At 46.6% G+C, this 57,671-nt stretch carries 48 protein-coding genes and 1 pseudogene (1 of these 49 only partly in view); 45 read left to right on the top strand and 4 right to left on the bottom strand.

Going from position 1 to position 57,671, the window contains the following annotated elements:
- From NLX73_RS06950 to NLX73_RS06940, 3 genes are all read left to right on the top strand, one after another.
- On the top strand, positions 1 to 452 hold the 3' portion of the coding sequence (locus NLX73_RS06950) for an ABC transporter permease (RefSeq protein WP_254325759.1). It extends 364 nt beyond the left edge of the window; 452 of the gene's 816 nt are visible here — the last part of the coding sequence; its start codon lies off the left edge, out of view; its stop codon occupies positions 450 to 452.
- Between the two features lie 61 nt (positions 453 to 513).
- Positions 514 to 1,188 (top strand): response regulator transcription factor, encoded by a 675-nt coding sequence (locus tag NLX73_RS06945; RefSeq protein WP_254325758.1) that lies wholly within the window; start codon positions 514 to 516, stop codon positions 1,186 to 1,188.
- Positions 1,185 to 2,309, top strand: a complete 1,125-nt coding sequence (locus tag NLX73_RS06940) for a sensor histidine kinase (RefSeq protein WP_254325757.1) — start codon at positions 1,185 to 1,187, stop codon at positions 2,307 to 2,309. The genes NLX73_RS06945 and NLX73_RS06940 overlap by 4 nt, the downstream gene beginning before the upstream one ends.
- Before the next feature lie 87 nt (positions 2,310 to 2,396).
- Here NLX73_RS06940 and NLX73_RS06935 read toward each other — a convergent pair whose 3' ends face one another.
- Positions 2,397 to 3,266, bottom strand: a complete 870-nt coding sequence (locus NLX73_RS06935; protein WP_254325756.1) for a DUF421 domain-containing protein — start codon at positions 3,264 to 3,266, stop codon at positions 2,397 to 2,399.
- A gap of 272 nt (positions 3,267 to 3,538) precedes the next feature.
- Between NLX73_RS06935 and NLX73_RS06930 the strand changes: the two genes are divergently transcribed.
- The 26 genes and pseudogenes from NLX73_RS06930 (at position 3,539) to NLX73_RS06810 (ending at position 32,121) form a co-directional block, all read left to right on the top strand.
- The gene (locus NLX73_RS06930; RefSeq protein WP_023988351.1) at positions 3,539 to 3,808 is read left to right on the top strand and encodes a glutaredoxin family protein; all 270 of its coding nucleotides are present in this window, start codon (positions 3,539 to 3,541) and stop codon (positions 3,806 to 3,808) included.
- Between the two features lie 41 nt (positions 3,809 to 3,849).
- The gene (locus tag NLX73_RS06925) at positions 3,850 to 5,190 is read left to right on the top strand and encodes an LLM class flavin-dependent oxidoreductase (protein WP_013310067.1); all 1,341 of its coding nucleotides are present in this window, start codon (positions 3,850 to 3,852) and stop codon (positions 5,188 to 5,190) included.
- Positions 5,191 to 5,207: 17 nt separating this feature from the next.
- On the top strand, positions 5,208 to 5,738 hold the full coding sequence (gene ssuE / locus NLX73_RS06920) for an NADPH-dependent FMN reductase (RefSeq protein ID WP_029519116.1): 531 nt from the start codon (positions 5,208 to 5,210) through the stop codon (positions 5,736 to 5,738).
- A gap of 108 nt (positions 5,739 to 5,846) precedes the next feature.
- Positions 5,847 to 6,737: a LysR family transcriptional regulator gene (locus NLX73_RS06915; protein WP_254325755.1), complete on the top strand. Its 891-nt coding sequence runs from the start codon at positions 5,847 to 5,849 to the stop codon at positions 6,735 to 6,737.
- 160 nt (positions 6,738 to 6,897) lie between these two features.
- Entirely contained in the window at positions 6,898 to 7,749 is an 852-nt protein-coding gene (locus NLX73_RS06910; protein ID WP_028542376.1) for a transporter substrate-binding domain-containing protein, read from the top strand.
- Between the two features lie 76 nt (positions 7,750 to 7,825).
- The gene (locus tag NLX73_RS06905; RefSeq protein WP_023988355.1) at positions 7,826 to 8,605 is read left to right on the top strand and encodes an amino acid ABC transporter permease; all 780 of its coding nucleotides are present in this window, start codon (positions 7,826 to 7,828) and stop codon (positions 8,603 to 8,605) included.
- Positions 8,602 to 9,312: an amino acid ABC transporter permease gene (locus NLX73_RS06900; RefSeq protein ID WP_165175475.1), complete on the top strand. Its 711-nt coding sequence runs from the start codon at positions 8,602 to 8,604 to the stop codon at positions 9,310 to 9,312. The genes NLX73_RS06905 and NLX73_RS06900 overlap by 4 nt, the downstream gene beginning before the upstream one ends.
- Positions 9,309 to 10,061, top strand: a complete 753-nt coding sequence (locus NLX73_RS06895; protein ID WP_025722945.1) for an amino acid ABC transporter ATP-binding protein — start codon at positions 9,309 to 9,311, stop codon at positions 10,059 to 10,061. The genes NLX73_RS06900 and NLX73_RS06895 overlap by 4 nt, the downstream gene beginning before the upstream one ends.
- Positions 10,062 to 10,076: 15 nt before the next feature.
- Positions 10,077 to 11,093: an LLM class flavin-dependent oxidoreductase gene (locus tag NLX73_RS06890; RefSeq protein WP_254325754.1), complete on the top strand. Its 1,017-nt coding sequence runs from the start codon at positions 10,077 to 10,079 to the stop codon at positions 11,091 to 11,093.
- 56 nt (positions 11,094 to 11,149) lie between these two features.
- Entirely contained in the window at positions 11,150 to 12,307 is a 1,158-nt protein-coding gene (locus NLX73_RS06885; RefSeq protein ID WP_254325753.1) for an amidohydrolase, read from the top strand.
- Between the two features lie 163 nt (positions 12,308 to 12,470).
- A pseudogene (locus NLX73_RS25090) lies at positions 12,471 to 12,654 on the top strand (dockerin); the annotation flags it as partial.
- Positions 12,655 to 12,979: 325 nt separating this feature from the next.
- On the top strand, positions 12,980 to 14,392 hold the full coding sequence (locus NLX73_RS06880) for a discoidin domain-containing protein (RefSeq protein ID WP_254325752.1): 1,413 nt from the start codon (positions 12,980 to 12,982) through the stop codon (positions 14,390 to 14,392).
- A 250-nt stretch (positions 14,393 to 14,642) separates the two neighbouring features.
- Positions 14,643 to 15,578 carry an ArsR family transcriptional regulator gene (locus NLX73_RS06875; RefSeq protein ID WP_254325751.1) on the top strand — a complete coding sequence of 312 codons (936 nt, stop codon included), beginning with the start codon at positions 14,643 to 14,645 and terminating at the stop codon, positions 15,576 to 15,578.
- A gap of 201 nt (positions 15,579 to 15,779) precedes the next feature.
- Positions 15,780 to 17,501, top strand: a complete 1,722-nt coding sequence (locus NLX73_RS06870) for an ABC transporter substrate-binding protein (RefSeq protein ID WP_254325750.1) — start codon at positions 15,780 to 15,782, stop codon at positions 17,499 to 17,501.
- Positions 17,502 to 17,608: 107 nt separating this feature from the next.
- Positions 17,609 to 18,562, top strand: a complete 954-nt coding sequence (locus tag NLX73_RS06865; protein ID WP_254325749.1) for an ABC transporter permease — start codon at positions 17,609 to 17,611, stop codon at positions 18,560 to 18,562.
- A gap of 15 nt (positions 18,563 to 18,577) precedes the next feature.
- Complete coding sequence (gene opp4C, locus NLX73_RS06860; protein WP_061831923.1) at positions 18,578 to 19,504, top strand: oligopeptide ABC transporter permease; 927 nt, start codon at positions 18,578 to 18,580, stop codon at positions 19,502 to 19,504.
- A 13-nt stretch (positions 19,505 to 19,517) separates the two neighbouring features.
- On the top strand, positions 19,518 to 20,501 hold the full coding sequence (locus NLX73_RS06855; RefSeq protein ID WP_254325748.1) for an ABC transporter ATP-binding protein: 984 nt from the start codon (positions 19,518 to 19,520) through the stop codon (positions 20,499 to 20,501).
- Entirely contained in the window at positions 20,494 to 21,462 is a 969-nt protein-coding gene (locus NLX73_RS06850; RefSeq protein WP_053325319.1) for an ABC transporter ATP-binding protein, read from the top strand. The genes NLX73_RS06855 and NLX73_RS06850 overlap by 8 nt, the downstream gene beginning before the upstream one ends.
- Before the next feature lie 262 nt (positions 21,463 to 21,724).
- On the top strand, positions 21,725 to 21,994 hold the full coding sequence (gene rpsN / locus NLX73_RS06845) for a 30S ribosomal protein S14 (protein WP_250268176.1): 270 nt from the start codon (positions 21,725 to 21,727) through the stop codon (positions 21,992 to 21,994).
- 260 nt (positions 21,995 to 22,254) lie between these two features.
- Positions 22,255 to 23,247 (top strand): cation diffusion facilitator family transporter, encoded by a 993-nt coding sequence (locus tag NLX73_RS06840; protein WP_209941956.1) that lies wholly within the window; start codon positions 22,255 to 22,257, stop codon positions 23,245 to 23,247.
- A 207-nt stretch (positions 23,248 to 23,454) separates the two neighbouring features.
- Positions 23,455 to 25,359, top strand: coding sequence for a heparinase II/III domain-containing protein (locus NLX73_RS06835; protein WP_254325747.1), 1,905 nt, complete (start codon positions 23,455 to 23,457; stop codon positions 25,357 to 25,359).
- 28 nt (positions 25,360 to 25,387) lie between these two features.
- Complete coding sequence (locus NLX73_RS06830) at positions 25,388 to 27,298, top strand: glycosyl hydrolase (RefSeq protein ID WP_254325746.1); 1,911 nt, start codon at positions 25,388 to 25,390, stop codon at positions 27,296 to 27,298.
- 57 nt (positions 27,299 to 27,355) lie between these two features.
- Complete coding sequence (locus tag NLX73_RS06825; RefSeq protein WP_254325745.1) at positions 27,356 to 28,492, top strand: glycoside hydrolase family 88 protein; 1,137 nt, start codon at positions 27,356 to 27,358, stop codon at positions 28,490 to 28,492.
- A gap of 399 nt (positions 28,493 to 28,891) precedes the next feature.
- On the top strand, positions 28,892 to 29,386 hold the full coding sequence (locus NLX73_RS06820) for an RDD family protein (RefSeq protein WP_254325744.1): 495 nt from the start codon (positions 28,892 to 28,894) through the stop codon (positions 29,384 to 29,386).
- A 474-nt stretch (positions 29,387 to 29,860) separates the two neighbouring features.
- Positions 29,861 to 31,828, top strand: coding sequence for an ATP-dependent DNA helicase (locus NLX73_RS06815; RefSeq protein WP_254325743.1), 1,968 nt, complete (start codon positions 29,861 to 29,863; stop codon positions 31,826 to 31,828).
- The gene (locus NLX73_RS06810; RefSeq protein ID WP_061831931.1) at positions 31,822 to 32,121 is read left to right on the top strand and encodes a DUF6509 family protein; all 300 of its coding nucleotides are present in this window, start codon (positions 31,822 to 31,824) and stop codon (positions 32,119 to 32,121) included. The genes NLX73_RS06815 and NLX73_RS06810 overlap by 7 nt, the downstream gene beginning before the upstream one ends.
- A 119-nt stretch (positions 32,122 to 32,240) precedes the next feature.
- On the opposite strand, the gene NLX73_RS06805 is transcribed toward NLX73_RS06810, so the two are convergent.
- Entirely contained in the window at positions 32,241 to 32,603 is a 363-nt protein-coding gene (locus tag NLX73_RS06805; RefSeq protein WP_254325742.1) for a hypothetical protein, read from the bottom strand.
- A 255-nt stretch (positions 32,604 to 32,858) separates the two neighbouring features.
- Between NLX73_RS06805 and NLX73_RS06800 the strand changes: the two genes are divergently transcribed.
- The 3 genes from NLX73_RS06800 to NLX73_RS06790 all read left to right on the top strand — a co-directional run bounded on the left by NLX73_RS06800 (position 32,859) and on the right by NLX73_RS06790 (position 37,866).
- Positions 32,859 to 33,782 carry a PLP-dependent cysteine synthase family protein gene (locus tag NLX73_RS06800; protein WP_023988377.1) on the top strand — a complete coding sequence of 308 codons (924 nt, stop codon included), beginning with the start codon at positions 32,859 to 32,861 and terminating at the stop codon, positions 33,780 to 33,782.
- A 1-nt stretch (position 33,783) separates the two neighbouring features.
- Positions 33,784 to 34,914, top strand: coding sequence for a bifunctional cystathionine gamma-lyase/homocysteine desulfhydrase (locus NLX73_RS06795; protein ID WP_069291805.1), 1,131 nt, complete (start codon positions 33,784 to 33,786; stop codon positions 34,912 to 34,914).
- Between the two features lie 195 nt (positions 34,915 to 35,109).
- Positions 35,110 to 37,866: a PHB depolymerase family esterase gene (locus tag NLX73_RS06790; protein WP_254325741.1), complete on the top strand. Its 2,757-nt coding sequence runs from the start codon at positions 35,110 to 35,112 to the stop codon at positions 37,864 to 37,866.
- Positions 37,867 to 38,005: 139 nt separating this feature from the next.
- On the opposite strand, the gene NLX73_RS06785 is transcribed toward NLX73_RS06790, so the two are convergent.
- Together NLX73_RS06785 and NLX73_RS06780 are read right to left on the bottom strand one after the other, a co-directional pair.
- Positions 38,006 to 38,923, bottom strand: coding sequence for a hypothetical protein (locus tag NLX73_RS06785; RefSeq protein ID WP_025724186.1), 918 nt, complete (start codon positions 38,921 to 38,923; stop codon positions 38,006 to 38,008).
- Positions 38,916 to 39,068, bottom strand: a complete 153-nt coding sequence (locus NLX73_RS06780) for a hypothetical protein (RefSeq protein ID WP_023988385.1) — start codon at positions 39,066 to 39,068, stop codon at positions 38,916 to 38,918. The genes NLX73_RS06785 and NLX73_RS06780 overlap by 8 nt, the downstream gene beginning before the upstream one ends.
- Before the next feature lie 300 nt (positions 39,069 to 39,368).
- Here NLX73_RS06780 and NLX73_RS06775 point away from each other — a divergent pair, with 300 nt between their 5' ends.
- The 13 genes from NLX73_RS06775 (at position 39,369) to NLX73_RS06715 (ending at position 57,053) form a co-directional block, all read left to right on the top strand.
- Positions 39,369 to 41,171, top strand: a complete 1,803-nt coding sequence (locus NLX73_RS06775) for a vWA domain-containing protein (RefSeq protein WP_165175449.1) — start codon at positions 39,369 to 39,371, stop codon at positions 41,169 to 41,171.
- A gap of 24 nt (positions 41,172 to 41,195) precedes the next feature.
- Positions 41,196 to 44,585 (top strand): tubulin-like doman-containing protein, encoded by a 3,390-nt coding sequence (locus NLX73_RS06770; protein WP_061831354.1) that lies wholly within the window; start codon positions 41,196 to 41,198, stop codon positions 44,583 to 44,585.
- Positions 44,586 to 44,588: 3 nt separating this feature from the next.
- On the top strand, positions 44,589 to 46,955 hold the full coding sequence (locus tag NLX73_RS06765; RefSeq protein WP_254325740.1) for a transcription initiation factor TFIID: 2,367 nt from the start codon (positions 44,589 to 44,591) through the stop codon (positions 46,953 to 46,955).
- 45 nt (positions 46,956 to 47,000) lie between these two features.
- A complete protein-coding gene (locus NLX73_RS06760; protein ID WP_254325739.1) occupies positions 47,001 to 48,290 on the top strand; it encodes a vWA domain-containing protein in 1,290 nt (429 codons plus the stop codon).
- A gap of 18 nt (positions 48,291 to 48,308) precedes the next feature.
- Positions 48,309 to 48,962 carry a beta-mannanase gene (locus NLX73_RS06755; protein ID WP_254325738.1) on the top strand — a complete coding sequence of 218 codons (654 nt, stop codon included), beginning with the start codon at positions 48,309 to 48,311 and terminating at the stop codon, positions 48,960 to 48,962.
- A 16-nt stretch (positions 48,963 to 48,978) separates the two neighbouring features.
- Complete coding sequence (locus NLX73_RS06750) at positions 48,979 to 50,244, top strand: TRAFAC clade GTPase domain-containing protein (protein ID WP_254325737.1); 1,266 nt, start codon at positions 48,979 to 48,981, stop codon at positions 50,242 to 50,244.
- On the top strand, positions 50,241 to 53,270 hold the full coding sequence (locus tag NLX73_RS06745; protein ID WP_254325736.1) for a GAP1-N2 domain-containing protein: 3,030 nt from the start codon (positions 50,241 to 50,243) through the stop codon (positions 53,268 to 53,270). Before NLX73_RS06750 ends, NLX73_RS06745 begins: the two co-directional genes overlap by 4 nt.
- A 218-nt stretch (positions 53,271 to 53,488) precedes the next feature.
- A complete protein-coding gene (locus NLX73_RS06740; protein WP_254325735.1) occupies positions 53,489 to 53,956 on the top strand; it encodes a MarR family winged helix-turn-helix transcriptional regulator in 468 nt (155 codons plus the stop codon).
- Positions 53,957 to 54,048: 92 nt separating this feature from the next.
- Positions 54,049 to 55,431, top strand: coding sequence for an MFS transporter (locus NLX73_RS06735; RefSeq protein WP_061831361.1), 1,383 nt, complete (start codon positions 54,049 to 54,051; stop codon positions 55,429 to 55,431).
- An 80-nt stretch (positions 55,432 to 55,511) separates the two neighbouring features.
- Positions 55,512 to 56,081, top strand: a complete 570-nt coding sequence (locus NLX73_RS06730) for a hypothetical protein (RefSeq protein WP_254325734.1) — start codon at positions 55,512 to 55,514, stop codon at positions 56,079 to 56,081.
- A gap of 68 nt (positions 56,082 to 56,149) precedes the next feature.
- Entirely contained in the window at positions 56,150 to 56,299 is a 150-nt protein-coding gene (rpmG, locus tag NLX73_RS06725; protein WP_007430271.1) for a 50S ribosomal protein L33, read from the top strand.
- Positions 56,300 to 56,631: 332 nt separating this feature from the next.
- A complete protein-coding gene (locus tag NLX73_RS06720) occupies positions 56,632 to 56,790 on the top strand; it encodes a hypothetical protein (protein WP_231109487.1) in 159 nt (52 codons plus the stop codon).
- 17 nt (positions 56,791 to 56,807) lie between these two features.
- Positions 56,808 to 57,053, top strand: a complete 246-nt coding sequence (locus NLX73_RS06715; protein ID WP_013310118.1) for a type B 50S ribosomal protein L31 — start codon at positions 56,808 to 56,810, stop codon at positions 57,051 to 57,053.
- Positions 57,054 to 57,671: the final 618 nt, after the last annotated feature.

Raw genomic sequence — 57,671 nt, 5'->3', positions numbered from 1 at the left:
CTGGAGCTCTTCTGGCTGACAGTATCCGGTATACAATTGCGACTGTACTTACCTTCGCCATGGGGTATATTTTGGGGTATCAGCCAGGGGGAGGACTGCTGAGTGTCGCTATCGCCGCGCTTCTGGTCATCGTGTGTTCTTGGGCGGTCAGCTGGATTTTTGCCTTCTTTGGCGTGATTGCCCGCACTGCTTCTAGTGTACAGGGCATCTCCATGATTGTTCTGTTTCCGCTCACTTTTGTTTCCAACGCATTTGTGCCTGTCGGCACAATGCCTGGTTGGTTGCAGTGGTTTGTGAACGCCAACCCGATTTCACATCTTGTGAACGCAGTCAGAGAGCTTGCGAATACGGGAACGATTGGCGGGGAACTGGCGATCTCCCTGCTTGGCGCTACAGTCATTGTGGCGATCTTCGCGCCGCTTACGGTGCGTGCTTATATGCGTAAAGCATAAGATGGCAGTCTTCTTGACGAGGACGAGAGATTTAAGGCAGAGTTAGTTAGGGGGGATTGAAATGACGCGTGTATTGGTCGTTGATGATGATCCGCATATTCGTGAACTGGTCGGACACTTTTTGAGAATGGAAGGTCTGGAGGTAGTCGAGGCGGTGGATGGTTTGGACGCGATGCGCATTTTTGATGAAATCAAGGTCGATTTGCTTGTTCTTGATATCATGATGCCGGGAATGGACGGTTGGGAGCTGTGCCGTAAGCTGCGAGAGCAGACCGACCTGCCGCTGCTTATGCTTACAGCCAAAGGCGAGACGTCACAGATCGTGAAAGGCTTCGCGCTCGGAACGGACGACTATCTTGTCAAGCCATTCGACCCCATGGTGCTTGTCGCACGAGTGAGGGCTTTATTAAAACGTTATCGTATCATGGCTTCAAAATCAGTAACTGTCGGAGATCTTGTCCTGCGCAGCGATACATTTGAGTGTCGGGCTGGAGAGAAGGAGACTACCCTGCCGCTCAAGGAATTTGAGCTGCTCTTCAAGCTGGCCAGCTATCCTGGCAAAACCTTTACCCGCGACCAGCTGATCGAACAGATCTGGGGTTATGATTATGAGGGAGACGAAAGAACGGTTGATGTCCATATCAAACGCCTTCGGGAACGGTTTCCGGAGGCAAGCCACTCCTTCCGGATCAGTACGATCCGGGGGTTGGGTTATCGGCTGGAGGTACGGCAATGAAGAGGGAACCGGGATTCCTCCATATCCTTGCGAGACTCATGCTGGTGTTATTGGTGCTGTATCTCAGTTGGACTGCCGCGTTCTTTATTATGGAGGCGATCTATTCGCACATGTCATGGGCTCCCCATGGTTTGTTCGTCTTTCTTATGAATACGACGCTAGGCTTTTTCTTCTTCGGTATTATCAGTATGACGGTAAGGCGTTTCTTCCAGCCTAGAGAACAGCACGCTTTTACCGAAATGATCGCTGCTTTAAAACGTATTTCGCAAGGAGACTTTCACATTAACCTGGATTGGGACCTCGGCGGGCGGGACGGAAAACATCGGAGGCCGCATCCTTATGTACAGTTGGTGGACAGTATCAATGATATGGCTGCAAATCTGAAGGCTATGGAAAAGCTACGGGAGGAGTTTATTTCGAACGTATCCCATGAAATCGGCTCACCGCTGACCTCGATAATCGGATTCGCCAAAGCGCTCAAGAACGAGAATCTGAATCGTGAGCAGCGAGATCGGTATTTGACGATCATCGAGACGGAGTGTATTCGTCTATCCAAGCTAAGCGATAATCTCATGAAGTTGGCGATTCTGGATTCGGAGCGGCATCCGTTTCGTCCGTCCCTTTATCGGCTGGACAAGCAGCTAATTTCGCTTATTCTCGCCTGCGAACCGCAATGGGAGGCTAAAAAAATCGATATGACTGTTGAAGTGGATATAGTTGAGGTCAACGCAGACGAGGATCTGATGGGCCAGGTTTGGGTGAATCTTCTTCACAATGCCATTAAATTTACACCGCAGGGTGGAAGCATATCTGTTTCTCTCTCAACTAACGGTGATCAGGCGGTTATCTGCATTGCGGATACGGGACAGGGTATCAACGAACGGGATCAGCAGCGCATTTTTGAACGATTTTATAAAGCAGACCAGTCACGGGCCCGAACTGCAGGAGGCAGTGGCTTGGGACTGTCCATTGCTTATAAAATAACAGAGATGCATACTGGCTCTATCTCTGTATCCAGCAAGGTGGGAGAAGGAACGGTATTTACAGTTATTCTGCCGCTGCGCCAGAAAGTAATGGAAGGCAGCAGCAACTGTGAAATGTACACCGGCACAGTAAGTTAAAAAGGAGCGTCTTCAAAGCCATAAGCGGCTGAAGGACGCTCCTTTTTAGTTCCCATGCTTCTACTCTTATGGCATATGCGTATGTGCTCAGGACTTAGATGTATTTACCGGCTGCATCTCCTGTATAGCTTCTTTCAAGCTTTGTGAGCATTGCTCATATAGCTGTTTTCTTTGTTGCTCACTGGAACCAGATGCGAGTTTTTGCAACTCCGTTGTGCATTGTTCCAGCAAAGTCAGCACGGCTTGATTCGAATCCTGCACCTTGCTTAGCTGTACATTATCACTATATTGGTCAATGTACAGTTCCCCTTGTGGGTCCACCTGTGCGAAAAACACATCTTTGACCGTTAGGCTCTTTTCCTTTAGCTTGGCATCCAGCCATTGTTGAGTAACCCCCATATATGCCATTTGTTGCTCCATAAGTTGCCCATCCATAATGACTGCTGTGGGTTCCTTCTCCGGTAATTGCTGTATATTCAGATCCTTAAGCGTTACAGGCTGCCTGTCTTTAGTCAACAGCACGTTGATCTCACCGCTGGTCTCCATAATGGCAAATTCTACGTCTGCTACCTTGAATGCATTTTTGCTCCGCAACTGTTCCATGAGTTCATCCAGGGTAAGCCGTTCCTTTTTCAGATTATCCTCTAAAATTTTGCCGTCTTTGATCAGGATCGTCGTCTTTCCATCTGATAAATCTCTGACTTTCTTGCTTTTAATTTGCAAATATTCAATGCTAAGTGTTGTCAGTACCCATACGGCTAACGATACAGTCCCCAAGTACCAGGAGGATTCACGTTCCAAAGGAATAGAAGCCGCCAAGTTACCGATGGTGATTCCAGTTATATATTCGAACAAGGAAAGCTGTGATACCTGGCGTTTTCCAAGAATCTTGGTAATCACAAAAAGAGTAACGATAGCTAATAACGTACGTAAAGCTACCAAGGCCCATTCCTGCATATCTCTAACCTCATTTCATTTCGCCACAAGGGCGCTACTATTCCAAGGATGTCCGCGCCAAGGCCCATTTAAACTCCAATTCATCTAAATTTAAAAAACCAGGCTGCCAATAAACCGATTAAATACGATATAAAATTAAAATTTTCTATCGTTGAATTAGCAATGTCTATTACACAAGCGATTGACGGAAAAGGGGCAGCAGGATACATTATAAATATAATTCTTATTTAATTCATCGGGATTATAAACATTAAGCTCACGGAGGTATGTATATGTCGTCCAAACCTAAAGTTGTATTGTGGAGCAAAACCGGCTGTCATTTTTGTGGAGAGATCAAATCGTACCTGGAATCCCAAAATCAGCCGTATGAAAATATCCAAGTGGACGGAAATGATGCGCTGCGTGACGTGCTGGAGACCAAATATGGTATTCGTTATGTCCCTGTCGTCGAGGTAGGCGGCGATAACAAATATGAAGCACTGCTCAACCCGGATCTGGAAGAGTTGGGTAAAGTGCTGGAAAGTTACAATCAAGTGGTATAAGCCGACGGGAAATCATTATTTTCAAGAGAGGTGGAAGGGTTATGGCTAAGAATAGACAAATTAAATTTGGTGCGATTATTCACGGTGTTGGGGGAAGCATGACGACTTGGCGTCACCCTGAAGTACCTGCGGATGCGAGTGTTAACTTTGAATTTTATAAAACGCAGGCGCAAAAGGCAGAGGAAGGAAAGTTTGACCTCGTATTTATCGCAGATGGCCTGTTCATTAACGAAAAATCCATTCCCCACTTTCTGAACCGTTTTGAACCAATTACGATTTTGTCCGCTTTGGCTGGGGTGACGAAGCATATCGGACTGGTCGGCACACTGTCGACTTCCTATAGCGAACCGTTCACGGTAGCACGCCAGTTTTCTTCCATTGATCATATAAGCGGAGGTCGTGCAGGCTGGAATGTGGTGACTTCCCCGCTGGAAGGCTCTGCCCTTAACTTTAGTAAAGGCGAGCACCCGTCGCATCCGCAGCGCTATAAAATTGCAGAGGAATATTTACAGGTTACCAAAGGACTGTGGGACTCGTGGGAAGAGGATGCGTTCGTTCGTGATAAGGAAGCCGGCGTATTCTTTGATCCTGAAAAGCTGCATACATTGAATCATAAAGGTGAGTTTTTCTCTGTGCAGGGTCCGCTGAACATTGGACGATCCAAGCAGGGACAGCCGGTTATTTTCCAGGCAGGTTCCTCGGAGGATGGCAAAAACCTGGCCGCCAAGGAAGCGGATGCTGTATTTACAGGACATGAAACGTTAGAGGAAGCGCAGCAGTTTTATCGTGATGTGAAAGAACGTGCGGTACGTTATGGTAGATCCGAAGAGGATATTGTCATTTTGCCGGGCATTTCGCCGATTATTGGCAGCACGACGGAGGAAGCAGAACGTAAGTATGAAGAGATCACTAATCTGGTGACGATTGAGGCTGCGTTAAAATATTTGGGACGTTTCTTCGATCATCATGATTTCTCACAATATCCGCTGGATGAGCCATTCCCTGAGCTTGATGGTATTGGCAGCAATGCGTTCCGCAGCGGTACAGATAAAATCAAACGAGTAGCCAAGGAACAAAATTTGACCTTACGCGAGGTTGCGTTGCGTTCAGCTACACCGAGAACCTCTTTTATCGGAACCGCTGAGCAAGTAGCGGATCGAGTGCAGGAGTGGTTCGAAAGAAAAGGGGCAGACGGATTCATTATTGGTTCTGATGTGCCATCGGGTCTGCATGACTTCGTCAATCTGGTTGTGCCTATTTTGCAGGAACGCGGTATTTACCGTCAGGATTATGAATTTAGCACACTGCGTGAAAACCTGGGCGTGCCTATTCCTGAGAACCGCTATACAGCAGCCAGATCCAAAGTGAAGGTTGACGCATAACAGAAGGAGGGAAAAATATGTCCAAGGTTGTCATCCTATCAGGCAGTCCGTCTACACAATCCCGTTTATACGGCTTGATTAACTATACAACGGAGCAGTTGCAGCAGGCTGGAGCGGAGGTCACATTACTGAATGTGGTCGACTTGCCAGCGGAGGATCTGGTCACAGCTAACTTTAACAGCCCCGACGTCACAGCATCACTTGCATTGATTGCAGCAGCGGATGCCGTTATTGTGGCTTCTCCAGTCTATAAGGCGTCCTATTCAGGGCTATTGAAAATATTCCTGGATTTGGTTCCGCAGGAGGGGCTAAGAGGGAAACCAGTCTTGCCTTTATTTATCGGAGGTACACTGGCTCACCTGCTGGTCATTGACTATGCCTTGAAGCCGGTTATTAATGCACTGGGCGGAAGACATATTCTTGGCGGGGTGTATGCAGTGGATCAGTGGGTCGAACGTCTGCCAGATGGAGCATACGGGTTGTCGGAAGAATTGGTTGCACGGTTGGAACGTTCTGTTAAAGAACTAAATGAGCTATTAAAATTATAGATATTTTCAATATTTCCATTGACAGGTCGTTCAGTGAGTTTTATGATACAAAAAAACCAAGTTAACTTATTGGATAAATGTATATAAAACTTACTGGGGGACTTGCGTATGAATATCGAGAATATGGAAGCCTTTGTATACGTGAATCATTATGGGAGCTTTAATAAGGCTGCAGAAGCCTTGTTCTTGTCCCAGCCCTCTGTTACAGCCCGGATTCAGACGCTAGAGCGCGAGCTAGAATGCAAGTTGTTCGACCGCCAAAGCAAGCAAACGGTTCTGACGGAGGATGGACGAAAGTTTCTTCCTTATGCGGAGCAGATGCTTCAGCTGCTGCAAAAAGGGAAACAAAAGCTCCAACAGCGTAAGAAAGCCCCTCAGCAAATTCGAATTGGTTGCACGATATCGGTGTCGAACTACATCATTCCTGAAATATTAAAGCAGCTTCGTGCCCGTTATCCAGAGGTTAACTACAAAATTGTGACGGCTACGACGGATCAACTGGTACATAAACTGTTGAACCGTGAGGTAGACATTAGTTTTGTCCGTAAAGTGATGCATCCGGCTATCCGTACGCTTGCTTTTTATGAAGATCCGATTTCCCTGTATGTATACGACGGCCATCCGTTTATGAAGACAGGAAAGGCCAGCATACAGGATATTCAACGTGAAACACTGGTGTTTTTCGAATGCGGATCACTAGATTGGATGAGAATTCATCGCGCTTTTGAATCACTGGAGCAGCCACCGGACATTGCTTTTCAGGTAGACAATGTGGTCACGGCCAAAAAGCTGGTATTGGAGGAAGCGGGTATTGCCTTTTTGCCAGATGTCTGTGTGAACCGTGAAGTAAAAGATCAGAAACTGTTCCGTATCCATGTTCCAGAGGTAGCTGGGGTGTCGATGCAGATTAGCATAATAGCGACCAAAGAAGACTGTGCAGTGACCTCGGATTTTGCAGATGCACTGACAGAAGGTTTCCGGGGTGCTGTTTTGTTATAGAAAAGTTCTATGGCTTGATGGATTGACGTATAGGTTTCCAGGTGTTAAATTAATCACATCCTAAAACCGATTAAACTTATAGGAATTATTAATTATTGGATGTTGTAGCTACCATGTATGTCGCAAACTGCTGATATACAAAGAGATGAGGGGGATTCATATGAAAAAGTGGTTTGCAATTTTGTCTGTTATGGCAATCATCCTGGTGTTGGCAGGCTGCGGTTCCTCAGATAACGCGTCTAGCGCGTCAGGTTCAAGCGGAGACGTGAAGAAAATTATCGTAGGCACAGGTACTCAATTCAAAAATGTATGCTTTATTGACGAAAACGGAAATTTAACAGGTTTTGATGTGGAGCTGATTAAGGAGCTGGACAAGCGCCTGCCTCAATACGAATTTGAATTCAAAACGATGGACTTTGGAAATTTGCTGCTAAGTCTCGATGCCGGCAAGATTGATCTGGTATCGCATCAAATGGAAAAAAACCCGGAGCGCGAGGCCAAGTATCTGTTCAACAAAAATCCGTATAGCATTTTTCTGAACAGAGTCGCTGTAGCGAAGGATAACAATACCATTCATTCAATTGATGATTTGAAAGGGAAAAAGGTACTCACCAGCCCAACCAGTAATGCGGCGTATGTGCTGAAAGAGTATAACAAAACCCACGGAGATGCCCTGAATATCGTTTATACGAGTGGTGCAGCCAATGATACGGTACAGCAAATTACGAGCGGCCGTATAGATGCTACCGTTACGACAGACTTTGCGAACCGTTTTAACACCGATGAAAAAGGAGAAGTAGCTCTGAAAACCGTTGGTGATCCTTTGACTCAATCGGATGTACTGTATGTACTGAACAAAAATGAGCAAGGGTTGGCGGATGACCTCGACAAAGCCATTCAGGAAGTGAAGGACGACGGTACGCTGTCGAAGCTGAGCATTAAATGGCTTGGAGAGGATTTCACTAAGTCTCTGGAAGATGTGAAAAAAGAAGGTAGCAGCAGTAAGAAGTAAGGATAGACGTGGACATTTCAGCGGTCAGGGTACTCTATGTATTCTGGCCGCTGATGTATAGAAAGGAGGCAGGCATATGAGCAGAGAGTTCAATATTGACTATGTTTTTAGCTTTATCCCGAAAATGCTGTCTTACTTACACATCACCTTGTTTATTGTGGCAAGCTCGCTTGTATTGGGGCTTATCATTGGTCTGTTGGTTGCGCTGCCTCGCATGTATAACATTCCATTTCTCAAACGTGTTTCTCAAGTGTATGTTTCCTTTTTTCGCGGAACACCTATTCTAATCCAATTGTTTCTGGTGTATTACGGCCTGCCGGAGCTACTAAAGCTGGTGGATATCAATTCCTCCAGATGGGATGTGCTGTGGTTTGCCGTAGCAACCTACGCGCTCAATAGTGGAGCCTTTATTTCCGAAATTATCAGGTCAGGAGTAGAGGCTGTAGATCGGGGGCAAATCGAGGCTGCACAGTCCGTCGGAATGTCAGGCTATCAGACCTTTACACGTATCATTATGCCGCAAGCGCTGGCTGTCGTGGTTCCGGTATTTTCCAATCTGGTGATTGGCAATCTGAAGGATACTTCGCTGGCATTTACGATCGGAGCGATGGAGATGACAGGGAAATCACAGACATTAGGGTCAGCTACCCAACATTTTGTTGAAACCTATATCGCGTTATCCCTTATCTATCTGGTGATCAGTCTGATTTTACAAAAATTGTTCAAGGTGCTGGAAAATACGCTTCTCCGGCATGAGCATCGGGATGCAGTACAGAAAGAACCCGAAAAACGAAAAAGCTTTGTGGTGCGTTACCTGAGAAGTCCCCGTCTTAGTAAAGGAGGTAAAGGCATATGAGTCTGGATTTTGGCTTTATATATACTGCCTTTTTAGGGTTGTTCTCCGCGTTGCCCAACACTTTAATTATTACGGTGGTTTCCGTACTGGCAGGGTTGGTCATCGGTATTATAACGGCGCTGGCGCGAATCTATAAGGTTCCTGTGTTGTCCCAGATTTCTCACGGTTACGTTACCTTTATCCGTGGCACACCGATGCTGATGCATTTGCTGCTTATTTATTTTAGTTTACCTTTGTTGATTGATGCGGGAGCGAAGCATTTCGGCTGGCCGCTGCAATCCAAAGATGTTCCTTATATGGTATTTGCACTCATTTCGTTTTCCATTACCAGTGGCGCGTATATGTCTGAGGTCGTCCGTTCTGGAATTCAATCGGTCAACAAGGGACAAATCGAGGCGGCTTATGCCGTCGGTATGACGACGTGGCAAGTGCTGAGACGGATTGTATTTCCGCAGGCGTTCGTGGTGAGTTTGCCAAACCTGACGAATTCCGTTATTGGGATGCTTCATGGCTCTACCTTGGCCTTCACGGTTTCGGTCACAGAAATCCAGGCACAGGCTGAGATTCTGGCATCTACCAACTGGAAATATTTAGAGGTATATATTGCAGCTGCACTGCTATTTTGGGGCTTGACGGTATTGATTGAACGAATATCCGGCTTGGTGGAGAAAAAAATCAATGTGTTTAATGGAGGTGGAGCATCATGATCCGTCTGCAAAATATTACGAAGTCGTTCGGCAAACATGAAGTGCTCAAAGGCATTGATTTGACCGTGAACAAAGGCGAGGTCGTCGTTATTTTAGGCCCGAGCGGTTCAGGAAAAACGACTCTGCTACGCTGCATTAATTATCTGGAAAAGCCGAATGATGGGGAAGTCAGCATTGGCGATTTTACAGTGAACTGCAAGCGACCTGCGAAGAAGGATGTTTTGGCTCTACGTCAAAAGACGGCTATGGTTTTCCAGCAATACAATTTGTTCAAGCATAAAACAGCACTGGAAAATGTCATGGAAGGACTTGTCGTTGTCCGCAAGGTCAAGCAGGAGGAAGCGAAAAAAATCAGCATTGAAGTGCTGGAAAAGGTCGGTCTGGGTGAAAAGCTGAATCATTATCCAAGCCAGCTATCTGGCGGGCAGCAGCAGCGTGTTGGCATAGCGCGTGCTTTGGCGCTGAACCCGGAAGTGATTTTGTTCGATGAGCCGACTTCGGCGCTGGACCCTGAATTGGTGGGTGAGGTGCTGTCGGTGATCCGCAAGATTGCAAAGGAAGGTATTACGATGATTGTCGTTACACATGAAATGGGCTTTGCGCGCGATGTTTCAAATCATGTGGTATTTATGGATGGCGGTCATATTATCGAGGAAGGCACACCGGACGACATTTTTAACCACCCCAAAGAGGAACGTACCAAACAATTTCTGAAACGGATTACACCGGAGTATAACTATTCAATTTAGACGGGAGAGGGAGACATGAGTATTAAAATCGGAGTATTGGATCAAAGCCCCATACACGAGGGGGAAACGGCAGCGCAGGCCCTTCGTAATACGATTAAGCTAGCACAGCATGTAGAGGAATTGGGATTTACGCGCTTCTGGGTATCAGAGCATCACGATTCCGAACAGGTTGCGGGCTCTTCGCCAGAGGTACTCATTTCCCATTTGCTGGCACGCACTGAGCGTATTAAAGTCGGTTCTGGTGGAGTGATGCTTCAGCATTACAGCCCTTATAAAGTAGCTGAAAACTTTAATGTGCTGTCCTCTCTTGCACCGGGTCGCGTAGATTTGGGAATCGGACGCGCACCGGGCGGGTTGCCGAAATCCACACAGGCGTTACAACGAAACATTCATGATGCGCCTTCTCTCGAAGAAAAAATTGATGAAGTAAGTCGCTATATTCATAATATTCCGTCTGAAGAAGGACCGTTAGCCGGGTTACAGGCGAATCCGATTCCAGAAATACCAGCAGATATTTACGTTTTGGGTACAAGTACAGACAGTGCTGGAATTGCTGCGCGTTTGGGGTTGCCCTACGTTTTCTCGCAATTTATCAATAGTAATGAGCAGGTTGCATTGGAATCATTCCGTACGTATCGGGCGTCTTTCGATTATAGTTATGGACGTGAGCCGAAAGCTCTTTTTGCGCTTTCAGTCATCGTAGCGGACACTTCCGAGGAAGCTGCAGAGTTAGCAGGTGAGCACAAGCTGTACAAAATTCATCTGGCCAGTGGCAAGACGGCTACGGTGGGCACGCTGGAAAGTGCAGAAGAGTTTGGCAAGCAATCGGGTGAAGAATATACAATTGAAGCTACACAAGCGCAAATTAACAAAGGGAATAAAGACGAAATCTATGCTGTGCTGACGGAAATTCAAGCGAAGTATCAGGCCGATGAGCTGATCGTTACGACAGGAATAAGAGATATACACAAGCGCGTGCGCTCGTTCGAGTTGTTGCATGAAGCTTTTGCCGGATTGCCTGTGCAGTCCTAGATGTTGTTGGTCTGAGAGAATTGTAACTATTTTGGGTTCACGAAGGAGGAATAGGGATGAGTGGACCAACCGGGACGAAGGAGCAGGTTTTGGAGCAGAAGCTGGTGGACATTCGCCGCCATCTGCATCGAAATCCCGAGCTATCTAACGAGGAGGTTGAAACTACCGCCTTTATCCGCCGTCTGCTGGAAGAACAGAACATAACCATTCTGGATGTGCCGCTGCGCACCGGATTAGTTGCGGAAATCGGCGGACAGCAGGAAGGACCAACTGTCGCGCTTCGTGCAGACATTGATGCGTTGCCCATTCAGGAGGAGACGGGATTGCCTTATGCTTCGGTGCACCCCGGCAAAATGCATGCCTGTGGGCATGATTTTCATACCGCATCCCTGTTAGGAGCAGCCATACTCCTGAAGCAGCGGGAGCAGGAGCTGAAAGGCACGGTTCGGCTGGTGTTCCAGCCAGCCGAGGAAAAGGCCAAAGGCGCTGCCCAAGTGCTGGACAGCGGTGCGTTGGCAGGGGTGCAGGCCATATTCGGCCTGCATAACAAGCCGGACCTGCCCGTAGGCACGGTCGGCATCAAAGAGGGCCCGCTAATGGCAGCGGCAGACGGTTTTTACATCGAGGTCGAGGGTCTGAGCACACATGCGGCAGTGCCGCATGCAGGGATTGACCCCATCGTGGTATCGTCACATATCATTACGGCGCTGCAATCCATTGTGAGTCGGAGCGTTAATCCGCTGGATAGCGCGGTCATTAGCGTCACGAAGCTGCACAGTGGCAACGCCTGGAACATCATTCCAGACCGCGCCCATTTGGACGGAACCATTCGCACATTTGACGAGAATGTTCGCGCCCAGGTGACTGAGCGCTTCGAGCAGGTCGTAAAAGGCGTTGCCGATGCTTTCGGCACGAAAGCGACCATCCGCTGGATCGAGGGTCCGCCGCCTGTGCTGAACGACGGTAAGTTGGCCGTCATCGCGGAGGAGGCGGCAGAAGCGGTCGGTCTGGAAGTCGTTCGTCCCATACCGTCCTCGGCGAGCGAGGATTTTGGGTTTTATCAGAAGAACATCCCCGGTGTGTTTGTCTTTGTCGGCACTGCTGGAAGCCAGGAATGGCATCATCCTGCCTTTGATCTGGACGAACGCGCGTTGCCCGGAACAGCGAAGCTACTGGCTTCACTGGCAGATTCGGCATTGATATCCATAGAGTAGGAGTGCGAGCCTAGTCTATGGATACTTATCCCCTCCTTGTAGAGGGGATATTTTTGTTTGACGCTATATCATTCCAATTGTAGTATAATTTTGTGATTTTATTCAAAATCAAGAGTGCGTGTAATAAGAGAGTAGGCGTTGTCCTTTTAGATGTCTCGTAAAAATAAAAGGTAGCTCAACCAACCGTAAAAATTTGATTTTTGGTCAAATCTATGCGGGAAAAGGAACGCTAAATTATGTAGTACGTTGGCAATCCTTTAAAAATATCACTCTCAGCAGCGTAAAGATATGGCTTCCTGCTGAGTCGGCAAATCAATAATTGGAATAAGCAGTTGAAAGGGTATGATAAGGCGGAGCCAGCGGGGATTGTGGAATTGATTTAGTGAATAAACGGTTTTTTCATTTTATAAAATACCAGTTTTGTACATGCAAAGGGTATGTGTATATTCCAAGATACGATTAAAATGACTAATTTAAATCATTAAGGAAAATATTGACGATACAATAATCCAGTGATAATATGATTTGTGATTATTTACAAAAAACGACAAGGAGGTTTGATAGTGTACTCTTGATCTCCTAGATTGTTCGTAAATGCGAAAAGAGAGGTGATAGAGATCATCGTTTCAAGAAAACTATTGCAATAATACAAATGGATATGGAGGTACATACATGTTGAACAGAAAAGGAATGGTGATGGCTTCTTTTTCAGTAGTCATTGCTAGTTCACTACTGATGGGAAACGCTAGTTTTGTATCAGCGGATTCTCATCTAAACGGGGATTCTGTAATTGCGGCAACGGGTGATTCGACATTGGCTGACATGCCAGCTTATCTCAAATCATCGGTGGAATGGGTTTGGAAGAATAGAATGTTGACCGAAGGCTCGACGGCGCGTAAAAATACGATTTTTGATCAAATTTTTGCGGGAAAAGGGACTCTTAATTATGTTATACGCTGGCAATCCTCTAAGCCCGTTACACTGAAGCAACGTCAGGATATTGCTAGAATGATAGATCGGCAGATGAACCATTGGACAGATCATCTACAAGGATATGACGGCTGGCCCTATAAGAATATTAAAGTAAAAGTGGTAGGCTGGGCTGTTGCTGATCCTTCACTGCTCCTAGACAAGCAGCCTGACGAGGTCATTTATACGGATACCATTACAGATACACTAGCTTCTGAAAAACCGGAAATTCCTGCCGCGCTTCCCGTTGCACCTAATGAAATATCGCGATTTGAGCATTTTTCGGACCCGAACTATTCGTATCCGGGTGGATTGGATAAACGCTTTGATATGTATCTCTGGGCCACAGAAAATTTTGGCGGGGGAGCCGGCGGCGACTGGGGACAGCGTATGAATGATGAATACGTTCTGAGTACGGTGAATTCGGATGAGATTGAGATTACTGAACATGAAATTGGGCATGGATTTGGATTAAACGATTTTTATGAAGAACATGAGCGTCCACCAGGTGGATTCCCAACGAACACTATTATGTGGGCCGGTAATTCCGATCATATCACCGACTGGGATATCTGGATGCTGCGTTATACCTGGAGTCAGCTCAAAAAAGATACTTCTCGTTTCCCAAGCGTGACTAACGGCGGCGATGAGAGTCCCATCGATCCATCACCTGATGAAAACGCAAACATTGCGCCAGCTGCAACGGTCAGCACTTCTTATACTTCGCCTTGGGAAAATGTGAGCGCGCTTAATGATGGATTTGACCCAACCAGCTCTAATGATCGAAGTCATGCCGTGTATGGTAACTGGCCTGAGACGGGCACACAATGGGTCCAATATGATTTTGATCAAGAATATACGTTATCCCAAACGGATGTCTATTGGTTCCAAGATGGCGCTGGCGTTGATGTTCCTAAATCTTACAAGATTAAGTATTGGAATGGTCGTAGCTGGTCCAATGTTAAGCAGGCTAATGGATTGGGTACTTCGGCAGACCAGTATAATACAACTACTTTTACGCCTGTAAAAACAACGAAATTAAGAATTGAAATGGTATCCAAAGGTTCAGCATCCACAGGAATATTAGAGTGGAAAGTAGCAGCTAACAAACTTTAAACATCATATTATTTGTTCAAAGGTTGTCTCCTACGATATTTGTGGGAGACAACCTTTTCTAATTCATAGCTGAACAGTTAGAGTCTGATGAGATCAGGCTTTTTTTGCGCCTTGATTATGATGCTTGTTACGTTCATATTTGTATCTGTGTTTTGCTACATTCTCGTATGAATGGATCACTAAGAATGAATGGGTGTACGATAGTATGTATAATGGACATCAGATATGAAAGAAAAGAGGACAGAAAGCGATGAGTCACGACGTGAATGCTCCTTACGATGTACATGTAGCATATGGACCGGTGTTTGAGTTGCTCAGCAGCTTACACACCTTTATTTGTCGCAAGGCTTACAAGAAGACCGATTTATCAGCTGGGTGGGCGGAGCAAGTGCGTGGAACGCTGTCTCCAGGTTTGTCCGAATTGCTGGAGTCCATGGAAATCAATGCAGATTGGAAGGTTATTTATGGACTCGTCTGTATGCTTTCTGATCAGGGGAACGTTGAAGAGGTCGTAGACCGTCTGGAGAACCGAACTGTACAGGAATTAAACGAACAGGCATCAGCCTATGGGATACCGCTGCCTGACGACATGGAGAAGCTTCGCAAACTTGCTTTGCAGCTGCTATCCGGTTGGGATAAAGAGTATTTTCGTCATATGGATACAAGGATTCTAAGCGGGCTGAAACAGGAAGCGGAACGCAGAAACCGGGAGAAGGGCGCATATAGCTCTATGGAGTGGGTGGATCGTACAACTAATGGCTTCCGATTCGAGCCTTCCGAAGGGTTGACGCAGGTGTTGCTGGTACCGCAATATCATTTTCAGCCGATAAATATTATTTATCGATTTGGGTCGCTCCTGTTGTGCCATTACTCGGCAGGAATTTATGTTAAGGAGGACGATTTTTTATCCCCACAGGAATATCGAATGATCCGAAGCTTGGGGGAGAAGAGCAGGCTCAAGATTTTAAAATATTTGTATCAAAGCCAGTCTCCACGCACCTTTATTGAGATTGTCCGTCATCTCAAGCTGTCCAAGGGAATCACGCACGACCATATTTTTAAGCTTCGTGCCTCTGGCTTCATCCATGCACATTTTGATGGTGAAACACTGCTCGGCTATAGCGCACGGCTTTCGGCAGTAGATGAAATGCATCGGAGCATCCTGGGCTATATGGAGCGAAATTAGGCTGCACGCACCAGTTAGACTTTAACACTTTAAACAAATAGACGCCGACCATTTGGAATCCAGATGAGTGGACGTCTATTTGTTTACATAAAAATGGAGTTCTCTCTTTACAGAACCGGAATAGATTCCTATAATGAGATTTATCTTATTAATTACAACTTGTTCGATCGGAATTTACTAAATTAACTTGGGGGGATTATTTTGAAAAAGGGAATTATTCTACTCAGCAGTCTACTTCTGGCAAGTTCTACCTTATTAGCAGCTTGCTCTAGTGGTGGATCAGATAGCGCTAGCGATGCTGTTTCGCAAAATAGTGATGCCGCACAGACAGCCGCTACAGCGCAGCCATTAACAAGTCTGGTACAAGCTTCTGATTTATCCAAATTGCCGGAAGTGTCCCAAAAGAGAAGCGACACGATTATTGTTGGTCTGACTGACCCAGCCGGGGTGTTTACTCCGTATTTTAACCAAAGCGGCTATGACGGTAACGTGATTTCGCAGTTGTGGACTCCGCTGGTCACGGTAGACGAGAAGGGGCTTCCGCTGCCCAATCTGGCTAAGAACTGGGATATTTCCAAGGATAATCTAACGTATACGTTTCATCTGGTTCCCGGTACAAAATTCAGTGATGGCTCTCCTTTGACAGCTGAGGATGTCGCTTTTACCTGGACGTTGATCTATGACAAAGCCTATCCTGGTGACAGCCAAATCCGAAAGCTGAACATTAAAGGCGGCAAAGACTATACGGAAGGCAAGGCAAAACAAATTGCAGGAATCAAGGTGATTGATGAGCAGACCATTTCTGCGACGTTGGAAAAACCAAACGCGCTTGCTTTGCCGATTCTGGGTGAGTATGTACTGTCCAAAGCCTACTACGGCAAGGATTATAAGTTCGGAGAGCTGGATTATTTTAAAAATCTACATAGTAGCCCTCTGGGAAATGGGGCTTATAAGTTAGAAAAATTCATTCCGGGGCAAGAAGTTCGTCTAGAGGCGAATGATTACTTTTTCAAAGGCAAACCGAAAACACAGCATTTCATTTACAAAACAGCAGAAGGCGACGCTTGGCAATTCATAGAAACAGGCGATACCGATTTTGCTCAATTCACCGCAACTCAGGAAAATATCGACAAACTAAAAGGGCTTGGCTTTTTAAACATTTTGCCTTATACCCCTAGCACTTACGGATATTTGCAAGTGAATCTTGAAAATGAAAAGCTTAAGGATAAAAAGGTTCGTCAAGCATTGACCTATGGACTGGATCGGAAAAGCATTTATGTCGACGCAGCTCAGGGAGCAGGGGCGGTCGCAAACATTCCAGCTTCCCCAATATTCTGGTCTTACACGACCGATGGAATCAATCCATACAACTACGACCCGGAGCAAGCGAAAAAGCTGCTGGATGAAGCGGGTTGGGTAGAAGGTAGTGACGGTATCCGTGAGAAAAACGGACAGAAGCTGACCATTCACCTGCTGACCTCTAAACGTCCAGAAACAGACACCTTTATTGCGCTTGCGGCTGAAAATTACAAAGCGATTGGTGTTGACCTTCAGCCGGAAATCTTTGCAGACTTTAATGCAATGGTCGCCAAAGTAGAAGGTAAAGATTATGATCTTGCCGCCTTCTCGACAGGCATGCTGACAGATCCATCAGATGGAATCGAGCAATTCGTCAATGGAGAAGTCAAGGGATATAACAATCCAAAGGTAAAAGAGCTATATGAAAAAGGCTTGTCTACGACGAATATGGAAGAACGCAAGAAAATATATCAAGAATTATATGTACTGCTAAACGATGAACTGCCCGTTATTTTTACCAACTATAAGAAGACGGTGTATGCCTACAATGGTCGAATGGAACATGTAAAGGTCAGTCCGTTCATTGGCTTGTCTGGTAATCTGTTCGAATGGTCCCTTAAATAAGCCACATTTGCGGGCCCCTTGTGAAGAACATCAGGTTCAGATCAAGGGGCCTCCCAAATGGGGGAAACGTAATGAGTAGCCTGACCTTGAATTGAAAGGAGTCTGTCATGAGCTCGTTTTTAACGAAAAGACTGACGTATATGGTTATTATTTTGTTGGCCGCTTCGATGATGATTTTTTTCCTGTATGCCATGACTCCGGGAGATTTCATTAGCGGCAATCTGAAGCTGTCGCCGGAGAGAAAAGCGGAGCTGAGGGAAATTTACGGCCTGAATAAGCCTATTCTTGAACGCTATGGAAATTGGCTAGGCAATGTGCTGCACGGCAATTTTGGTTATTCGCTTGCTCAGCAGAAGCCAGTGCTGACCTTATTTAATGAATACATCTGGAACTCGTTTTTGCTGGCCGTTATATCGACCTTCCTGACCTGGTTTATCGCGGTCATTATCGGTGTGATTGCTGCTTATAAGCAGTATTCATGGTTTGATACTCTGGTAATGGTGGTGATTTTCGCTGCCATGTCTGTTCCCTCCTTTTTTATCGGGTTGTATCTGATTAAAATCGCAGCGGTTGACCTGAAGTGGTTGCCACCCGGTGGCATGCTCAACACGGGCAGTAACGCTACAGGTATGGAGTATGTGAAGGAGGTTCTCCAGCATATGACTTTGCCAGTGATCGTTATGACGCTGCTGGGACTGGGGTCGTTGACCCGCTACTTCCGTAGCAATATGATCGACGTGATCCAGCAGGATTATATACGCACAGCCCGTGCAAAGGGCTTAAAGGAAAGAAAGGTACTTTTTACGCACGCATTGAGGAATGCATTACTGCCTGCCATTACGCTCGTTGGCTTCGAATTACCTGCGCTGTTTGGCGGGTCCCTGATTATTGAAAAGATTTTTAATTGGCCGGGAATCGGTCAGTTGTACATGCAATCCTTTTCCCTCCGGGATTATCCGCTACTTATGGGCTTTACGATGCTAATTGCCATTTTGAGCGTTATCGGAACACTGTTGTCCGATATTTTGTATCGCATCGCGGACCCGCGTGTGAAAGTGTAAGAAGGGGGCTAAGAAATGTCATCCGTGAGCAGTAATTTGAGCAAGAGCAACGGCAGACTGCGAACAACTGTTAAATCTTCAATGTGGCAGCAAGCGCTCCGGCAGCTGTTCAGAAACAAGCTTGCTATGGCTGGTCTGCTCGTCGTGGTATTTATGTTTTTGCTCTGTTTTATCGGTCCGTTATGTTCTCCTTATTCCGATAATAAAACAAATATATTAATGATGAACAAGGCGCCAAATATCCATCACTGGTTAGGAACAGACAAGCTGGGACGGGATGTGCTGACACGTGTGATGCAGGCAGGTCAAATTTCTCTTACCGTGGGTTTGGCTTCAATGGTATTGTCAGTCTTTTTGGGGGCTACGCTGGGGGTCATATCCGCATATTTTCGCGGGATTGCGGATCAGATTATTATGCGTGTTGCTGATTTGCTGCTGACGATTCCCAGTTTGCCGCTACTATTTATTATGGGCGCGCTGCTATCGGACTGGAAGGTTCCACCCGATCAACGGATGTATATTGTCATGCTGATGCTTAGTCTGGTCAACTGGCCGGGGATTGCACGAATGGTGAGGGGCCAGATGCTTAGTTTGCGGGAACGTGAATTTATGCAAGCCGCGACGGTACTGGGACTCTCGAATCGTAGAAAACTGTTCAAGCATCTGCTGCCGAATATTTTACCGTTGTTGATCGTTATCGCTACATTGAATATTGGCGGAGCTATCTTGAGTGAATCTGTACTCAGCTTCTTTGGCCTTGGCGTGCTGCCCACGACACCAACTTGGGGCAATATGATTGATGCCGCTAACAATGTGCTGGATTTTCAGCAACGACCGTGGTTGTGGATACCGCCAGGACTGTCTATTTTCGCTACAGTCATCGCTATTAATATTTTTGGTGACGGGCTGAGGGATGTACTTGACCCGAAACATAAGAGGTAGGTGATCATACACCATGGACAATTTACTTTCCATTGAACATTTAAGCACTCATTTTTATACAGAAGAAGGAACGATTAAAGCGGTGGATGATATCAGCTTCCGTGTGAAGCCGGGGGAAACGGTATGCATTGTCGGTGAATCGGGATGCGGCAAAAGTATTACCGCGATGTCGATCATGGGTCTCATCCAGAGTCCTGGTGGTAAAGTGGCAGGCGGAAGCATCCGCTTTGAGGAAACCGATCTGCTAGAGCTTAGTAGAAATGAGATGCGCACGATTCGCGGGCATGAAATCTCCATGATCTTTCAGGAGCCGATGTCTTCATTGAATCCAGTCATGACCATTGGTGAACAGCTATCCGAACCACTGATTGAGCATTTGAAAATGGGCCGCAAGGAAGCTCGTAAACGAGCACTGGAACTGATCGAACAGGTCGGTATATCCCGGCCAGAGCAGATTTTAAAAAGCTATCCGCATGAGCTGAGCGGGGGGATGCTGCAGCGAATTATGATTGCGATTGCTGTTTCTTGTGGTCCCAAGCTGCTTATCGCGGATGAGCCAACCACGGCGCTGGATGTAACGATTCAGGCGCAAATCCTGGATATGCTGCGTGAATTTAAAGCCCAATCCAATATGTCGCTCATGCTAATCACCCATGATCTGGGTGTTGTCGCCGAAATGGCTGATTACGTCATAGTGATGTATGCAGGCAAGATCGTCGAGGAAGGCGAAGTGGTACAGCTGTTCAATCATCCCAAGCATCCTTATACACAGGGGTTACTAAAATCCAAACCGGTGCTTAATCAGCGCCAAGAGGAACTGTATTCCATCCCCGGGCAGGTCCCTAATCCGCTGGAGCTGACGACTTCCTGTTATTTTCACGACCGCTGTGAGCATTGCATGGACATTTGTCGGATAAAAGAGCCTACGTTAAAAGAAGTTTCAGCTCAGCAGAAAGCATCCTGCTGGTTATATGAGGAGGCGGTTGTTCATGGCTGAGCCGTTGTTGGAAATAGACCGCTTAAAAACGTACTTTCCGGTCAAGTCCGGGTTTATGAACCGTACTTCAGGACATGTGCGGGCGGTAGACGATATTAGCTTTACGATCCGTCAGGGTGAAACCTTTGGATTAGTAGGGGAATCGGGGAGCGGTAAAAGCACGGTGGGCCGCACGATTGTTAGATTGACGGATAAAACGGACGGTACCGTAAAATACAAAGGGGTCGATCTCCATAGCTTGTCAGCCAAAGGGATGCAGGAACTTCGTCCCAAAATTCAGCTGATCTTTCAAGACCCGTACAGCTCGCTGAATCCGCGTGTACGGATTGGTGATGCCATTGGTGAGGCGCTACTGGATCACGGTATAGCAACGAAGGAGGAGGTCCGGCAGATTGTGCTGGATGTGCTCAAGCTATGTGGATTGTCAGAGTATCATATCGACCGTTTTCCCCATGAATTTTCGGGAGGTCAACGTCAACGGATCGGCATTGCCCGAGCGCTGGCGCTTCAGCCGGATCTAATTATCGCTGATGAGCCGGTATCAGCGCTGGATGTATCCATACAGGCGCAGATTATTAACCTATTCGCCAAATTGCAGGCCGAACGGGGTCTGACATATTTGTTCATCTCGCATGATTTGAGCGTGGTGGAACATTTGTGTTCCCGTATTGGCGTGATGTATCTAGGCTCCATGGTCGAAACGGCTTCGCGTGACGAGCTATTCGGGAATCCGTTGCATCCGTATACGAAGGCGCTACTGTCGGCTGTACCTATTCCGGTGCCGAAGCTGAAGAGAGAACGTATTTTGCTCAAGGGGGATATTCCCAGTCCGGTTAACCCGCCATCGGGCTGCAAGTTCCACACTCGCTGCCCCTTTGCAATCGATCGTTGCTCTAAAGAAATTCCACTCTATCGTGAGGCTCGTCCTGATCACTGGGTGGCTTGCCATTTGGCTGAATGAACAGAGCTAATCAACAAATTGTAAAGCCGTTGAAACGGCAGACCGTTCACCACAATGAATCGGTTCTACTGTTTCAGCGGCTTTTATTGTTGTGATTCAAACCGCATGGGTTGACAATACACCTGAAACAGCAGTATATTAAATGGTAATCGTAATGATTACTATTTAAGGTGTGAAATCATGTCCATATCCGTGTTCATCCATCCCGCGGTAGTGATGGTGAACCTTCATGATTGGCATATATCACAAGGAGGAGCTTTACATGGCCAAGAAGTCAAAAGTCGTAAAAGAGAAGAAACGCCAGGAAATTGTAGCTAAATATGCGGATCTGAGACGTGAATTGAAAGCAAAAGGGGACTACGAAGCTTTGCAAAAGCTTCCGCGTGACTCATCTCCAATCCGCCTGAAAAGCCGTTGCGAGCTGACAGGCAGACCTAGAGGATACTTGCGCAAATTCAAGCTGTCTCGAATCGCGTTCCGCGAGTTGGCACATAAAGGCCAAATTCCAGGAATTACGAAATCAAGCTGGTAAATAGGCACTTATGTCAATCGTCAGCGCATGGAGATTATCTGTGTTGTTAACCTGAGGGTATGTCTGATAGAAGGTTGTAACGGGAATGCTTCATGTCGTAGGGGGACATGGGGCATTCCTTTTCCATGGAAAATATTATCGTTTGTATTGATTCTCCTCAGATGGTTAGGTAGAATATGGACGGGTTAAAAATAATACATAACAAACGATTACATAATGTGGATATATCAGATTATGTATACCTCAGGAGGAGCTACAAGATGGAAGTGAAACAGAGAGAGGACTCCTTTTGGAGTATGGTCAAAAAAGGAAACAAATCCTCGGGCTCGGCGGCGTTAGGGAATACCGGCATTGCTCTGATTAAGGGGATTGCTTTTGCCTTGACGGGCAGCGGCTCAATGTTTGCTACGATGATGCATTCCATTGCGGATGCAGTGAATCAAATGTTTGTATTCGCGGGCAGTGTACTGGCAGAGAAAAAACCGACAAAACGCTTTCCTACCGGCTTTGGACGAGTGATTAACCTGTTCTGTATGGTTGCCGTTATTGTCGTAACGATTATGGCCTATGAAACCGCATTGGAAGGCATTCATTTGCTGCAGCATCCGGCTGAATCTACACATGGATTTTGGATTAATGTAATAGTGCTGATTTTGTCACTAGTGGTGGACGGATTTGTATGGAGCAAAGCGATGAAAGAAGTGCTGCATGAATCCAGAGTAGAAGCGAAGGGGTTAGGCATTTTCACCTCTGCGTTCCGCCATGTGGGGCGTGCTGCACCGCCAACCCGGCTGGTGTTTTATGAAGATTTGGTAGCAACAACGGGTGGAGTACTCGCTTTGCTAGCAGTGGTGGTCACATCGCTGACAGATTTTAAACTGCTGGACGGCATTTCAAGTATTCTCATCGGTTGTCTGATGGTCGGTGTTGCTTTCCGGGTCGGTTACGACAACATGGTAGGTTTGATCGGTGTATCTGCTCCTCCTGATATCGAAGAACGTGTGGCTTCCATTATTCTCGCAGATACGCATGTTACGGATATTTATCAAATGCGTATTTTACAGGAGGGACGCTATTATCACGTGGAAGGGTTGATTGAGCTTACGCCGGGCATGACGCTGGCAGATGCTGACGATATTAAATTTAGAGTCGAGGACGCTTTGCTGCGTGATCCTAATATCTCAGATGCAGCACTGGGTATTCTGGAGGATGACGGGATTAGAAAGTGGAAACAAGAGAAACCCACAGTTTAGAAAACATGATCAAAGCGAATCTGGACGGAGATTGGCACTAGTGTAAAACAAGAACTTCCATGACCACGGCAACGGGGCATAGAGGTTCTTTTATTTTTTCTCAATTGTTTTGCTACCCCTTTGAATTTACAATGATTGTTAGATACAATGAAAGCGTTAACAAAAAAAGAGGGTGAAACAAATGCTTCTCATGAGGAGGAAATGCAGATGAGTCTTCTGAGGGAGGCTTGGCCTGCTTCGCGGCTCGTTAAGGCGCTGGCTGGCGGCATGCAGGATTCAGCAAGGCAACGGTTAAGGAGTAATTGGACAAAAAGGCTACGGACGACTGTCTCTGAGCCGATATACGCCGAGCTTTGGATGGATATTGAGCGTGTCTGTAAAGATAATCGGGAAGCATCATGGCCTGAACTGCCGTTGTCTCTGTTTCGGCAATTTGCTAATACAGGAGAGCGCAAGCCGTATGAAGATGTGTACTTTGAACGGCGTGGACGACTGGTTGCTATAGTGCTGGAAGCTGTTGTCAAGCCGGAGCCTCGAAAGATGAAAGAGGTGGAAAGCGGTCTGCTGGACATATGCAGTGAGTACACATGGGCGCTTCCTGCACATGTCAATGAAGAGGACAGCGTAACACCGCCTTGGCAGCAGGTGGATTTATTCGCGTCCGAAACAGCACAAACGCTGGTTGAAATTTTATTGCTGCTAGGAGAACAACTGGCTAGCCATGTAGTCGCTCAGGTGCACGAAGAGATCGAACGTCGTGTACTGGAACCCGTTTTTTGGAAGCCTCGTCATTTTGGATGGGAAACCGCAGATCATAACTGGTCGGCAGTATGTGCCTCCGGTTGCGGAATTGCAGCACTGCTGCTGGTAGAAGATGACTCTTCCAGAGCGGTAGCCATCGAGAGTATGCTGGGCGCGCTGGATTGTTTTTTGGCAGGCTATAGTGAGGACGGGGGATGCCCCGAAGGCGTAGGATACTGGGTGTACGGCTTTGGTTATTTCATTTATTTTGCCGATATGCTGCGTGAGTTTACCGAGGGAGCTGTGGATATTCTGAACTCGAAAAAGGTTAGGCAAATTGCAGCCTTTGCAGAGCGGGTTCATCTGTCGAATGGAATTTTCGCTAATTATTCGGACAGTAGTGAAACTGAACGATTGCCTTCCGGACTCATCTCTCATTTGAATTCATTGCAAGAACGACCATCTACACTCCCTTTCCGCGTACCTGGTCTGTTGGAAGACCCCTGTCGCCGCTGGGCTCATGTATTGCGTAACCTGGTTTGGACGAATTCTTTGGCATTTGGGAGCGGTGAGACCGTTGCCAATTATTTGCCGCAACTCGGTTGGCTGATGTGCCGCAGCCGTAGTTCCAGCCATAGTGGACCCAGAAGCCAAAAGGGTGAATCAGGTGTCATGCTTGCTTTTTCAGCGAAGGCTGGGCATAACAATGAACCGCACAATCATAACGATCTTGGACATTTCATCCTTCATGGCGGTGGCGAGAATCTATTGTGTGATCTGGGAGCAGGCTTGTATACGAAAGCCTATTTTTCACCGGGACGAGAGTCGATTATTAATATCTCCTCTAGTGGTCATTCCGTGCCTGTCATCAATGGGACTATGCAGCAATCGGGCGCAAAGGCAAAGGCGGTTGTGCTGGATATTGCTTTGGATGAGCAGGAGGAGGTACAGACGGGCACAAGGCTTAAGCTTGATTTGACATCTGCTTATCCCGTAGAAGAATTGGCGGTCTTCACCCGCTCCTTTATATGGAATGTGCTGGAGGGAAACGAGGGGGCAAGGCTTACCGTCACCGATCATTTTGAGTTTGAAACGTCTGGCGTGAGCATGAAGTCATGGGATGTGGAGGAGTTTTTCATCAGCTGTATTCAGCCTAATCTGGGAACAGGCTTCGTAGAATGGAAGGGAGCGAACGCAGTCGTCAGGCTAGATTATGATGCCGGCGTGCTGCGGGCGGGGTTGGAGGCTGTGAAGCACATAGATCATGACGGAGCTCCCTTTGTGTTTTATAAAACATCGCTGCAACTAGACTCCAATCACTGGAGCGATTCTGCAAGCGTAGATTGCAATCTGTTTTTTACCATACATTAATTTTCATTTTGAATGGGAGGCAGACAGGATGAATAAGCTGCAGACAGGCAGCGTGTACCCTTGGCAGACGGAACTGGAGAGATTTATAGAACAGGTGGAAAGCGCGCCAAATCGAGTGAATGACGGATGGACTCACCAACGTAAGCTGGCCGTGCTGGAAAAGCTGGTTCGCGCATATGCCCTGCATCAGGATGATACCGGAGCTATCATTGACCCCCATTCCGAAAGTGAACGGTACTACTCCACCCCGTCCTATGCGTTGGCAGCGGCGGTGTTGATCAAAGAAGGCCGGCATGATTTACTGGAATCTGCTGCTGCGGCCTTGACGCATAGCATAGCTTGTGTAGTGGAGGAAAAAGCGCCAGATCACCACCCAGACTTTTTTCCAATAATGATGATGGGCGCGTATCGGCTCCTTAAAAATCTGCTGCCAGAGCAAGCCACGGCTTGGAAACAGCAACTGAGCAGGATTCAGCCGGAGCAGACCTACATTTTTACGATGAGTAAAATGAAAAATCCGAACCGGATGATCAACTGGAATGCGATTATGATTTCCGGCGAGTTTTTGCGTGCAGCGGAAGGAATTGCAGCCGATTCGGAATGGATGGAGACGTATATCCGCAGCTACCATTTGCCTCGTTTTACCGGGTTGGGCCTGTATCAGGATGGACCGCTGGATCGGCCCAATAGCCCATTTGCCTACGATATCGTTACACGTTTTCATTTGGGCGTGATGCTGGAGAACGGATATGATGGCAGCTGCGCACTCGAACTGCGTGATTACCTTCGCAGGGGGGCGCTCAGCACATTACTGGCACTATCCCCGCACGGGGAAATTCCGCCGCGTGGAAGAAGCGCGCAGCATCAGTGGAACGAAGCGGCGGCGGCCTTTGTCTTTACAACACATGCTCAGCAGGCTTTTACAGCAGGAGAGCATGGGCTCGCAGGTGCGTTCCGACGGGCAGCAGATCTATGCTGGCAAGCGATTAGCCGCTGGCAGACCGATGACGGCAAGCTGCATATCGTCCGCAACCATTATCCGTCCGAGGCACGGCATGGCTTTGAGGTGTACTCGAATCATACCTGCTACAGTCTGTGGACGGCGGCTGTGCTGGCCCACACCCTTCTACATGGTGAGGAGATGGATCGCATTTCCCCAACCTTCATCCCGGCGGAGATCGGCAGCCGGGTGTTGGCAACGGACGGTTGGTTCCAGACTGTCATTGCAGCCGTAGAGGGGCAGCAAATGCTTGTGCAAACATCGGTCAACGATCCGTACAATGTTCCGGGCATCGTGCGTATTCAGCAGTCTGCGCTGCCGTCGCTGATCGGTCCGTCCTCAGCAGGTCATGCAGACCGCGGCTTTACAGGCTTCGCGGAGGGAGATATTTTCCCGCTAAGCTATACCCCGGCCTGGCAAACGGAGGACGGAAAGTGGCACAGCTTGTCGGAAGGTATTCCCGGTACGCTGGAGTTCGACCGGGATGGAGGGATTGACCCGCAGGATGGTGGAGGAACCGTACAGATGGAACAAAGCTCAGCGTCTGACGGAGCAACGGATTTTACACTCCTGTGGAAAGGCCCATTCCCGGGAGTGAGGGAAATCCGAACGCATTATCGTCAGGTACCCGGCAAAATTGAAGTGGCGTATGAGCTTCAAGGCAATATTCAGAATGTAGGGGCGCTTATTCCCTTAATGGCGTATGACGGTCGGGAGCGCAGCGTTATTCATCATGTCATGTCAGCCGGGGAAGAAACGGAAAGCATTCGAGTAGAATACGCAGGTGCAAGCCTCGAAGTCATCCCGACGACGGAAGGAACGAACGTGGTATGGCCGGAAGAATTAGCTTCCGTGGCCTGTCGGAATGGGTTACTTAAGGGAGCGCGTCTGGAATGTGAAAGTAATCGCATTTCCTTTATCATTCGGTTACCTGAATAGATAGAGCTAGAGCCATAAATATGATTTAACACGTGGAAAAAGGAGAGGAAAAAAGAAATGACGAAAGCAGAAGCGTGGCTGGAGCAATCGTGGGAGCTGGCTTTGGATAAGACGCTTGCCTTGGCGGCAAGACTGGGAGACGCTTTTCCACATGTTGCTGAGGGTGGACGTTATGATAATCGTGAAGAAGCGTGGTGGACAGCAGGTTTTTATCCGGGGCTGCTATGGCTAGTCAATCGGGCGCGTCCTGACAGTGTGGCTGCCGGGATTGCACAGCGGTGTGAGGGTCGTTTGGAAAAAATACTCTATAATAGCGAAGCTGTAGACCATGATCTTGGCTTTATTTGGCTGCTCAGCGGTGTGGCCGCCCATCGGCTGACCGGAGATTCAGAGTCCAGAAGACGTGGGTTGTTGGCTGCCAATCTGCTGGCTGCCCGTTTTAACGTGAATGGCCGTTTTATTCGCGCGTGGAACTTTCCCTCGAAGGACATGGATACACGGGGCGTTGCGATTATAGACAGTATGATGAATCTACCCTTGCTTTATTGGGCTTCGGAGGAAAGCGGAGATCCGCGTTTTGCCGCTCTCGCTGTGCAGCATGCAGATACCGTAGCACGTGAATTTGTCCGTTCGGACGGCTCTATCACACATGTGGTCGAATTCGATCCGGAGATTGGAAAAAAGGTCGCCGAGCATGGCGGACAGGGATTTGCTCCCGGTTCTGCTTGGGCACGTGGCACGGCTTGGGCTTTGTATGGTTTTACGCTTTCGTATGGGTACACGCGCGATTCGCGTTACTTGAAGGTGGCCGAGAACACGGCTGATTTTTTTCTATCCCAGCTGGGTGATGCTTGCCTGCCTGTGTGGGATTTTAGAGCAGAGGAAGAGCACCGCGGGGCATGGGATTCATCGGCTGCGGCAATTGCGGCCAGTGGTTTGCTGGAGCTAGCAAAATATTCGGCGCGTGCGGAGCATTTTACAGAAGCAGCAGAATCTATCCTCGAGGGCTTGCATCATACGTGTACAGCGTGGGGCGAGGAGTATGAGGGATTGCTGTTGAACGGAACCGTACATTATCCTGAGCAAAAATACATCAACGTTCCCATTATCTATGGCGATTATTTCTTTGTCGAGGCATTGGCAAAGCTGCGCGGTGAAGAAGGTTTGTTTAGTGTTGAATGCAAAAAAATATAGTGTATAAGCGTGCAAGAACGAACTTATTTTTAATCGTCCTATAATTTGTCAGATTTACGGAATGAATTGTGAGACAGCGTGTGTGTAATTTCATTTACATATACGCTGTTTTTTTATGCATGAAAAGGCTGGATTTATTTCGATGCCAAAGTACTACTTATGGGTAGTTAAGAGATCATAGCTGCGCTTATTTTGTACCCAATCAGAGAAAAATCATTGTATATAAGCTCTTAATTCCTATGAAAATTTTCATTTTGATGCATGGAAATAGGTCCTTTTACTTGTTTAAGAGCATTTGCTCGTAAATTGACAATATAGGTGGGTAACCGTATGATATCTTCTTGGATAAAGGGATAAACTGGATTTTAAATCTCATTTTCAAAAGGAGTTATACATATCATGACAGCAACAAGTGATAGTACAAAAAGAATATACGGAGGATTTTGGATAAGAACAGCAGCGTTTTTGATTGATCTGATCATCCTTACTGCCATAGTCCTTTTAGTAGGGGGCGCAATTTACATTATCCCAGATCTTCTGGGCATAAAGGAGACGGGTTTCATACAAGTACTGCTTATGTTGTGGCCGCTGATTCTTTGGCTCGTGCTACCATGGCTGTATTGTGGTTTATGGGAATCATCGAAAGTACAGGCTACACCGGGTAAGCTTGCGTTCTCTTTAGTTGTCGTAGACAAGGAAGGAAAACGCCTTGGATTTTTACACGCCTCAGGACGTTATTGGATTAAAGCTATTTCTTTTGTAATTGCTCATATTATTTATATTGTGGTTGCTTTTACTGCCAAAAAACAGGGACTCCACGATCTTTGTACCAACACCTTTGTTGTACATAAAAAAGAATTGCAGCGATATGAGCAGCAATCGTCTTTTCTGTAAGTATTAGAGGAGATCACCAAAGCTTCTGTTTAATGCATATTCTTCAATTAACAAGAAACCAGCTAATGCTTGCAATACATTAGGTGGTTATTTGTTTTTTCATTTTGTTATGGTGTTTTACTTTTTTTGTCAGAAAAGCAAGACATTTATCATTTATAAAATAACGATACAACGGTGGTGTGCAGCGTAGTGGAGGATTTGAATCTGGAGAAGCGTAGCGTTCGCCTTTGCCATGGGATTCTTACCTTTTAAAAGGTTTATGAAAATCTGAGAATCCCGGGGCAACAGCGATTGTAGGATCAAATGCTACACGTAGCGTCTCACTCAGACAAAAGTATGTCCCTTTATTTTAAAGGGATTCTTATAGCGAAATAAAAAATGTAAGCTGTTCTTACAGTTTTCATGTTCTTTTTAGCTTGTTTTGCGTTATAATGAAAGGATGCACATTATGAACGAATTGGAGGCACAGCCCGATTGACTACTTACCCTTTTGCCTTTGATCCGTCCAAGCCGTTTATTGAGCAGGCAAGTGACTGGATTGCGGATGTATTTTATGAAGTTTTGCCTGAAGTCGGCTTTGAGGTTCGGGATGAACAAATTTATATGGCATTCCAGCTAGAACGTGCCTATAAGGAAAAAAAGACCATTTTTGCAGAAGCAGGTGTGGGCACTGGTAAAACGCTCGTATACCTGCTGTACGCTATTGCATATGCCCGATACATGAGAAAACCGGCGATTATCGCCTGTGCGGACGAATCGTTAATTGAACAATTGGTAAAGCCGGAAGGGGATATTGCCAAGCTGGCACAGCATTTGAATCTGACGATTGATGCCAGATTGGGGAAGTCGCCGGATCAGTATATTTGTCTGAATAAGCTGGATGAGGTGCGAGGCGGACTGGATGAGGACGCAGATGTTTTCCGTGATATTTATCAGGAACTGCCGGATTTTGTTCATTTTCCAGATACGTTACAATCCTTTACTCCTTACGGGAACCGAAAGGAATATCCCGAGCTAACAGATGGACAGTGGAGCAGACTCGGATGGGATGTATTTCAAGACTGTCTCGTTTGCCATCAGCGGCATCGTTGCGGTCAGACGTTGTCTCGTGATCATTACCGTAAAGCGGCAGATCTGGTCATCTGCTCTCATGACTTTTATATGGAGCATGTATGGACCTACGAAGCGAGAAAGCGCGAGGGTCAGCTGCCGTTGCTGCCGGAGCACAGCTCTGTTGTCTTTGACGAAGGGCATTTGCTGGAGACAGCGGCACAAAATGCGCTTACCTACAAGCTAAAGCACGCTCAGTTTGAATCTATAATTACCCGATTGCTGGAGGGAGAAGTACGGGAATCTTTGGCAATGACGATCGAAGATGCGATCTCCCAAAGTGAGGCTTTGTTCGCTGCGCTTGATAAGAACAGTCAGCCGGTACAGGGTTCTAATCGCAAGGAGTTCATTCTGAATGAGTCACTGATTCAAGAGGTAAACCGCTTTGGTGAACTGATCGGCACGATCGAAGAAGAGCTTGTATTTGAAAGCGGGCTATTCTCATTGGATGAGTATCAAGTCAAAATTGTGGAAGAGCATTTGGAAATGATCCAAACCGCGTTGGCTTTGTTTAAGCGTCCTGAACTTCTCATTTCCTGGGTAATGGAGGATCAGGATGGATTAACGCTCGTGGTTATGCCGAAGATGGTAAAAGAGATTCTCAAAGAACGAGTATTTGCACAGCAAATACCAATCGTATTTTCCTCGGCTACGCTTTCCGTAGAGGGCTCATTTGACTATATGGCGCAGAGTCTCGGTATTGAAAATCCGCTAACGTTTTCTGTTGCTTCACCTTATGACTACAGCGATCAGATGCAAGCTGCACTGTACCCGTTGCAAGCGGGGGATGATCCAATCCCGAGAGCACTGGCACTGCTGGAGAAATCACAGGGAAGAGCGCTTATCCTGTTTCCTTCACAGGAAGAACTGGCTGCATTCCAGACGGGTCTCGTTGCCTACCCGGAGGCGTCTGCCTATCGTTTTCTGTACGAAGGTTCGGCTGAAATCAGCCATCTGATCTCAGCTTTTCAGAATGATGAGGAAAGTGTGTTGTGCGCTGTTACATTATGGGAAGGATTGGATATTCCTGGACCTTCTCTGTCGCACGTCATTATCTGGTCACTGCCATTTCCTCCGAATGATCCGGTTTTTACGGCTCTGCGCAAGGATGCAGCAGATCCGTTTATTCAGATAGATATGCCTCACATGGCACTTAGACTCAGACAAGGCATAGGGCGTTTAATTCGCTCGCGTAATGATCGGGGCTGGATATCCATCATGGGCCAGGATTTGAGTCGTCAAGAAGTACGTACACAAGTTGAACAACTACTGCCTGCGGGCGTAGAATGCACCGTAATTGAAGGAAACCCGGGGGGAATAAAAACATGTTGAACTTTACAACGTACACAGTAGATCAGATTAAAGATGCTTTTGGTATTTTGACTGGACAGCGTTATGAATTTATCATTGATGTAGAGGTAGAGGAGGACGACGAGCTATACACTGAAAACGGACTGTATATCCGTTGTCTTTATTTAGTAGACGAAGAAAAGACGGGACTGCTAAAGTATGAATTAATTGAAAAAGTAACGAATCGTTACATTGATCTTGAACTTGAAGATGATGAGTTGCAAGCTGTTGAGACCTTCTGTAAAGAACATGTACAGGATGAAACAGTGAAGTAATAGTATAGAACACTTAGCTAGCAAAGCTGGTATATAGCTAACATATAATGAAGATATCAAGGAGTCCTGACATGATCAGGCTCCTTATTTTTATGGCCATTGAAGAGAACTTATTTGCTTTAGCGCAGTCTATCCCACACATTCACCATAAACAGCATAGTCCCCCCGGCGAGTAACACCCATCCTATGACGATCCAAACTCCAGCCTCTGGAACCTTGTAATTTTCACCTATAATCGCCAATATCAACACGGGCAGACCGATATTATGCATCCAAAAATGGATATGTGCCAGAATAGTAACTGAAAGTGCAGGAAAGGTCACATAGATCAGACCTATAATTCCAAGTGCAATCCAACCCAGCAAATGGGTATGAGACTGAACTTTGGACAGGCTGTAATCACCCGACACGCCAATAATTACACTAAGCAGCACACTGAGGGCAAAATATACGGCAGCTATCTTCAGAAATTGCTTTCCCATATATGAACTCCTCCTTATGTTGCACAAGGATATTTTGTGACATCTTCTCTATCATATCGAGCAAGCAGGCAGGGGGTGTGGGTACTGTGGCTGGTCCATTTGACAAAAGCTTCAAATACACATAAAATCTTATTGCATCAATACTTACCGTATTACTGTGTTTTCTCGGAGATGATAGCGAACTTCTCCGACAATAGGCGTTAATTTTTGACCATTGGTTTATTTTGGATTCGCCATTAAAAGGAGCTTGAAATTATGAATGTATATCAAAATACCCTTGAACTCATCGGACGCACGCCATTAGTGGAGCTGAACAGCTATTCTCTACCGAGAGGAATTCGCCTGTTTGCGAAGCTGGAGTTTATGAATCCCGGTGGCAGTGTTAAGGATCGGGTGGGGAAGGCTCTAATTGAAAAAGCATTAAAAACAGGTCAGCTGAAGCCAGGGGGGACATTAATTGAAGCAACAGCAGGCAACGCAGGTATTGGTCTTGCGATGGCAGCGCTTCATTATAATATCTCGGTTATTTTTGCTGTGCCTGAGAAGTTCAGCCAAGAGAAGCAGGACCTGATGAAGGCATTGGGAGCGCGCATTGTTCATACCCCGACAAGTGAGGGAATGAAAGGAGCCATCGAAAAAACAAAAGAATTGGCTGCTGAAATAAAAGATGCCTACTTGCCACGGCAATTCAGTAATCCGGATAATCCCGAGGCATATTATACGACAATGGGACCTGAAATATGGAACGATCTGGACGGCAAAGTGGACGTATTTGTGGCAGGTGCAGGCTCGGGGGGAACATTTATGGGAACCTCGCGTTATCTTAAGGAACAAAATGCAGCCCTTAAAACGGTCATCGTGGAGCCGGAAGGGTCCATTTTGAATGGCGGCGAGTCAGGCCCACATAAAACAGAAGGAATTGGCATGGAATTAATCCCTGAATTTGTGGATAAAGGATATTTCAATGCCATTCACACTATTAGCGATGTCGATGCTTTTGACCGTGTCAAGGAACTGGCTGCACGTGAAGGTCTTCTTGTTGGCAGTTCTTCAGGGTCTGCTTTACATGCCGCTTTACTGGAAGCAGAAAATGCACCGGATGGCGCACATATTGTTACCATTTTCCCGGATAGCAGCGAACGTTATCTGAGCAAAAAAATATATGAAGGCGGGATATAAAATGAAACGCAAAACAAAACTGATTCACGGTGGGCTTCCTACCGATCCCCATACAGGCGCGGTTAACGTTCCTATTTATCAGGTAAGCACTTATGAGCAAGAGGAAATTGGCGTCCATAAGGGATACGAATATTCGCGTACAGGCAATCCGACCCGATTTGCTCTGGAGGAGCTGATCAAGGATCTGGAAGAAGGAAAGCGTGGTTTTGCTTTCGGTTCGGGTATGGCAGCCATTCATGCGGTATTTTCACTGTTTAATGCAGGGGATCATATTTTGCTGACCGATGATGTATACGGAGGCACCTACCGTATTGTAAGCAAAGTGCTCAGCCGTATCGGAATTGAATCCACATTTGTGGATACGACTGACCTGGAAGCCATCTCCAAAGCAATTCGTCCGAATACGAAGGCATTGTATGTCGAAACGCCAACGAACCCGCTTTTGAAGGTTACTGATATCCGCGCTGTTTCGGAGCTTGTAAAAAAACATGATCTTTTACTGATCGTCGACAACACATTTGCTACCCCTTATTGGCAGACGCCAATTACACTTGGGGCTGATATCGTCATTCACTCTGCTACCAAGTATTTGGGCGGCCACAGCGATGTTGTAGCCGGTCTGGCTGTTGTGAACAGCGACGAGCTGGGAGAACAACTGCATTTTCTGCAAAACGCCATTGGTGCTATTCTCGGCCCGCAGGATTCTTGGTTATTGATCCGTGGTATTAAAACGTTGGGTCTGCGTATGGAAGCGATTGAGCAAAATGCGAAGGAAATTGCAGCCTTTTTGGAAAAACATCCGAAGGTTAGCAAAGTGTACTACCCTGGATTGGAAAGCCATGCACAACATGAACTGTCCAAAACCCAGGCTGAAGGCTTTGGCGGCATCATTTCCTTTGATGTAGGTAGTGACGCTAACGCGGTTGCACTTCTGAAAAAGGTAAAATATTTTACACTAGCTGAAAGCTTGGGAGCGGTTGAAAGTCTGATTAGCGTTCCGGCACGTATGACGCACGCCTCTATTCCGGTAGAACGTCGTGCAGAGTTAGGCATTACCGAAGGTTTGGTGCGGATTTCGGTTGGGATCGAAGATCTGGAAGATTTGATCGAAGACTTACAGGCAGCATTGTAAGAAAATAAGTGGGATCAAGAGAGGTAGCTGAGGCTGCCTCTTTTTTTTGTTTTTTTATCACAGCTACTTTTTTGAGAAGAACAGAGGAGTACGTAGATGTAATAACGAATAGTTTTATATAGTTCAATTGAATGTTAAACGGGATATAACCGCGACTACGTCTCTGAGGAAACAAAAACCTGGAGGGGGAATGTTATGAGGTTCACACATCTGGAAAAAGCAACAACTGTGCTGTCGGATCATCCGGTACGTCTGAGGTCTGCTTATGCAGTCGGTCCGGTCATGCTCCCGGAAAATTGCGGTGTGGGCAGGGAATGGTCCAATTATTTTGCCCATGAGGATTGGAATTTGGAAAATGCTTGTGGTGAAGAAGGAATAGAGCTTTCAGCCGGAGGAAAGGCAGCGTGCCGATTACTGACCGAGCTAGACCCTCGGACTGCGGAACTGAATCTAGGTGTTTTTCCGCCTTTGGCCGAACAAGAAAGGCTTTTGCTGGTTTCAAATCTTCGTTGTATGGCTGCACAGGAAGTGATTTTCAGACCCTTTGAAGGAACGGGACAAATTTGGATAGATGGCACACTGGTATATGCAGAATCGGGTCCTTTTCGCTTGTATCTGGAGGAAGGCGATCACACGATAGTTATCATTGCTGCGTTTATTCCTGAGGAGGCCCGCTCTATTCGTATCAGTGGAAATCAGGTATGCAACGAACCAGATGTGGCAGAACTGCATCGTGAATTTGTAGAGCGTAATATACGTTTTCATATGGCATGGCTAGAGGTTGAGAAAAGTGCTGGCAGGGAGGGTGAAGACAGCCCGATCTTATTTTATTTACTGCGTAAGGATCGGATAGATCTTCCCTTAGATCAAACGTTATGGGTCGAGGTAACGAATGATGAAGGCATGAAGCTGGATCGCTTTCCAGCACATTGGGAGCAGGAGCAAAGCTATGACTGGGATGAGGAAAAGGCCAGGAATACGGGAATGCTGCACTTCACCGTTACATATCGGGATCATGAGGCTGTGGAGCATCATTTTGTGTATTCGGCACTTGTGCGGCCTTTGTCAGTCGTCGTGGAGGGCTTGCAGGAAGAGTATGACCGGTACATTCAAGCCCGCGCTATAGATATTCTTCCTTCTGCGCAGAAAATACAAATAGAGGGCCTGCTTGAAGAATTAAAAAGGTTAACGGATTTGCCGGAAGATCCTTTTGAAATCTGGGATTACCGGATTGTGCGTGAATATATCAAGCTATTAAAACAGATCTTCACAAATGGACATACCGAACAGTCACAGCCCCCATCCTTACTTCAAGAAGAACACATTTTTTTGTCTAATGACGGAATTGGGGAAGGATTTTTTGTCTCCCGTTTGGACAATAGTTTGCAACGCTATACCATTCAGCTTCCCAGAAACTATTCGACTGACCGACAGTATCCTCTGATCGTTCTGATGCCAGGCAAGCGATATGAGCTGGGTTTGCCGGATTTTCAGAATCGAGGTTTTGGGCAAGGCTGGGAAGAGGAAGCTATATTTGTTACTTTTTCATGCCGTGGTGTAACGTTGGGCAGTTATATTGGAGAAGCTGCTTTTTTGGAGGCGCTGGATGTCATATTGCAAGCGTACCGAGTGGACGAAGAGCGGATCTATCTGACGGGTTATTCGAACGGAGCATATGCTGCCTGGGCGATGGCACAGGCTTATCCTTCTCGGTTTGCGGCTATTGCGGTTATCTCTGGAGCGCCACATCCTAAGCATCTGATAAATCTGTTGAATATGCCAATATTGAATGTATGCGGAGATCAGGATTACTTATTTGCACAAGCATACACAGCCCCTGTAACAGAGCTTCTATCTGATCATTTTAGAGGTGTTGTAGAGCGGCAGTCTAATCACTGGGATACGCATGAGCTGAGACTTCTGGACGGCGTACTGGGTTGGCTTATGCAATGGAAAAGAGATGTCGTACCTCAGCGTATTGCCTATCGGACGGAACGGGGGAGACATAACCGGGCTTACTGGCTGGAACTGACGCGAATGGATGAAAATGAGGAATATGCCGAGTTGTACGGTGAAATGAGTGCCACAGGTGAGTTGGATATCGAGGCAGTTCACGCCGAAGAATTTATCATTCATCTTTCTCAAGAGGTCATGCCCTTGGAGCTGGCCCAGGTTCGTATCGGAGCCCGTATTTTCGTGTTGGACTTGCGGGAATACAGCCGCTTTCGCTTTGTTAAAACACAGTCACATAAACGCCCCTCACCTGAATACCGTTTGATTGCCGAACGGGAGGAAGAAAGCAGTGGATGCTTTACAAAAGAATCGGATGCCAAAATGAAAACGGTGGATTCGAAAAGCGTGGGAAGAAACGTTTTGAGCCACGGTATGGGTGTGCTTGACGTTTATATGGATCGTCTTCACATTGTCCTTCCATCCAGCTATGCTACACCGGAGGAAGAGCAGGCGGTGAGACGGACGGCGAACGCCTTGGCTAGCCCACGAACAGCAACTTGGAATCCGTATATCGGTGTTCATTATCCCGTGGTGTCTTCTAATGATATTACGGAGGAAGCACTGGCTGATAGCAACGTGATTTGTATCACTTCGGGCTTGTCCAGACATGAGCTGCTTCAGAAGCACCAAGCCGATCTGCAAATTACATGTACGGAGGAAGGGTATACATTGGGCGACGACTTTACGGCAGGCGAGTATTGTCTGTCATATATTCAACCTAGCCCATGGTCTGCGTACCAGCAAATGCTTGTCGTAGCGACCAATTCACCCCGTATGCTGGGTAAAAACCTATTTATGCGCAGACTGATTATGCCTGGATATTTTAATGGTCTACACCCATATTTGAATAAAGAGATTATTGTGTATGATAGCAAGGGTGTGCGTGCTTTTAACTTTACTTCCATTCGACATGCGCAGCAAAAACTGCAAGGCCAATAAAAAAGATAACAATGTTATAATAATCCATAATTAAAAAAACCGTCTGGAGGCACGTTGGCGATCCTGACGGTTTTTTGCTGGTTCATTGCAGTGATTTGTGATCGAGATGACGTCATATAAAGAAGGGTATTGTGGCAGCTTAGCTTTTATATTGCTCCATCAGGTACATGATCTTTACTTCATCGGCCAAATCTCCAAAGGGTTCTAACGGATTCTCTTGAATGATATGATATAAACGCTGGACTCGTTCCTTTGGCAGTTTGCGTACATATCTGGAAATGAAAGCGGCATGGGTGACTACGTAGCGCTTTTTACGGACAGCTGCACTGGCTACGCGGACGAGAATATCTTCGCCCCCTGCCAATTCCAGAATTCGGCGCTCATAAAAGACTACGTATCGGAATGTCCGGTCCTTGATCAGCTCACGATTGAGTCTGGCAATCTCTCCGATATATCTGACCATAAGCGGCTCGAAGCTCTTGATCAGGAGGGGATCGAGCGTTAATTCCATGTCTTTGCGGAGAACGAAAGATTGCAGCAGGGCGACCTGCTGGAGCCTTATCCGATCATTGTGAATGAGTACAGCCATCTCACGCAGCATTTCATAGGAGACACGCTCACTGAGTTGCCGCAGGGCAACCGCGTTTTTATGATTAACGTTTAGTCCTTCCTGGATCTGCCCTATACGACCTCTGAACAGACGTATAAGCTGCCTACGCTGTTCATAAGGATAAATACCCTGCTGTAGAAGCACTAAGGGCAGCAAAAGAAGCGCACCGACGATACCGCACAAAAGCATTTGTTGCGGTGAGTGGCCGAAAAAGACAGTAGCGGCCAGCAATATGACACTGACAGCAAGGTCTTTACGAAAATAACGTTTGGCTCTGAGTCTGGCATATTGCTCTACAGGAACTAGTGTATCCCGACCACATGATGTGCACTTTTCTTCCCAAAGGGCGGTAAATTGCCCACAACGCTTGCAGACTCTTAGCTTTTGGAAGGCGTGCTCTGTGCGGGTAAATGGGCGAAATTGTACAGCTTGTTTGGAACTATTCATTGCGCTCACTTCTCCGGTTCAGCAGTGCTAGAAGCTCGGTGTCGATTTGTGTAATCGACGGGGCCCGTTTTTTATGTATATAGTAAATTAGTGATTTGATGGCGACAAAAAGAAACATAATCGCCAGACATCCGTATGAGATCATAGTGTACTTCCTCTTTCTACTTGGATTTTTACTTCAATATTTTACATGGGCGGGTTTCGCTACTGTCATTTTTGTCGTATAAAGGAGAAGGCTGGTGCCCGATTGCCCTTGTTGGGGTATAATTATATCATTACTGCAGGATATTGGTAAAATCACGCGGTATAACAGGCTTTTTGGTTGGATTCAGACCATTCGGGCAGTATTTTCAGCTGGCGCTCATGTAAAACTCATTATAATTTAATAGTAGGGGAGTACAACTGTAATTTAGAATGAGAATTAACCGGCAAAGGGGTACAAGCGATGTTTAGTAGAGACAGAAAATGGTTTTTGGTCATCGGAATCATATGTACAATGATCATGACCTCGATTTTGGCATGGCAGCCACAGATGGCGAATGCCGCTTCACCCTCTGCTTCTAAGGTGGATGCGGTACTGGTCGTCGATGTAAGTAATTCGATGAACACCAGTGATCCTGGGAAAATTGGCAATGAAGCCATGAAAATGTTCATTGATATGCTGTCGACGCAAAATGACAAAGTCGGGATTGTAGCGTATACGGATGTCGTACAGCGAGAGAAAGCCTTGCTTAATATTACATCCGAAGCGGATAAGCAGGAACTGAAGACGTTTATTGACGGACTGAACCGGGGGGCGTATACTGACACCTCCGTGGGTGTCAAGGAAGCGATCCGCATTTTGCAAGATGGTAAAACAGCTGGACATGCGCCTATGATCGTCATGCTGGCCGACGGTAACAACGATTTTAATAAGACGACAGGCAGAACCGAAAGCCAATCCGATCAAGATATGGCACAGGCTGTAGCTGAGGCTAAAAATAACGGCGTTCCAATCTACACCATCGGTTTGAATGCAGATGGAAAGCTGAATAAAAATAAGCTCGCCGACATAGCGCAGCAAACGGGCGGCAAATCTTTTATTACAAGCTCAGCGGATGACCTGCCGAACATTTTGAGTGAAATTTTCGCCAGCAATTTGAAGTTGAAAGTGGTGCCTTTGCAGTCCATTACGGCAAACGGTGACTATCAGGATGTAACGGTAACCGTACCGAACGATAGTGTGCTGGAGGCTAACATCTCGATCATGTCCTCAAAACCGGTGGATGCGAGATTGATAGACCCGTCGGGCAACACCAAGCCAATTCCTTCGAGCGATGTGCTGCTGTCCAAGTCCAAAAGCTACTCGCTGATTAAACTGCTTAAGCCTGTGGCTGGTGACTGGAAGCTCCAAGTCAAGGGAGTCCAGCAGGATCAGATTGATATTAATCTGGTGTTTAACTATGATTTGGAGCTGAAAATGGACGCACCGTCAGCCAAATCATACAAAAAAGGCGATGCAGTTCAAATTCGTTCCTACCTGACGAGCAATAGCCAGCAGCTTCAGGATCAGGAATTGTATGCGAATATGAATGCTGTTCTGAAGGTCAAGGATCTGGATTCCGGTACAACGAATGAGGTGCCGTTAACCAATGCAGGGGATTCTTTTACCGGTTCCTATACGATTCCAGATGAGCATGACTACGAACTAACCGTTAGAGCAGAGGAGAAGAGCTTTTACCGTGAAACACAGCCTGTAACCATCAGTGCTAAAGCAGGGGCGACGAGCGGTACGAATACGGGCACGACGCAGCCAACAACACCTGCTGAAAAGTCCAAGCTAATGCCACTCATTCTTTTAGGGCTGGGACTGCTCGTTCTGCTGGTTGCCGCGTATTTCATCTGGAAGGCTGTCAAAAAGGCCAACCGTGGCTTTGTCGGTCAAATCGTACTGGAAATCCGGGATGAGAACACCGGCGAAAAAACGTATCCGCAATACAAGAAGCTGAACACCTTCCGGGGCAAATTTAATCTGCACCAGTTGCTGCAACTGGCACCGGAATTTGCTGGAACCGACAAGGTCGTGTTCACACCAGCCAATCAGGATCGTATCATTGTGCGCAGTACCCCCGAGATTACGATTGAAAAATCCGGACGGGCTGTTGACACAGGCAACGGTCTTGAACTCAAAAACGGTGATCGTCTGACGATTCCGTTAGCCAGTGTGGACAAAACCATTTTACTGGAGTTTATTTCAGTAAACAGCTAAACGAACCCTTAGGAGGTCATATCTATGAAACCAGTAGTTAGAGAGCATATCCAACAATTAGACGTATCACTCGGCGGAGGGATCGTAAGCGATAAGATCAGAGTTGATACTATTGATAATCCTATTTTAATTATCGGACTCGGAGGAACGGGGATTGATGCCCTTCTCCGCTTGAAATATCAAATTAACCGTAGATTCAAGCTTCCAGCAGATCCGATTTCCAAGAAAAAGAGTGATAAACCGGACAATGTGGAATTTCTCGCTTTTGAAACGAATGAACAAGATCGCAACAAAAAATACAAAGGGATTGGTTTGGACCCTATCAATGAGTTTGTACTGCTATCCAATGCGGAGATCGGTGGATTGCTGCAAAACCGCAGCATTCTTGAGCCGTACATTACCGATTGGCTGTCTCCCGAACTAAGCATTACCGATGGTATGAATGGTGCGGCAGGGGTGCGGCAGGCAGGACGATTGCTGCTGTTCACCAAAATCAATCAGGTCGTACAAAGCATTGACAAAAAAATCAAAACCCTGTCTGAAGGCACCAACAAGAAGCTTATGGTGTTCCTGCTGTCCGGTTTGTCCGGCGGTACAGGAAGCGGTACTTTCCTCGATATTTCATATATCGTCCGAGGAATTATTGAGCGCGACTATGGCTCTGCAGGCGTAGACCGTGTAAATACATTAGGTTATCTGTTTACACCGGATATTAATTTGGCGAACAAAAGCCTGAGCGAGCATACCCGTGAATATATTAAAAAGAACGGCTATGCTGCACTGAAAGAACTGGACTATTGGATGAATGTAGACAGCCGTGGTGAACGTTTTAAGCAGCAGTACGGCAACATTTTGACCGTGAACTCGCCGCTTCCACCGTTTAATCTGTGCCACCTCATTTCGGCCACGAATACGGAAGGCAAGCTATTGGAAAATGCTTATGATTACTGCATGAATGTCACCGCTGAGAACATCACTAACTTTATGGCGAGTGAGGAAAAACAGTCGGGCGAAGAGTTTGCCATTCATGACTATATCAGCAATATCCGTACCAACATCGCACAAATGAATAAGGCGTATCCGGCAAACTACGATTACAATATTATCGGGGCTTCCTCTGCGGTACTGCCAATGGAGGAAATGACGACATATCTGGCCTATCGAATGTTTGGCAAAATGTCCAAAATGTTCGAGCAATCGCCAAATCAAGAGGATGTAGAGAAGTTTGCCCGCAAGCTGGGCGTGGATCTGGATAGTATGATCAAAAACTTTGAATCCCGTGTACCTGAGCCACTTCCAGGCTTTGAAAACAGTGAACGGTTAAGTTATAGCAATGTCGTTAAAATGCAAGTGGTCAATATGGACACCGAGCTGGAGCAAACGTTCCTGACGCGTGCCCGCGAAGAGTATATCAAAGCGAAGAAGCAGCTTCCTGGTGAAATTACAGGACAGTTTACGGATCAAATTCGCCGGATGTTTCTCCATCCTGAGCAAGGGCCGTTTTATGTATCCCGCATGATTTATACTGAAAAAGGATTTAGCTTGCTGAAAATGCTGCTTTCATATGTTGAAACGTTGCGTGAATCACTGCATCGTATTCCAACGGACATTGAATGGGCGCGTGAGCAGGCGAACGAAAAGCTGGGCGATGCCAAGAGCGCGTTTGTGTCTAAGGATAAAAAGAAAAATGCGTACATCGAAGCGAAAATTAATGAGTATTGGCTGCGGGCTGATGTGGAACGTACAGAGCAGCTCATTGAGTTTTATGAAGACCTGTATGACCTGTTGAACAAGGAAAATAGCCGCATTTATAATGTATTTACTGAAATTTTGAACGCGCTGAGCGCAATTTTCGAGAAGAATGGCGATCTGCTGATTAACGGCGAGGAACAGTCCGATCACAAAGGTAACAAAACGTACTATTGGAATCTGGTAAGTGTACCGGATATTTCTGAAGTTGTGACTAAGCTGCTTGATAACCGCAACGGTGATGATTTGATTCGTGATTTTGCCCAAGAATTGCTCGAAAATTCAGATCAATGGGTGAAGGATCAGGATATGGACATCATCAGCTCAATCTCCAATTTCTTGACTGATAAGTTCGGTGATCTCATTACCCGTTCCATGGAAGATTTCCTCGTCATGAAATACGGGCAAGATGAAGCCATTGAAAAATTTGTGGAGCGCTACATTGCGAGCAAACTGGATGAGGAAGCTGTACCTGTGTTTCATCTGAGCAATAGCTCTGGCAACTTGTACTTCCCGTCATGGGGATTCGTTTCAGTACCTGTACAGTCACCTAATATCCTGAAAGGCGTTCGCAATTATCAAAATAATGCAATTGGCAAATCACACTTTACTATTAAAGAGAGTGAAGTTCGTAACCGGATTTTCTGGCTCAATACGCGTAATGGTGTTCCTCTGTTTGTATATACGCCGCTCAAAGTGTATGAAGAAAGCTATGAAAAAACGATTCTTGACCGCGAAGGTATTGGCCGCCATCTGGTACAAACAGGTCAGAACAACTGGACTAATCTGCCGTCGCCGATTCCTGAAAAGTCATGGGGCGAAACTTACGTCAATTCGCGTGTGCAAGCTTACAATGCCCGCATTCGTAATGATTTTGACCGTGCCAAGTCACTTGGCGTGATTCGGGAAAAGGATGTCGATCAAAATACGAGCAGCCGCTTCACTGTGATCCGTTCACATGCGCTAGATCTGAATGCGATGCTGGCAGGCTACGATATGCGCTTGCAGGAATCCAAGCCGAATTTGGGTGAGGTGAAAAGAGCATGGTCTGAGTTGAAACGTCTGCTGGCTGAAGGGCTGGAGCAGGCCGGAAGCAAGGACATCTTTGGCAGCATCAATGAAGAGATGGCGAAGGAAAACCTGATCCGTTCACCAGAGTTAACACAGGTGGTTCGTGAAGAACTGGCGAAATATACACAAATTGAAGCGAAAGCCACTGAACTGGAAGCTTTGCTGGGCAAATATCAGGATGAAGAAAAATGGCTGGATCAGTTCATTCAGGCACTCTATACGGACACGATTACAAAAAAAGGTGCTTTGTACGTCTATGATCGTGACGAAGAGGAAGAGGCTTGGGAGCCGTTTGCCAATGTCATGAAGAGCCGTAATTATGTGGAGTTTGAAGTGTTTACAAACTTCCGCGGTTTGGAAGAAAAGAAATTTGCAGCTCTAATGCGTAAGGCCGATCGCCGTGATGCTGTATTGACTTCATCGGAGGATATTACACCACTGCTGTCGAAGCTGGATGAACTGGCTGCGACTTACACAGAGGCCCGCAATCAATTGGAATATGAAAAGGTGGAGCTGGCTAACGGAGCAGAACTATATGCATTTTATGCTCAAATGGCTGGAAAATTAAACGACATCCGCAGAAAGTTGAAATAAAGTATGAGAGAGCAGCTGTTACGTTATGCGGCTGACTATGCAGCCGCAGAGGACCAATTAATCGGAAGCGGGGATGGACGCAGCAGCATCCATTTCCCGTCCGTGTTTCTTTTTATCGGTGATCGCATGAACCCGGTGATGAACACCATTGCAGATATCAACCGGACCAAGTGGGATAACAGCACGGGAGTAACGTATATTCAGATCCGCTCGCAGGAAGAACATGCGGCTGTAGATCGTTCGGTGGATGCTATTGTGCATACGATAGCGGTACCGGAGGAAAGTGGCCACCAAACGATACGCCGTGACTTGCACCAGGCTTTTTATACACATGAATCGCAGCTAATTGAGCTTAACACTGCGTTGCGCCGGGCTAGTGGACATCTGGCAGATTACGGTCGGTTGTATTCTTCGTTCGAGCGTGTTCATTTGTCGATTTTGACGACAGCGGATGACCCCATGAACGTATTAATCCCTGAAATTACGCTGTTGGCGGAGTATATTTTTGCACAGTCTTTTAAATCGGTACAAATGGATCTGTATGTGTTGGTGAATGAAAGCGATCAGGCTGTCCAATTCGGCTACCGTAGTGCAACGTCCGTTGCTTTCATGCGGGAGTTGGACTATATCCAGAGTCCAGAGTATACGTTTACGGCACCGCTTCATATGACTGAGGACAAATTGACCATTCCAGTAACCCATGCTCCATCACCGTTGTTCGACCTCGTCTATGTGCTGTCCGACAAGAACGAACGCGGCGTAACGGTGCCGAATAGCCTGCGAGAAAGCTGTGACATCATTTGCCATATTCAGCTTCTTAAAAATCGCTATCAGGCAGGAGATTCCTATCGGTCACAGGATGGGGGATACAACAATACATCGTTTAAAAACAACATCATGACGGAATCCGGGCGACAGGGTTATGTGTCGGCTGGATTTTCCCGAGTCAACCGCCCTAACCAGTCAATCGCACTTACGGTGCTGTATCACTTTTATGTGAAGCTGTTAGAGCGTATGAGAACAGAGCAGGAGTGGGACATACGCGATAAGCTGAATTATTTTGGGTTAGATGCTGCTGAGCGCGGTCGCACGCGAAATGATCTCGTTCCTGGTAATGAAGCGATCACAGACATGAGCGCACTGATGACCAGCGGAGCCAGCTACGGCTCGTTGAAGCGAATGACATTACGTGAGGCGGAGGAAGCCTTGTTTGGTCAGGGCTGCGAAGCTTTTTTCCGCGATAACTGTGAACGGATTGTGCACAAACGGTTAGGAGATTTTCAGGCGGAATCAGGTCTACAGTCGGCTGTGAACGCAGCTGCCAAGGAATATCCCGAAATCGGCTTATTCGAGTTGACAGACTGGACGGATGAAAATAAAACAGGGAATGTGCTTACAGCCATTCGTGGACTGATTCGGGATACGTCCAATGACTTGCAGATTAGTGCCGCTGAACTGGACACCCTGTATAGCGGGCGAGTGGAGGACCAACCTTTTCAACGATTGCCACTCATGGATAAGCATAATGTGCGCAGCTTGATTCGTTACCTGACCGAGACGGTTTACGGGCACAAACTGCACATGCTGCGAATCCAAGCCGATTTGGAGCTGCTCCGCCGCTATGAACTGGCACTAGAAAAATGGCATGCGCAGGCGAAGCATATTACAGTACAGCTTTCCAGCCTGGAGCGTGAACTGCATCAAGCTGCAACGGACAGTATCCGGCAGGCCGATAGTTACACAGGTCAAAACCTGTTCGAGTATTACGAGCGTGTGACGGAGGATGTCATGCGTGAGCTGGAAAGCAAGCGGGGAAAATCTATATTTTTTGATACCCGGCATATGGGGCCTGTATCCGGATTGCTGGACGGGGGCCTGTCTGCATTGGTGGATCGACTTACGCAGACCTGTCGAACCTTGATTCTCAGTTCACAGCCGTTTAATCAGACCTTTGAAGAAGAATTATTGCGGCGTGCGAATGTAGCTGCTGCATATGAAAATCGGCTGGTCGTTCCGAAGGATGAGCTGTTTAAAAAACTGTATCAAACGTTAGAGGAACATGGCGGAATTAACGTACGTTTGCTCGACTATACCCATGAGCATCGGTATGAAGAAAAGTACTTCTTTGGTGACTACGAAGGCGAATTTCTTCCTTATGCAATGGATGTGGACATTACTTCGCGTATTTACAAGCTGGGTTTTGTACATGAGCGTCGCAGCAGCGGGGTGGAAAAGCTGCATTTGATGGGCGGCTTCCATCTGGAGGATCTGATGGTTTACCGCAACGGCAAAACGTATTATGAGACATATACTGCGAATGGTTTCGTGTTTCACGGAATCGACGTGGACCGGTTGCCGGAATTGCGGTAACCACATATTCATCCTACTTTATGATGGAAGGAAGCAACGATTCTTATGAAGCAGCGTAAATTTAACGTTCTCCTATTGCTGTTCGGCTTGCTGGGCGCTGTAGTAGGCTTCATCTTGGGAGAGCTTATTCTTCACAAATTGATAGGGCACTGGCCGCATATCGTCGTGATCGGGCTGTATTTTGGCATCATGGCACTGTGCATTGGCCTAGGTTGTCTGATCGGCGAACTAATTTCGCCACAGTTAAATGGACATTCATGGCGGCAGCGCTACTCCGGGTTATCCTGGAAGTTACTGGTGCCTGCTACGCTGGTGATGTTGTTCGTGGCAGGTCTGCTATTGGAGTTGGGCTACCAGGTTAATCCTGAAGGGCGCAAGAGCGTACAGGACCTCGTGCTTGTGATTGATAATTCCGGGAGTATGCAGCAAACAGATCCTGATAATGAACGCCTAACGGCTGCCAAGAGTCTAATTGGCCAAATGGATGGAGACAAGCGGGTAGCCATTGTTTCATTTGATTCTACTGCGCAGTTGGTTCAGTCGTTTACTCCCATTCGCACAGATGCAGAGAAGCAAGCGGTTTATTCCAAAATTGATAGTATGCAGACTATAATGTCAGGCGGTACAGAGATCGGACTTGCTTTGGATGAGACGATCAAGGAGATTGAAACCCAAGGCAATGCAGAAAAAGGTTCTCTCGTTATTATGCTCTCTGACGGCTTTAGCGAGCTGGATACCCAGACGGCATTGGCTCCTTATATCGCCCGCCAGATTCCGATCAATACGATCGGGCTGAAGCTGGCAGAGTCGGATGGTATAGCCTTATTGCAAAATATTGCTGACCTGACAGGCGGAACTTATTCTAATGTAGCCAATGCCCAAGGACTTACTCAGGCGTTCGGTAAAATATATAACAAAATCGGTGATCGCACACTGGTAACGGAGCGGACAGGTGAGTATGCCGACAGTCTGTATTTTGCCATTTATCGCGTAACGGCTCTGGTCATTATCGGCGCTCTATTAGGATTAGCTCTTGGGCTGATGTTTGATAACCGTTTTCTCGCGCGGAATTTTGCGATTGGAGGAGTCCCGGCAGGCTTGCTCGCTGGCTTTATTTTGGAAAAGGGATTATCTGGCTCGCCTATAGGCGACTTGATGATTCGTTTGGTGGCAGCGCTCGTACTGGCGGCCCTTATTGCTGTTTTTTCGCTTGTTCTGCCAATTGCGGAAAATACTCGCCGATCTTCCGGTGGAGGAAGTCAGGGAGCGCCGTCAGGACGCCGGAGAGGGGCACCGGAAGCCCCAACGCGCAATCGACGCAGCAGTGGATTTTAGAACGGGAGGCTGGAACTTATGCAGTATAGGGAAGCACAGCCCGGTGATCCTGTTATTTCGGAGCTGAGCCACAAAATTGATGACAACCGGGTTGTGTTGCGCTGGCAGTGGCCTGAGGGCGCAGCCGTGGTATATATTGCAAAACAATCAGCCGATGCAGGTGTGAATGGGCAAAATGAGGGTGAAGTTTTACCGCCTTTTTCAAGCCTAAAACTGTTTACACGCGAGGAGTATAAGGCTGCTGGTAGCTATCGTGACCGAATTGAAGGCATTGGACGCGTACGGTATACCGTGTATCCGGCTGTTCGGGAGGATGGAGATACTTACGTGATCCGTCAGCAAGATGGAGCCAACCAACTGGAGTTGAGTACGGGGAGGGCTAAAATCAGATATGCGGTTCACCATAAAAAAAGCTGGTTTCGCAGCCGCAAAACCGTCCAGATTCAGGTGACAGCCGAAGTTCCTGTCCCGCAGGAGGCGCTTTGCTACGTGAAGAAGCGCGGGGGCTATCCCGCAGACCGGGACGATGGAACCTTGTATCCATTCACGGCACCCTTTGCCGCGGGACGGAATGTTTTACCCGCTGTTGAAGTGGGGGGAGATGAATATGTGCGGCTGTTTTTTACAGACGGCCAGAAATATGGCACGGTATATGAATTAGTTCCTGAATGAAAGGAGGCCGCAACCGATGAGTTTTCTTAGTAATTTATTCAGAAGAAAGCCACAGGCAGCGCCAAGGCCGTTATTTTATGATATTGTGTGCCCTTATTGCTTTAGTAAATTCTCCCCGGAGGACGTGGTATTCCGTGCTTCTCATCACCGTGAAGATGACGAGGACTACGCTTTAGGTGAAGATGAGCTGTTGAACAAATATCGGGAGCGTTTTGGCTTGGACAGTGTGCATGATATGGAGGCGATTTTGCATCCCCTTGATGTCCCTGAGGAACATCGATTGTATTCTGATCATGTACTGACAGGACTGACGGACCGTTATGGCGAGCTGACGCGCCACCGACTGTGCCCGCACTGCCATAACGAGCTGCCCGTGACCGCGGGTAAGGTGCCTAGCAATATCATTTCCATTATTGGAGCTTCGCAGGCGGGGAAATCTGTCTATATGACCTCCCTGATTCACACGTTGCAGCATGTTACAGCCGATCATTTTGACGCGGCTTGCATGCCGCTCAATGCAGAGATCAGCCGAAAGTTCCGCACTATGTATGAGGAACCCCTATTTGAACGAGGCGATCTGCTTACATCGACACAAAAAGAAAAGATGCAGGAGCCTTTTATCTTCCAGTTTGTATTTAAGGATGAGGAAAAGCCGCCACTGACGCTGGTATTTTTTGATGTCGCCGGTGAGGGAATGGTAGATCAGGACTATCTGGGACTGCATGGACAGCATATCAAGAATTCAGCAGGTATTCTTTTTATGGTCGATCCACTGCAAATTCGCTCTATTCGGGAGCGTATTAAGATTAATCTTGGCGATAAGCCGGGTGAATGGGTCTCGCAATATGATGAACCGCGTGATGTCGTACTTACGATGTTCGGTGATTTTATCGCTTATCAGGAAAAAGGGAAAACGGACATTCCGACTGCTGTCGTCCTGACCAAAAGTGATATGCTTACTGCATTGGCAGATGAAGAAGGCACATACATCAAGAGGAATAGCAATATTTTTAATCCGATGGAGCATCGCAAATATATGGATTTGGATGAGTTCGCTAACATTGATGGCGAAGTTCGACGCTTCATCGAAAAGGTGGATAAGCCGTTCAAGGGCACGATGGATGTATATTTTACGGATACAGCCTATTTCGCGGTTTCCGCGCTGGGTAGCAATCCGGTGGAGCAAAAGCTGCAAGGATTGGTTAGTCCGATCCGTGTGGATGAGCCATTCATTTGGCTGCTTTATAAGTTGAAGTACATTGAGGGGAGAGAATCACAGTGAGTTATTCTACCTCTCATTTGATACAACAGCAGATGTACACACGGGAACGGCGTGGAATTTTCCGTTCTACGGAAGGCTTCGATACAGTGGCTAATTCCAAAGGATTGGATGCTTCTTTTATTAAAAAGGTGCTGCATCCCTTATGTGTATATGATGCGCCTGCTGCCTTGACGGCGCGTGGCGAGAAGCAGGAAAGCGTCTATCCAGAAGCCATGCATCTGGTACGGACGGAGTCCGGGGATGTAGTGCTTGGCCGCAGTATTTATAAGGCTGCGGATTTTACTGGGCTGCGGAGCGCCTTTTTCACGCACAACTATGTGATTCCAGCCGGACATGGTGAATCTCCGTCTGACTATAAGCAGTGGCTGAACACATCATTTGTTGATACCTATGATATTGAGCAGGGAACGGATTTACCAGAATTGGAGCGTCTACCGGGTGGAAGTGTATTTCCGGCTGTTGACCCGTCTACAGTGCTGGCTCAATTGCAGCTGAGCGAAGAGGTGTTCAAACAGCTTTTATACGCAGTCATGATGTCCGCAGCGGGTCGCAAAAAGGTATATGTAGCGCTGAATGTTCCTGTAGAAGCGGTCGGATCTTCAGCCAAGCAGCTGCTGGGTGTGCTGTATGCGGCACTGCCTTATGCATTTCGGAACAGACTCGGATTTCTTACATATGCACAGGAACCGAACAGCAGAAAAGGCATTCACTTGATGTTCGTTGAGCCTTTTAGTTTGCGTCCCGGTGATCGGAATGTGGAAAAGGACTTTGTATTTGACCTGTCTAACCATAGTCGAATACTTAATGTGGATGCAGAGCAGGTGAGACAGCCGTATTTTGACTGGATTGTCCGTACGCTGCTGAATGGTGAGACGCCGGATGATTTCTTCAAATTTGCCGAGCAAATGCTGACAGGTATGGAGGCAGGGCGTGATTTGACGCCATCCAGCTATCATGAGCTCATTACTTTGTACAGAATTGAGCAGGGAGAGCGGGCATTATACAACGAACAACGAATCGCTGTATTACGAAGCTTGACTGATTATTTATCGCCACCCGATTCGCTGCCACGTAAAATGAGGCTGAATGATCTGTTTCTATCGTTTTTTGATCATGAATTTGATCGGGTGAAGGATGGATATATTCCAGATGTAGGTCTAGTCGATAGTTTCAAGGACTATTATAAAGTTCATGCACGCAGCAGCGAAAATCGGTTGGTGGAATATTTAATCCGTTCGCTAAACAATGCTTATACTGCCAGAAATACGGAAGCAGTCACGTATATTTACCATACGATTGAGGAGAATCCGTCATTAGGCAAGGCATATTTTACGAAAGTGCTGGGTAATCCGGCGCTTACAAAAATGCTGTTCATTCCCTATATGGACAGTCAGATGAAAAGAACACCGGATGCCAAGGGGCTGCTGGCCGTTGTGCATGAATGGGGCAGTCGGTATATCGAAGTGTCGGCGAATGCCGATTTTCAGCTTTTGGCAGAATCTGCACTGATGGGCAGACTGCGTGCCGAAAGAAAACCAGTAGAGGCTGTGGCTGCCATTCACCAACGCTTGCGTCAATGGGACAGCAGCTCTGCCGTAGGCAAACTGTCCCCGCTGGAGCAATCTGGATTGACAGAGCGCCTGCAGGAAGCGTCGGATCGGTATTTACTTACCGAAGTAGAGCTAAAAGAAATATCACCCGATCAGGTCGTACAGATTCCATTTTTTACACGGCCCGATTTGGTGCAGTGGGTTGGAAAGCTGCCTGCTCCCCTCAAGGGACAAGCAGTGCGATTGATTGCGGCTTACGATTGGTTTAATACGGAGGAACCGGAACCGTCAGTGCTGGACGGCCTGGAGCCTGGCGAAGTAGAAAAGGTACAGGATTGGGCGTATGGCTGGCTGCCCCAGCAGCTTGCGGAAGGCCATTTTGCCCGTCTGTTGCCTGCATTCTATCGTTCTGACGGGCCGGGAGAAGGAATATTGGACTTCGCTCGTCTGGTCAGTTCGATCCGCAAATGGGCGAAGGATAACGATACGATGTACCGCTTTATCCGATGGTCGGAAGAACACCCCGAGTTTGCCACTCCACGTGGCGGTTTCGAACCGTCGTATCGACGTGCGCTACTTCTATTCTTCCAAAAGGAAGGACGAGAGGGACTGCATAAAAAAACGCTGTGGCGTCAATATTTTGAACCTGCAAAGCCTGCTTTTAAAAATTTCTATTTGGCAGCAAAGCGGGAGACGGACACGCCGTTGATCAAAACACTTCGTCGTTTTCGTAAAGGTGGGGTGATTTCCGGGATCGTGCTGATTGTCATTGTAGGTACGCTCGGCGGCCTGAAAGCAACCGGGGTGATCGGATCTGGTGACACCCCTGCGCCTGTTGCTGCTCCGAAGCCTGTACAACAGCCTGTAGAGCCTACAGTGCCCGTAAAAGAGGAGCCTACGGCGATAGTGACACATGTGCCTAATACCAAGTCCACAACGAAAATGGTCAAGCTGTTGTTTGCGTTTCAGACATCGACAGAGCAGGCAGAATTTAAGCCGAAGAAGCTCGTCGTTGTCGGGGCGGACCAACAGGAGCACTTATACGAAAATTTTACGCTTGCTGAACAGAACGGCAAGGAAGCTGCCAGTAATGCGAACAATGATCCATCCGGTGACGTAATCACTGGAAGCGCCACTACAAAAAGTACGACAGCAGATGGACAATCCACGGACAGTGGTTCAACAGCTCGTGGTAGTACATCCAGTGGAACAAGCGGCGATCAGTCTGGAGCAGTGACAGGCAACACGGACGGAGGCTCGACTTCGGAGATTTCTACTGAGGGTAGTGGTATAGCAGCCGATAAAACCATAGGCAGCACGTCCGGTGATGGTACAGAGACAAAGGAGTACGATCTGAAGAAGTATCCTTATCGTACGCTGTTGACCATTTGGCAAAGGCTTGAGCTGAACGATGCTAGCACGGTTACCGTTGATGGAGAAGAATACCCGCTGGTTCAAGTGAAGAGTGCAGACTAAGCAACTATAAAACAGAAATAAAGTAAAAGACGGGCTTCCTTCAAGGGCTCGTCTTTTACTATACATAAATTTCCATAAAGAATGAATTCGTAATTTGAAATTCATCTTATCTAGTAAAGCATTATTTTACGAAAGTATTGACACCAAGTAGGCAGCTGATTAAAATTAGTTGGAATTCAAACTATTAAATTTAGATGGATATGGAGGTTCGTAGTGAGATGGGAAGTGAGGTGTATCCCGTTTGTCTTCCTTGTGAGGAAGAGAGCACGATGTATTTAATTAAATGGATTTTCACTACTATCCGGCGCGAAATTGAAACGGCACTGCGCCCTTTGGGACTCACCTCCCCACAATCGCAGACGCTCTATATACTGGCGGTCTCGCCTGGAGTCACCAATACGGATTTGGAAAGGCTATTGCTTATTGATAAATCAAGCGTTACCAGCCTGGTTAACGGGATCGTTAAGAAAAACTGGGCAATACGCAAAAGTCACCCGGAAGATGCACGAATGAAGCAAATCTATTTGACTGAGGAAGGCTTAGAGATTCACAAAGTAGCTGAACGTACTATTGAGGCAATTAAAAGCTCGGTAGGTGAAACATTATCTGTAGGAGAATCGGAGACGCTGCGCGGCCTGCTTAAAAAAATTCTCCGCGACTACCACCCTGCGGACACCCGCGTTTGAGCGGATATATAGAGAATTTGCCCGGGTAGGGGTATCAAAAACAGTGAAATATGATCTTAGATAAGAGGTTTACAGGAGAGGGAGACAACCAAATGATAAATGAACAAACTTATCCCAATGCGGATAAGCTTATGCGAGTGCTAGCTTTCACACTTGTTTTTTCAGTGATGAACGCTTTTATGTTTAATGTCGTTATGCCTGTGATTCGAGAGGAGTTTCATATTAGTGCTTCCGATGTAAGTTGGTTGCTGACTGGCTATATGATCGTGTATGCAGTTGGCTCGGTGACCTACGGCAAATTGGCAGATAAATATCGTCTTAAGGATTTGCTGACGTTTGGGATTATCTTTTTTGCACTGGGTTCGCTTATTGGACTGTTGGCCAATCAATTTTGGATGCTCATTGTAGCTCGTTTGCTTCAGGCTGCAGGGGCTGCTGTTATTCCGGCAACTGCTATGATCGTCCCAGTCCGTTATTTCTCGGCTGAAAAAAGGGGACGTGCTTTGGGCGTCACAGCAATCGGCTTGGCGTTAGGTACTGCACTGGCTCCGATTATTTCCGGTTTGATCACAGGCTTTGCAAGCTGGCGTTTTTTGTTCGTCATTTCCATGCTGCCACTGATCGCATTACCGTTCTTTCGTAAATATTTGGACGATCAGCGTGGAGAAGATCAGAAGTTCGATTTTCTTGGCGGATTATTGCTGGGTGGAACAGTAGCCTTCTTATTACTTTCGATTTCGCAAACCAATATGATGTTTTTTCTGGTCGGTGTGGTGTTATTCGCACTGTTTATATGGCGCATTAACACTGCGCATGATCCATTCATCCAGCCGAAGCTGTTCCGTAACAAGCAATATTCATACGGGCTCCTTATCGCTTTTTTAGGGACGGGGATTAGCTTTGGATTGCCGTACTTGGCACCGCAGTTTCTGAACAGTCTCAATCAGCTCACGCCGGCAATAATTGGACTGGTTATGTTTCCGGCTGCTATTGCTTCGGCTCTATTGGGTAAAAGAGGAGGGCGTTTGGCGGATAGCAAAGGAAATTCGTTTCTCGTCTATACAGCTGTATCGCTTTTGTTTATCTGTTTTATCAGCTTGTCTACATTTGTGGGTGCCTCTCCGTATCTGATTTTATTTTTGCTTATTTTCGGAAACGTAGGTCAGACCTTCATGCAAATTGCCATGTCCAACACGATTTCTCGTACCTTGTCGAAAGACCAGATTGGTGTTGGAATGGGGCTGCTATCTCTGCTGAATTTCATTGCCGGGGCGATCACGACAAGTATTTTGGGCAAAACGCTGGATAGTTCGTCGTCCTTTCATTTGAATCCTGTCGTATCTAATGTGCAGGTATTCAATTTTAGCAATATTTTTACGGTGCTTGCACTGATTGCGCTTGTGACGATGGGACTTTATGCGTTGCAATTCCGAAGGGGTTCACGCCGTAATACGCCTGCTGTTGAGCAAGGATAAACATTTGATGTAAACTCATGCCAAAACAAGGGTATAATATAGAAGGAAAAGTTCATCTATGGAAGGACGGAGTGTCCGGCATGACAAGAAACCTTCAATATGTACCCTATGGTTATGAGCCTCCGATCGAGACGCATAAAGGGACCATGGTCTACTATGATACGTTCGAGCAGATTACAGCCAGAGAGCTGGAGCTTTTTGCCGAAACGGGGGCTGTATTATCTTTTACAAAGCTGGTGTTGTATCCGCTACATGAAGAAACCGTCAGAAGAATGTGGAAGCAGCCGGTACGTTCGTATTACAAGCGGGTGGACGAGCTGGGAGAGTGGCAGCGGGAGCAGGCTTTGAGTGCTGTTGTGATTGAGAACTGGGAAGGTAAGCGTAAAAAGTATACGCCGATTGAAGCAGCCATCCGTTTTTTGGCGGAAAAGTATACGACCCCACTTTTTTTGTACATGAGTCCTGAAACTGCAAATTTGTGCGCTTCCTATGCATCGTTTGGAGAATGGATTAGAAATGTCAGATTGGTGCTTTCGAGCGCACCCCAGGAACTTCATCCGAAGCTTGCACAGTACCGTAATCGCTGGAACACGGTCGAAGAAGCGACAAACCGTGACTCTAAGGTTGACAAAGCGGAGCATGAATTATAGAATAGAACTAATCGTAAAAATTACTATTGTAATTGTATACCATGTATTCCAATTAAGGAGGAAGAGAAATGCGCGTAATTGTTACCTTGGCATGCACCGAATCCGGTGATCGCAACTATACAACAACCAAGAACAAAAGAAATCATCCGGAGCGTCTTGAAATGAAAAAATACTCTCCGCGTCTGAAAAAGTACACGATCCATCGTGAAACTAGATAATTTGAGGTTTGCTGCATAGCAACCTGAATGATTCTGCTTCCTGAGCGAAGCCTGTTAAGTTTGCAAAAGCCTGCGTTATGGAACCGGCGAAAACTTGAATTAGTCCAGTGGACAGAGCGTCCAAAGTTAAAGCTTGCACCTAAGAAAACGGCTTTTTTTCAAGGCTGTATGATAGATGCCGAGCTACATGGTACGCTTTGCCTTTTGAATCGAAAGCACGTGGCTACCGAGTTCTCCTGTGCTGGTGTCAGCATTTGGGACGAGCCGGAGGACCATTCACTATATGCTTATATAACGATGAAGGCTGACGAAAGATCCGGAGCGTTCGTGCAATGGGCGATGCGTATATGCGGCATCGTTTGCTTGTCGTTTACGAGCTTGAGCGCAACCGTTATGATCTGTCGTCTTTTTTTCTGGGACATAACCGTTCCTTTTGCCAACTGATGGAGTATTGCGCCAGTACGTTTGAGTTTGAAACTAAAACTACATGAAAGATTAGGTGAAACTAATGAAAAAAGATATTCATCCAACATTGAACAAAGTTATCTTTTTGGACCCTAGCTGTGGATTTACTTTCCTGAGTGCTTCCACTAAATATTCGCAAGAAACGATGGAATGGGAAGATGGCAACACATACCCAGTTATCCGTGTAGATACTAGCTCCGCTTCCCACCCGTTCTTCACTGGTAAACAAAGAAACGTGGATATCGGTGGCCGTGTGGATCGCTTTAACAAAAAATATAACCTTAAGTAAGACTCGTCGAGAGCTAGGTTTACGGATTATGCCAATAATTCGTAAACCTAGCTTTTTTATTTTTTACGGATAGTTACATCCGAAACAACGCGAATAACAAATGTATTTTCAAGTCTCGAATTTAACACTCTTCTGGAACAGTCCATGAAGCTGCTGCTTTTTTTAATGCTAAATGAAGCTGAACAATAGTCGACGAGGGCTATGATGAAAAAAAGATACGAATATAACGTTTTAAGATATTCAGTAGCGGCATTGCTAATCTTGGCAACTAATCATTTTAAAACGTAATTCTATACTTCGCATAGGCTGTCTTAATTTAAAAATAATCGCAGGTATCTAGCCTGCGATTATTTTTTTTTTAGCACAAGAGTCGCGATTAAGGGAGGGTTCCGATAAATCATTTGCGGAAATAAGTTATTTGAAGGATATAGTTAGAGACTTGATACAACTAGGCATCATTATAGATAAGCTTTTGTTCAGAATTGGTTCAGTGGTTTCATGTATATTAATTGAAAACGACATAAATCACTTATTTTCGACAAATATATGAATAAAAGATTAATATAAACACATTTTTATCGGTAAATACAGTGAATAAGCTTTATTATCTTTGAATTA

The organism is Paenibacillus sp. CH40, from assembly GCF_024213605.1.
In the GTDB taxonomy this organism is placed as follows: Bacteria; Bacillota; Bacilli; order Paenibacillales; family Paenibacillaceae; genus Paenibacillus; species Paenibacillus polymyxa_B.
The sequence above is the reverse complement of the archived record's forward strand: the minus strand, read 5'-3'. Positions and strand labels throughout refer to the sequence as shown.

Excerpts from the sequence above, each read along its gene's own strand:
- NLX73_RS06850 (WP_053325319.1), top strand. The coding sequence starts at position 20,494 with ATGGCTGAGCCGTTGTTGGAAATAGACCGCTTAAAAACGTACTTTCCG.
- NLX73_RS06905 (WP_023988355.1), top strand. The coding sequence starts at position 7,826 with ATGAGCAGAGAGTTCAATATTGACTATGTTTTTAGCTTTATCCCGAAA.
- NLX73_RS06930 (WP_023988351.1), top strand. The coding sequence starts at position 3,539 with ATGTCGTCCAAACCTAAAGTTGTATTGTGGAGCAAAACCGGCTGTCAT.
- NLX73_RS06885 (WP_254325753.1), top strand. The coding sequence starts at position 11,150 with ATGAGTGGACCAACCGGGACGAAGGAGCAGGTTTTGGAGCAGAAGCTG.
- NLX73_RS06940 (WP_254325757.1), top strand. The coding sequence starts at position 1,185 with ATGAAGAGGGAACCGGGATTCCTCCATATCCTTGCGAGACTCATGCTG.
- rpsN (WP_250268176.1), top strand. The coding sequence starts at position 21,725 with ATGGCCAAGAAGTCAAAAGTCGTAAAAGAGAAGAAACGCCAGGAAATT.
- NLX73_RS06865 (WP_254325749.1), top strand. The coding sequence starts at position 17,609 with ATGAGCTCGTTTTTAACGAAAAGACTGACGTATATGGTTATTATTTTG.
- NLX73_RS06875 (WP_254325751.1), top strand. The coding sequence starts at position 14,643 with ATGAGTCACGACGTGAATGCTCCTTACGATGTACATGTAGCATATGGA.
- NLX73_RS06900 (WP_165175475.1), top strand. The coding sequence starts at position 8,602 with ATGAGTCTGGATTTTGGCTTTATATATACTGCCTTTTTAGGGTTGTTC.
- opp4C (WP_061831923.1), top strand. The coding sequence starts at position 18,578 with ATGTCATCCGTGAGCAGTAATTTGAGCAAGAGCAACGGCAGACTGCGA.
- NLX73_RS06735 (WP_061831361.1), top strand. The coding sequence starts at position 54,049 with ATGATAAATGAACAAACTTATCCCAATGCGGATAAGCTTATGCGAGTG.
- NLX73_RS06730 (WP_254325734.1), top strand. The coding sequence starts at position 55,512 with ATGACAAGAAACCTTCAATATGTACCCTATGGTTATGAGCCTCCGATC.
- NLX73_RS06780 (WP_023988385.1), bottom strand. The coding sequence starts at position 39,068 with ATGATCTCATACGGATGTCTGGCGATTATGTTTCTTTTTGTCGCCATC.
- NLX73_RS06925 (WP_013310067.1), top strand. The coding sequence starts at position 3,850 with ATGGCTAAGAATAGACAAATTAAATTTGGTGCGATTATTCACGGTGTT.
- NLX73_RS06805 (WP_254325742.1), bottom strand. The coding sequence starts at position 32,603 with ATGGGAAAGCAATTTCTGAAGATAGCTGCCGTATATTTTGCCCTCAGT.
- NLX73_RS06825 (WP_254325745.1), top strand. The coding sequence starts at position 27,356 with ATGACGAAAGCAGAAGCGTGGCTGGAGCAATCGTGGGAGCTGGCTTTG.
- NLX73_RS06795 (WP_069291805.1), top strand. The coding sequence starts at position 33,784 with ATGAAACGCAAAACAAAACTGATTCACGGTGGGCTTCCTACCGATCCC.
- NLX73_RS06855 (WP_254325748.1), top strand. The coding sequence starts at position 19,518 with ATGGACAATTTACTTTCCATTGAACATTTAAGCACTCATTTTTATACA.
- NLX73_RS06945 (WP_254325758.1), top strand. The coding sequence starts at position 514 with ATGACGCGTGTATTGGTCGTTGATGATGATCCGCATATTCGTGAACTG.
- NLX73_RS06770 (WP_061831354.1), top strand. The coding sequence starts at position 41,196 with ATGAAACCAGTAGTTAGAGAGCATATCCAACAATTAGACGTATCACTC.
- NLX73_RS06740 (WP_254325735.1), top strand. The coding sequence starts at position 53,489 with ATGGGAAGTGAGGTGTATCCCGTTTGTCTTCCTTGTGAGGAAGAGAGC.
- NLX73_RS06910 (WP_028542376.1), top strand. The coding sequence starts at position 6,898 with ATGAAAAAGTGGTTTGCAATTTTGTCTGTTATGGCAATCATCCTGGTG.
- NLX73_RS06755 (WP_254325738.1), top strand. The coding sequence starts at position 48,309 with ATGCAGTATAGGGAAGCACAGCCCGGTGATCCTGTTATTTCGGAGCTG.
- NLX73_RS06775 (WP_165175449.1), top strand. The coding sequence starts at position 39,369 with ATGTTTAGTAGAGACAGAAAATGGTTTTTGGTCATCGGAATCATATGT.
- NLX73_RS06880 (WP_254325752.1), top strand. The coding sequence starts at position 12,980 with ATGTTGAACAGAAAAGGAATGGTGATGGCTTCTTTTTCAGTAGTCATT.
- NLX73_RS06765 (WP_254325740.1), top strand. The coding sequence starts at position 44,589 with ATGAGAGAGCAGCTGTTACGTTATGCGGCTGACTATGCAGCCGCAGAG.
- NLX73_RS06810 (WP_061831931.1), top strand. The coding sequence starts at position 31,822 with ATGTTGAACTTTACAACGTACACAGTAGATCAGATTAAAGATGCTTTT.
- NLX73_RS06715 (WP_013310118.1), top strand. The coding sequence starts at position 56,808 with ATGAAAAAAGATATTCATCCAACATTGAACAAAGTTATCTTTTTGGAC.
- ssuE (WP_029519116.1), top strand. The coding sequence starts at position 5,208 with ATGTCCAAGGTTGTCATCCTATCAGGCAGTCCGTCTACACAATCCCGT.
- NLX73_RS06750 (WP_254325737.1), top strand. The coding sequence starts at position 48,979 with ATGAGTTTTCTTAGTAATTTATTCAGAAGAAAGCCACAGGCAGCGCCA.
- NLX73_RS06760 (WP_254325739.1), top strand. The coding sequence starts at position 47,001 with ATGAAGCAGCGTAAATTTAACGTTCTCCTATTGCTGTTCGGCTTGCTG.
- NLX73_RS06915 (WP_254325755.1), top strand. The coding sequence starts at position 5,847 with ATGAATATCGAGAATATGGAAGCCTTTGTATACGTGAATCATTATGGG.
- NLX73_RS06720 (WP_231109487.1), top strand. The coding sequence starts at position 56,632 with ATGGGCGATGCGTATATGCGGCATCGTTTGCTTGTCGTTTACGAGCTT.
- NLX73_RS06895 (WP_025722945.1), top strand. The coding sequence starts at position 9,309 with ATGATCCGTCTGCAAAATATTACGAAGTCGTTCGGCAAACATGAAGTG.
- NLX73_RS06890 (WP_254325754.1), top strand. The coding sequence starts at position 10,077 with ATGAGTATTAAAATCGGAGTATTGGATCAAAGCCCCATACACGAGGGG.
- NLX73_RS06830 (WP_254325746.1), top strand. The coding sequence starts at position 25,388 with ATGAATAAGCTGCAGACAGGCAGCGTGTACCCTTGGCAGACGGAACTG.
- NLX73_RS06935 (WP_254325756.1), bottom strand. The coding sequence starts at position 3,266 with ATGCAGGAATGGGCCTTGGTAGCTTTACGTACGTTATTAGCTATCGTT.
- rpmG (WP_007430271.1), top strand. The coding sequence starts at position 56,150 with ATGCGCGTAATTGTTACCTTGGCATGCACCGAATCCGGTGATCGCAAC.
- NLX73_RS06790 (WP_254325741.1), top strand. The coding sequence starts at position 35,110 with ATGAGGTTCACACATCTGGAAAAAGCAACAACTGTGCTGTCGGATCAT.
- NLX73_RS06820 (WP_254325744.1), top strand. The coding sequence starts at position 28,892 with ATGACAGCAACAAGTGATAGTACAAAAAGAATATACGGAGGATTTTGG.
- NLX73_RS06800 (WP_023988377.1), top strand. The coding sequence starts at position 32,859 with ATGAATGTATATCAAAATACCCTTGAACTCATCGGACGCACGCCATTA.
- NLX73_RS06785 (WP_025724186.1), bottom strand. The coding sequence starts at position 38,923 with ATGAATAGTTCCAAACAAGCTGTACAATTTCGCCCATTTACCCGCACA.
- NLX73_RS06840 (WP_209941956.1), top strand. The coding sequence starts at position 22,255 with ATGGAAGTGAAACAGAGAGAGGACTCCTTTTGGAGTATGGTCAAAAAA.
- NLX73_RS06835 (WP_254325747.1), top strand. The coding sequence starts at position 23,455 with ATGAGTCTTCTGAGGGAGGCTTGGCCTGCTTCGCGGCTCGTTAAGGCG.